The organism is Viridibacterium curvum (assembly GCF_039544165.1).
Taxonomy (GTDB): domain Bacteria; phylum Pseudomonadota; class Gammaproteobacteria; order Burkholderiales; family Rhodocyclaceae; genus Viridibacterium; species Viridibacterium curvum.
The window spans coordinates 168349-224317 of the sequence record NZ_BAABLD010000002.1; the positions used below are offsets into that span (position 1 = coordinate 168349).

Here is a 55969-nt window from a genome sequence, read left to right on the forward strand (position 1 = left end):
CGCGCTGCGAGGCGATTACAGGCCGAGACAAGGGCGCGCAGCGAGGCTTCGACGATACTCGGAGAGCAGCCAGCACCGAACACGCTGACTGGCGCATCGACGTGGACCAGTTCAACGAATGCGACGGCCTGAGCGCCCGCGCCGGCACTCAGGGAGCGCTCCTCGAAACTATGGATGCTGAGCGGCAAGCCGAGGGCGCGCAGTGCGGCGTCTAGCGGTCCGTTGCCTTCGCCGCGAAGGCGCTGTGGCGATCCGTTGATCATCACGTCGAGTTCGATGGCATGCCGATCGCGCGATTCTTCGAGGCGATGGCCGAGCAAAGTCACAGGCAGATCGGCGGTGAGGTAGCTGCGCTCGAAGATGGCCCAGATGTCCTGTGCGCTTTGCTCGCGACCGGTGTCATCCATTACCTGCTGCACTTCGTTCGAGAACTCGACCTGCATGCGACGCGGCATTACAAGGCCATAGGCCGATTCAAGCAGGTAACTGATGCCACCTTTGCCGGACTGGCTGTTGACGCGGATGATCGAATCGTAAGTGCGACCAAGATCTTGCGGATCGACCGGGAGATAGGGCACTTCCCAGATGGCTTTCGGATCCTGGGCGGCGAAGCCTTTCTTGATGGCGTCCTGGTGAGAGCCGGAAAAGGCCGTGAACACAAGGTCGCCGACGTAGGGGTGACGCGGGTGGATAGGCAACTGGGTACAGGTCTCTGCTGTGCGGGCGACTTCGTTGATGCGCGAGAAGTCGAGGCCGGGATCGACGCCTTGCGTGTAGAGGTTGAGCGCAAGCGTCACGAGATCAACGTTGCCGGTACGTTCGCCGTTGCCGAACAGGCAGCCTTCGACACGATCTGCGCCGGCCATCACGGCGAGCTCGGCGGCCGCGACAGCCGTGCCCCGATCATTGTGCGGATGCACGCTGACGATGATGGCGTCACGGCGCTGCAGATTGCGGCACATCCATTCCACCTGATCGGCGAACACGTTGGGCGTGGCGCACTCGACCGTTGCAGGCAGGTTGAGGATGGCGGGCCGTTCAGGGGTAGGCTCCCAGACTTCCATCACGCGGTTAGAGATCTCAAGCGCGAATTCGAGTTCGGTGGATGAGAAGGTTTCCGGGCTGTACTGGAAGACCCACTCGGTGTCAGGCTGGGCTTCAGCACACTCGCGTACGAGCTTCGCGGCATCGGTGGCGATGCGGATGCAGCCGGCACGGTCGACATTGAACACGGTGCGACGGAAATTCGGCGCTGTGGCGTTATAGACATGCATGATCGCCCGGCGAGCGCCTTTGAGCGATTCGAAGCTGCGGCGGATCAAGTGCTCGCGGGCTTGGGTGAGGACTTCCAGGGTCACGTCTTGCGGTACGCGGTTCTCTTCGATGAGCTTGCGCACGAAGTCGAAATCGGTCTGCGAGGCGGAGGGGAAGGCGACCTCGATTTCCTTGAAACCGATACGGCACAGCATCTCGAACATTTCGAGCTTGCGCGCGGCGGACATGGGTTCAAACAACGCCTGGTTGCCGTCGCGCAGATCGGTGCTCATCCAGATGGGTGGCTGGCTGATCACCTGCGAGGGCCAGCGTCGGTCAGCGAGCTGGATGGGGGCGGTGGGACGGTACTTGGTGTTCGGTTGCTTCAACATGACGATGGCTGCTCCGGATTCATTGTGATCGGTGTCGGGTCGTGTCGACGGCCGAATCGACAGCGCGGCAAGGGATACCCGGCAGCCCGTTCAAGGCCGGGTATCCGATAGGCAGTCGCAGCAAGGCAAACGTTTGAATCATGTCGGGCTCCATGAGGGAAGTGTGCGAACAGGTCGGAGATGGCCAGATTTGGCCGCGCAAAGGCGCACGTCTGTCAGCGACAGAGGGCTAAAACCAGCAGGAAGGGGAGGGAATTATCTGCGCGCGCGGCGCAGCAGCAGACGACGCTTGGCACGCAGCAGGGCTGCGCCAAGACTGGCGGAGAGAGCGATAGCGAGGAGGGTAAGCACGATGTGCTGTGTCGCAGTCATGGCTGAACATTAGTTGCGCCTGTCGCGCGATGTCAAGCTATCGAGCCTATAAATGTTGCAAAACCATGAAGGTTCTCCTTGGGAGGGCCGATAAGCTCCAGTACAATCGATCCCGCATTCTTTTCAAGGATTCTCATGTTTTCCGGCTTTTTTGATCTCCCCTGGTGGGGCTATGTGCTCTGCGCCTTGGGACTGACCCACGTCACCATCGCCTCGGTGACGATTTTTCTGCACCGTCACCAGGCTCACCGCGCGCTCGATCTGCACGCCATTCCCAGTCATTTTTTCCGTGCCTGGCTGTGGATGTCGACGGGTATGGTGACCAAGGAGTGGGCCGCCATCCACCGCAAGCACCACGCCAAATGCGAGACCGAGGAAGATCCACATAGCCCGCAAGTGTTGGGCATCAAGCGCGTGCTGTTCGGCGGAGTCATGCTGTATGTGAAGGAAACGCGTAACAAGGAAACCATGGCGCGTTACGGCCATGGCACTCCGGACGACTGGTTGGAGAAGCGCATTTACTCGCGCCACCAGAAGCTGGGTGTTGCCATCATGATGTTGGCTGACATGGCCATGTTTGGCATCGTGCCGGGCCTGCTGGTCTGGTTGGTGCAGATGGCCTGGATCCCGTTTTGGGCCGCTGGCGTGATCAATGGCGCCGGGCACTATTGGGGCTATCGCAACTTCAACTGTGCCGATGCTTCGACGAACTTGCTTCCGTGGGGCATCATCATTGGTGGTGAAGAACTGCACAACAATCACCACACCTATGCCACATCCGCCAAGCTGTCGGCCAAGTGGTATGAGTTCGACATCGGCTGGATGTATATCCGCATCCTTGAGATGCTGGGTCTGGCTACAGTCAAGAAGACTATTCCGGTGCCGCGCATCGGAGTGGCCCGCAAGGTCGTTGATCTTGACATGCTGCAGCACGTAATCACGCATCGCTATGACGTCATGACGCGTTACATGAAGTCCTTGCAGCAAGTCTATGCGGATGAGTTGGCTGCAATCCGCGCCCGGCATGTGGGTCTGGATGTCGCTCGCCTCAGGACTTCCCTGCTGGCGGATGCCCAGTCGCTGACGACCTCTGCTCGCGAGCATCTGGCCGAAGCCTTGTCGCACAGTCCCAAGCTGCAGCAGTTGCACGCCATGCGTGAAGAGCTTGCCGCCCTGTGGGCGCGCTCGTCGGCCTCCAGTGAGCAATTGCTGAAGCACTTGCAGGACTGGTGCCATCGCGCGGAGGAGAGCGGGATCGCCCAGTTACGTGAGCTGTCTTTGCGGATGCGTTCCTACGCAGCTGTCTAAGCCTTCGTAACTCCAAAGCAAAAAGCCCGCTTGCGCGGGCTTTTTGCTTGGTTGGCCCGGGCCTCACAACGCGCGGCGACGCTTGACGCTGACGATTTGATAGACGCCGCCGAAAACCGTCTGCTTGGTCCATTCGAAGTCTTGCGGGCGACTGGCAAAGCTGCTGATTTCGCGTTTCCACAGCACTTCAGCAAAAGGTTCCAGTTTGCTGTTGACCCATTGCAGGATGTAGCGGATCGGCTGCCACCAAGCTGGGCCATGATAGTCGACAAATAGCGCTTCGGCGCCGTCATCCAGCTGGCTCAACATGTTGTCGACGATGCGACGCTTCCAGTCATCAGGTACTTCATGCAGCAGGAAAAAGCTGCAGATCAGATCCTGTTTTGCGGCAGGTCTGTAAGAGGCTGCGTCGGCGTGTTGCTGCGTCACATTAGCTAGCCCTGCCAGTTTGCGGCTGGCCTGGGCGAGCTGGATGGGGGTGACGTCGGTCAGCGTGAAGTGCCCTTCGGTCCCGCAGCGTTGGGCCGCTTGCCGAACCAGATCGCCATAAACATGGGCCAGCTGCCAGACCCGCATGCCCGGGTGGATTCGCGACAGGTAGGCTCGCATCAGGCGGGAGTCGTTGCCGAACAGCAGGACTTTGACGACGAGGTTGTGATCCAGCCTCGGAGCCCAGCGGGGGCTTACATAGGCCCAGTCGTAAACCTCCAGCATGTAGTCCGGCATGCCGAGCGGGGTGGGGCTGGGTGTTTGATGCGGGGTGTCGCCCAGCGCTTCGGGAGAATACAGGCGGGATTGTCTGAACATGTCGTTTCTCCGGTTTGTGATAACCGAAGATTATTCTGGACGGCTGACCTACGATTTGCGCTGGGCTAAATCCCCGAACGGAAATTATGGATTCTGAAGATAACCTTCTGTTATGTGTTGATAGAAGTCCTTCTATTTCATGGAGATGGCGACTGGCTTACAGTTCGCTCATCACTTAACAGACGAGGCAGTCATGGCAGCCGTTGCACCCGAGAAGGTTCTCAGCGTTCACCACTGGAATGATTCACTCTTTTCCTTCAAGACGACGCGTGACCCGGGTTTCCGTTTCCGCAATGGCCATTTCGTAATGATTGGCCTCGCTACGGAAGGCAAGCCGTTGCTGCGCGCTTACAGCATTGCCAGTGCCAACTACGAAGAGCATCTGGAGTTTTTCAGTATCAAGGTGCCGGATGGTCCTCTGACTTCCCGCCTGCAGCATCTCAAAGAGGGGGATGAGATCCTCATCGGCAAGAAGCCCACTGGTACGCTGGTGCTAGACGATCTGAAGCCCGGCAAGACCCTGTTCATGCTGGGTACCGGCACGGGTCTCGCACCGTTCATGAGTCTCGTGCGTGACCCTGAGGTGTATGAACGATTCGAAAAGGTTGTGCTGTTCCACGGTGTCCGTACTGTCAGCGAGCTGGCCTATCAGGACTACCTCACCAAAGACTTGCCGAATGACGAGCTGTTCGGCGATATCGTGAAAGACCAGCTGCTGTATTACCCCAGCGTGACGCGTGAGGCCTTCCGCAACCAGGGGCGCGTCACCGATCTGATCCGCAGCAACAAGCTTACGGACGATCTGGGCCTGCCCCCGATGAACCCTGAAACAGATCGTGTCATGATCTGCGGCAGTCCTTCGATGAACAACGAGACGGCAGCCCTGTTGGACGAGCGCGGCTTCGTGATCTCCCCGGGAGTGGGCGAGCCTGGCGACTACGTCATCGAACGCGCTTTCGTTGAACGCTAAAAAAAACCTGGGCCGACCTTGCTGCGATGCGGATCCGTGGCTATAATTCCGCTTCTTTTTTGGGCGGCCTTCAGGTTAGCTAACGATGAGTGGTTTCTTTGGCAGTCTCGTGCTGGTTGTGCATGTGCTCGTTGGCCTTGCGGTCATCGTGTTTGTGCTGCTTCAGCATGGCAAGGGGGCTGACGTCGGGGCTTCCTTTGGCAGCGGTGCATCGGGTAGTTTGTTCGGTGCTTCGGGGTCGGCGAACTTCCTCAGTCGCACGACAGCTGTACTCGCTACCATATTTTTCGTCACCAGTCTGACTCTGACGTATCTTGCTGGTCAGCGTAGCAGTGCTCCGAAGAGTGTTCTGGATACGCTTTCCGAGCAGTCGGGTGCGGCGGTGGAGCCCGCTGCTTCGGCGCCGCAAGCTGGTGAGCTTCCCAAGTAAGTGTTTTGATGATTCTGTTGCTTGGCAGCATTTTGGTGGCAGGGTTATAATTCGCTCAGTTTTGAGCGTGCCGACGTGGTGAAATTGGTAGACACGCCATCTTGAGGGGGTGGTGGCGCAAGCCGTGTGAGTTCGAGTCTCACCGTCGGCACCATGAATCTCGAGACGCCCGCATTTGCGGGCGTTTTCTCATCAACGCTAGTTGATCAAGTGGGGGAAAAATGCTGGAAAACTACTTCCCGGTGCTGTTGTTCATCATCCTTGGGGTAGTTATCGGCGTCGTTCCTGTTGTACTTGGCTGGGTCCTCGCGCCGCATCGTCCTGATGCGGAAAAGAATTCTCCATATGAGTGTGGCTTCGAAGCTTTCGAAGACGCGCGGATGAAATTCGACGTCCGCTACTACCTCATTGCCATCCTCTTCATCCTGTTTGATCTCGAAGTGGCATTCCTCCTGCCTTGGGCTTCGATCGTCAAGGATATTGCCGGCGCCGAGGCGCTGCGCCTGTTCGGTTTCATGGAAATGTTTGTTTTTCTGGGCATACTCGTAATCGGCTACGTCTATGTCTGGAAAAAGGGTGCGCTCGACTGGGAGTAGTTTTCCCGCGCAGCATCCGGCAGGTTCGCGTTTTGCTTGGCAGGTCCCGGTTTGTCCGGTTTGTCGCATGCGTGGGATGACCGGATGGGCAGGTCTATAGTGTCTCCCCAACTGAATTGAGGAAACCGTCGTGAGTATTGAAGGCGTCTTTCGCGAAGGCTTCGCGACGACCACGCTCGATACCGTCATCAACTGGACGCGTACCGGCTCCCTTTGGCCAATGACTTTCGGTCTGGCCTGCTGTGCAGTCGAAATGATCCATGCGGGTTGCTCCCGCTACGACCTTGACCGCTTCGGGGTCGTTTTCCGCCCCAGTCCCCGTCAGTCCGATCTGATGATCGTCGCGGGTACCCTCTGTAACAAGATGGCGCCGGCCCTGCGGCGTGTCTATGACCAGATGGCTGAGCCGCGCTGGGTGATCTCCATGGGCTCCTGTGCAAATGGCGGCGGCTACTACCACTACTCTTACTCCGTGGTGCGCGGGTGTGACCGCATTGTGCCTGTGGATGTTTACGTTCCAGGCTGTCCCCCCACAGCCGAAGCTTTGCTCTATGGCGTGATCCAGCTGCAGAACAAGATCAAGCGCACCAACACCATTGCCCGCTAAGGTTTGAAGAATGAGCTCAAGGCTTGAACGTCTGGTTGGGGCGCTGGGAACTGCGTTCGAAGGATGGGAACTTGCTCCCGTCGTGGCAGTTGACGAAGTGACTCTGGAAGTAGAAGCGGCTGAATATCTGCGCTTGGTTGAAACCTTGCGGGATCATCCCGCGTTGCGATTCGAGCAGCTGATTGATTTGTGTGGCGTTGATTATCAGACCTATGCTGCCAGTCGCCAGGGCGATCGTCGTTACGCAGCGGTACTTCATCTGCTTTCGGTAACGAACAATTGGCGTGTGCGTGTTCGTGTGTTTGCGCCAGACGACGAGTTTCCCGTCGTGTCGTCGGTGGTGAATGTCTGGCCGGCCGCCAACTGGTTTGAGCGCGAGGCATTCGATATGGTCGGCATCATGTTCGAGGGCCACCCCGATCTGCGTCGTATTCTCACCGATTATGGTTTTGTCGGTCACCCTTTCCGCAAGGATTTCCCCGTGTCGGGCTACATGGAAATGCGTTACGACCCGGAGCAGGGGCGCGTCATCTATCAACCCGTGACCATTGCACCGCGTGAAGTGACGCCGCGCATCGTGCGCGAAGACAGTTATGGAGATGTTGGCCATGGCTGAGATCCGTAACTACACGATCAACTTCGGTCCTCAGCATCCGTCCGCCCACGGCGTGCTGCGGCTGGTGCTGGAGCTCGATGGCGAAGTCGTCGAGCGCGCCGATCCGCACGTGGGGCTACTGCATCGGGGTACCGAGAAGCTTGCCGAGACGCGCACCTGGATTCAGTCTGTACCGTACATGGATCGTCTCGACTACGTGTCGATGATGTGTAACGAGCATGCCTATTGCATGGCCATCGAGAAGCTGCTCGGTCTCGAAGTGCCGTTGCGCGCGCAGTACATCCGCGTAATGTTCGACGAGATCACTCGCATCCTGAACCACCTGCTTAACATCGGTACGCATGCGCTGGACATTGGTGCGATGACGATGGTGCTTTACACGTTCCGTGAGCGTGAAGATCTCATGGATGCGTATGAAGCTGTTTCGGGTGCACGCATGCATGCGGCTTACTATCGCCCGGGCGGTGTGTATCGCGACTTGCCTGACAGCATGCCGAAGTACGAAGTCTCCAAGTTCAAAAGCGCGTCGACGGTCAAGAAGCTCAACGAGACGCGTGAGGGGTCTTTGCTCGACTTCCTAGAAGACTTTACGAATCGTTTTCCCGGGTATATCGACGAGTACCACACGCTGTTGACCGACAATCGCATCTGGAAGCAGCGCACGGTCGATATCGGCATTGTCACGCCGGAGCGCGCATTGGCCTTGGGTTTTACTGGCCCCATGCTGCGCGGTTCGGGCATCGAATGGGATTTGCGCAAGAAGCAACCTTATGAGGTCTACGACAAGGTCGACTTTGACGTGCCGGTGGGTGTGAGCGGTGACTGTTACGACCGATACCTCTGTCGCATGGAAGAGATGCGCCAGAGCAACCGCATCGTCAAGCAATGTATCGATTGGTTGCGTAAGAACCCCGGCCCTGTCATCACGGGCAACCACAAGGTGGCGCCGCCTTCACGCGAGAAGATGAAGGAAAACATGGAAGAGCTGATTCACCACTTCAAGCTCTTCACTGAAGGCATCCACGTTCCACCGGGTGAGGCGTACGCAGCGGTCGAACATCCGAAGGGGGAATTCGGTGTGTATGCCATCTCCGATGGCGCCAACAAGCCTTATCGCCTGAAGCTGCGTGCCCCAGGCTTCGCCCACCTCGCAGCCATGGATGAACTGGCGCGCGGGCACATGATTGCAGACGTTGTCGCCATCATTGGCACGATGGATATCGTGTTTGGCGAAATCGACAGGTAAGAGAAGAGCATGCTCAGCGCAGAATCCCTGAAGCAGATCGACCGCGAGGTCGCCAAGTACCCGGCAGATCAAAAGCAATCGGCCGTAATGTCCGCCTTGCGTATTGCGCAAGTCGAAAAAGGCTGGCTCGCAAATGAGACCATTGCCTTTGTGGCCGATTACCTTGGCATGCCGGCTATGGCCGCGCTCGAAGTCGCGACTTTCTACAACATGTACGACCTCAAGCCGGTCGGCCGCCACAAGATTACTGTCTGCACCAACCTGCCATGCGCGCTGTCGGGTGGAGAAGAGGCCGCCGAGTACCTGAAGGAAAAGCTTGGCATCGGTTTCAACGAAACTACGGCCGACGGCAACTTTACGCTCAAAGAAGGCGAGTGCATGGGGGCCTGCGGTGACGCGCCTGTGATTCTCGACAACAACCATCGCATGTGCTGCAAGATGGATCGTGCCCGCATTGATGCACTCATTACGGAGCTGTCCAAATGAGCGAGACGACGAGCTTGCCGAGTGGACACGGCATCATCCTCGATGGCATCGCCAGTGAATCGACCTGGCGTCTGGCCGACTACGTCAAGCGTGGTGGCTATGACGCGCTGAAGAAAATCATCGCCAACAAGATCACGCCCGACGAGATCATTGCTGAACTAAAGAAGTCGGCACTGCGTGGTCGTGGCGGTGCGGGCTTTCCGACGGGTTTGAAGTGGAGCTTCATGCCGCGTGCTTTCCCCGGTGCGAAGTACGTGGTCTGTAACTCGGACGAGGGCGAGCCCGGTACTTTCAAGGATCGTGACATTCTGCGTTACAACCCGCACACGGTCATCGAGGGCATGATCATTGCCGGTTACGCGATGACCAGTGGTGTGGGCTACAACTACATTCACGGCGAAGTGTTCGACGTTTACCAGCGTTTTGAAGAAGCGCTGGACGAAGCGCGCGCAGCGGGTCTGCTGGGCCAGAACATTCTCGGTTCGGATTTCAGTTTCGAGCTGTATGCGCACCATGGTTACGGCGCCTACATCTGCGGCGAAGAAACCGCGCTGCTCGAGTCGCTGGAAGGCAAGAAGGGCCAGCCGCGCTTCAAGCCGCCGTTTCCGGCGAGCTTCGGCCTGTATGGCAAGCCGACCACGATCAACAACACCGAGACCTTTGCATCGGTGCCTTTCATCATCCGCGAGGGCGGCGACAAGTTCCTGGAGCTGGGCAAACCCAATAACGGCGGCACCAAATTGTTCTCGGTGTCGGGCCATGTGAACAAGCCAGGCAACTACGAGATTCCACTGGGTACGCCGTTTGCTACGCTGCTCGAAATGGCCGGTGGCATGCGTGGTGGCCGCAAGCTCAAGGCGGTGATTCCCGGTGGTTCCTCCGCGCCGGTGATCCCTGCGCACATCATGATGGACCTGACGATGGACTACGATGCCATCTCGAAGGCTGGCTCCATGTTGGGTTCGGGAGCGGTTATCGTGATGGACGAGACGACCTGCATGGTCAAGGCACTCGAACGTCTGGCCTACTTCTATCACGAAGAGTCCTGCGGCCAGTGCACGCCTTGCCGCGAAGGCACGGGCTGGCTGTACCGCATCATTCACCGCATCGAACATGGTCTGGGCCGAGAGGAAGACCTCGCTGTGCTTGATAACGTGGCCGAGAACATCATGGGCCGTACCATCTGCGCGCTGGGTGATGCCGCAGCGATGCCGGTTCGCAGCTTCATCAAGCATTTCCGCGACGAGTTCCAGTATCACGTCGATAACAAGCGTTGCGTTGTTCCAGTGGAAACGCAGCGCGACGGCAGCAAGATTTACGTGGGCTGATCACAGATGCTAGAGATCGAAATTGACGGGCAGAAGATCGAGGTCGCCGATGGCAGCACCGTGATGGATGCCGCCAACAAGGTTGGTGCCTACATTCCGCACTTCTGCTATCACAAGAAACTGTCCATTGCGGCCAACTGCCGCATGTGTCTGGTTGATGTCGAGAAGGCTCCGAAGGCATTGCCGGCCTGTGCGACGCCGGTGACGCCGGGCATGAAGGTGACGACCCATTCCGACAAGGCCGTGAAGGCGCAGAAGTCGGTGATGGAGTTCCTGCTTATTAACCACCCGCTGGATTGCCCGATTTGCGATCAGGGTGGGGAATGTCAGCTGCAGGATCTGGCTGTCGGTTATGGCGGTTCCGCATCGCGCTACAAGGAAGAAAAGCGCGTCGTCTTCAACAAAAACCTCGGTGCGCTGATCAATACCGACATGACGCGCTGCATCCACTGTACGCGCTGCGTGCGTTTCGGTCAGGAAATCTCCGGGATCATGGAACTGGGCATGGCTGGCCGTGGCGAGCATTCCGAGATCCAGGCTTTCGTCGACCGCACGGTCGACTCTGAACTGTCCGGCAATGCCATCGACCTTTGCCCGGTCGGCGCGCTGACCTCAAAACCGTTCCGCTTCGCCGCGCGTACTTGGGAGCTGGCTCGCCGTCGTTCGGTAAGCCCGCACGATTCGCTTGGTGCAAACCTTATCGTACAGACCAAGCATGACGTCGTGATGCGCGTGCTGCCGTTCGAGAACGAAGCTGTCAATGAGTGCTGGCTGTCTGACAAGGACCGTTTCTCCTACGAAGGTCTCACTGCAGCTGATCGCTTGACTCAACCCCGCATCAAGCACGGCGGCGAGTGGCATGACGTGGACTGGCCCACGGCGCTGGACTATGTCACCAAGACCCTGCGTGGCATCGTTGCAGATCATGATGCCAGCAATGTCGGTGCGCTGCTGTCTCCGCACAGCACACTGGAGGAGTTGTATCTCGCACAGAAACTGGTGCGCGGCCTGGGCAGCGACAAGCTGGACTTCCGCCTGCGTCAGCGCGACTTCTCGCTGGATGGCAAGCTGGCTGGTGCCCCCTGGCTGGGCATGAAGGTCGCCGACGTGTCGACGCTGGACGCAACGCTGGTGATCGGCAGCTTCCTTCGCAAGGATCATCCGCTGCTGGCACAACGCCTGCGCCAGTCGGTGCGGCATTGGGGCAAGCTTGCTCGTGTACACGTAGCGCGCGAAGACTGGCTGATCCCCGTTGAAGCTGAGTCCATCGTTGCTCCGTCGGCCATGGTCGATGCGCTGGCCGCGGTGCTGAGCGCTCAGTTGAAACTGAAGGGGGCTGCTGCACCCGAATCTTGTGCTGCGCTGCTGGGCAGCGTCAGCGTGACCTCCGAAGCTGAGGCCATCGCCGAAATGCTGGATGGTGGCGAGAAGCGCGCCGTGTTGTTGGGCAACCTCGCTGTACAACATCCGCAGTACGCTACTTTGCATTTGTTGGCGCAGGAAATTTCAAGGTTGGCTGGTGCCAGCTTTGGCGTAATCGGTGAAGCAGCGAATTCGGTGGGGGGCTACCTTGCCAACGCGTTGTCGTTGGGTAGTGCCAACACACGCAGCATCATTGCCGACAAGCTGCGTGCCTACATCGTCATGGGCGCTGAGCCCGAGCTCGATTGCGCAAACGGTGTCGCTGCACGTGCTGCGCTGGATGCTGCGGCATCGGTTATCTATCTCGGTAGTTTCGTCGGTAAGGCTGCCGAGTACGCAGACGTGATGCTTCCCGTTGCGCCTTTCACTGAAACCTCTGGCAGCTTCGTTAATGCGGAAGGTCTGGTCCAGTCGTTCAATGCGGTGGCCAAGCCGACGGGCGAAACCCGCCCCGGCTGGAAGGTGCTGCGCGTGCTGGGCAACATGCTCGGCATCGAAGGATTCGAGCAGAACAGCAGCGAGGATGTGCGCAACGAAGTACTCGCACTGGGTGAGCCGGCCGCGCGCCTTGGCAATGCCGTGACGGGCGTTGTCGCCGCTGCATCCAAGGCACAGACTGGTCTGCAACGTGTGGCCGATGTGCCCATCCACTTCGCCGATCCGTTGGCGCGCCGTGCAACAGCATTGCAGAAGACGCGTGACAGTGCATTGCCGGTAGCACGCTTTGCGGCCTCGACCCTTGCAGGCATTGGTGCAGAAGATGGCATGCCGGTCGCAGTGCGCTCAACCCAAGGCGATGTCGTGCTCAAAGCGCGTGTCGACGACACGCTGCCAGCGGGTGTCGTGCGCATCCCGGCTGCGCACGCCAGCACGGTGGCATTGGGTGACCTGTTCAGCGAACTGACGGTGGAGCGCGCCTGATGATCGAGAACCTGCTCCTCTCGTTGCTGCTGACCGTGACGGGCTTCGTCGGCCTTCCTGAAGCATGGATCCATACCGTATGGCCCTTGCTGTGGACCCTGTTGAAGATCATCGTCATCGTGATCCCCATCTTCGGCTGTGTCGCGTACCTGACTCTTGCTGAGCGCAAGGTCATCGGTTACATCCAGGTCCGTATCGGTCCGAACCGCGTCGGCCCATTGGGTTTGCTGCAACCTGTGGCTGACGGCCTGAAGCTGTTGTTCAAGGAAGTCATCGTACCGTCGCAGTCCAACAAGGGCCTCTTCCTGCTTGCGCCAGTGCTGGCGCTGGCGCCTGCGCTGGCCGCCTGGGCCGTGGTGCCGTTCTCGGATACCTTGCTTCTGGCCGACGTTAACGCCGGCATGCTTTACTTGATGGCGATTACGTCATTCGGGGTGTATGGCGTGATCATCGCAGGCTGGGCCTCGAACTCGAAGTACGCATTCCTTGGTGCGATGCGCTCGGCCGCACAGATGGTGTCGTACGAACTCTCGATGGGCTTTGCGCTGGTATGCGTGCTGATGGTATCGGGCTCGTTGAATCTGTCCGATATCGTCGGTGGGCAAGGGCAGGGCTGGTTTGCTGATCGCGGCCTCGGCTTCATGTCATGGAACTGGTTGCCGTTGCTGCCCATGTTCGTGGTCTATCTGATCTCGGGTGTTGCAGAAACAAACCGCGCACCGTTCGACGTGGTCGAAGGCGAGTCGGAAATCGTCGCAGGCCATATGGTCGAATACTCCGGCATGGCTTTCGCGCTGTTCTTCCTCGCCGAGTACGCGAACATGATTCTCGTCTCGGCGCTCACTGCGACTTTCTTCCTCGGTGGGTGGTTGTCACCGACGAAGTTTCTGCCTGACGGCTTCTTCTGGCTGGCAGCCAAGACTTCTTTCATCCTCTTCTTGTTCCTGTGGTTCCGTGCGACGTTCCCTCGCTTCCGTTATGACCAGATCATGCGTCTGGGCTGGAAGGTGTTCATTCCGGTGTGCCTGCTGTGGGTGATGGTCACCGGTGTCTGGATCATGTCGCCGTTCTCCATCTGGCGTTAGGAAACATCATGGGTGCAGTCAAAGAGTTTTTCGGCACGGTGGTTCTGCTTGAACTGCTCAAGGGCATGGCGCTTACCGGGCGTCACATGTTCGCGCGCAAGATAACCGTCCAGTTCCCTGAAGAGAAAACGCCTCAGAGCCCGCGCTTCCGTGGCCTGCATGCATTGCGTCGCTACCCTAACGGGGAAGAGCGCTGCATTGCCTGCAAGCTTTGCGAAGCTGTTTGCCCGGCGATGGCGATCACGATTGAGTCAGCGCAGCGTGACGACGGTTCACGCCGCACGACGCGGTACGACATCGACCTGACCAAGTGCATTTTCTGTGGATTCTGCGAAGAGGCGTGCCCGGTGGATGCGATCGTCGAAACCCGTGTGTTCGAGTACCACGGTGAGCAACGAGGCGACCTGTACTACACCAAGAACATGCTGCTTGCCGTCGGTGAGCGCTACGAAGAGCAGATAGCGAAAGACCGCGCTGTCGAGGCGCAGTACCGCTGAGAGAACACATGGAAATCTCGACCCTTCTTTTCTACGCCTTCGCCACGGTCCTCGTAATTTCCGGGCTACTGGTCATCACGGCGAAAAACCCAGTGCATGCTGCGCTGTTCCTCGTTCTGGCGTTCGTGACCTCGGGCTGCATCTGGATGCTGATGCACGCCGAGTTCCTGGCCATAGCGATCGTGCTCATCTATGTGGGAGCGGTGATGGTCCTGTTCCTCTTCGTGGTCATGATGCTGGACATCAACATTGACCGAATCCGCGAAGGGTTCTGGCGCTACCTCCCCGTGGGGTTGCTCGTCGCGCTGGTGATGGTCGCGGAAATGGCTGCCGTTCTGAACAAGCCCTATTTCCAGCTGGCTGAAGTACCCCAGCCCGCTGCACCTGCCGCAACCCATAGCAACACGCAGGAACTTGCTCAGCAACTCTTTACTCAATACGCCTATCCCTTCGAAATCGCGTCACTGATTCTGCTGGTCTCGATGATCGCTGCCGTTGCGTTGACGTATCGCCGCCGTCAGGGGCTCAAGTACGTTAATCCAGCGGATCAGATTGCGGTCAAGGCAGCGGATCGCATGCGCATCGTGAGCATTCCCGTCGAGCCCGGTGTGGCCACGAGCTTGTCGCCGAAAGAGGGGGAGTAACCATGTTGCCCTTGTCCCATGTGCTCGTCCTGGGCGCCATCCTGTTTGCGATCAGCGTGGTCGGGATTTTCTTGAACCGCAAGAATCTCATCGTGCTCTTGATGGCCATCGAACTGATGTTGCTGGCCGTGAACATGAATTTCGTGGCTTTCTCGTCCTACTTCCAGGACCCCGATGGCCAGCTCTTCGTTTTTTTCATCCTGACCGTTGCCGCTGCCGAGTCAGCCATCGGTCTTGCGATCCTCGTGGTGCTGTTCCGCAACATGCGTTCGATTCACGTCGATGATCTGGACAGCCTGAAGGGTTGATGATGAGCGCCATGCAGAAACTCTATCTCCTCGTTCCCCTCGCGCCGCTGGCGGGTTCTGTTATCGCCGGGCTTTTCGGTCGTGTCATCGGTCGTACCGCGGCGCACGTCGTGACGATCCTTGGCGTTCTCGTAGCCCTTATCGCGTCGCTGATCATTTTCGACGACGTGCAGGCCGGCAACACCTTCAATGGTGCGCTCTATACCTGGGCTACCAGCGGTGGCATCAAGTTTGAGGTCGGCTTCCTCATTGACCAGCTGACAGTGATGATGATGCTCGTCGTGACCTTCGTGTCGCTGATGGTTCACATCTACACCATCGGCTACATGTCCGAAGACCCTGGCTATCAGCGCTTCTTCAGCTACATCTCGTTGTTCACCTTCTCGATGCTCATGCTGGTCATGAGCAACAACTTCCTGCAGCTGTTCTTCGGATGGGAAGCGGTGGGTCTCGTGTCTTATCTGCTGATCGGTTTCTGGTACACGCGTCCGACGGCGATCTACGCCAACCTCAAGGCCTTCCTCGTCAACCGCGTGGGTGATTTCGGTTTTCTACTGGGCATTGGCCTGATCGCCGCGTTCGCAGGTTCGCTGGATTACGCAACGGTGTTCGCAAAGGCGTCCGAACTTGCGAAGCTGGAAGTGCCTGCTACGGGTTGGCCGCTCATGACGGCAATCTGTGTGTGCTTGTTCATCGGTGCGATGGGGAAGTCGGCGCAGGTGCCGCTGCATGTCTGGCTTCCCGATTCGATGGAAGGTCCGACACCGATTTCAGCCCTGATCCATGCCGCAACCATGGTGACTGCCGGCATCTTCATGGTGACGCGCATGTCGCCGCTGTTCGAGATGTCCGATGCGGCGCTGTCCTTTGTCCTGGTGATCGGCGCAACGACGGCATTGTTCATGGGCTTCCTAGGTATCGTGCAGCACGACATCAAGCGTGTGGTTGCCTATTCCACGCTTTCGCAGCTGGGTTACATGACCGTTGCGTTGGGCGTGTCGGCCTATCCGGCTGCCGTGTTCCATCTCATGACCCACGCCTTCTTCAAGGCGCTGCTGTTCCTCGGTGCCGGCTCGGTCATTATCGGCATGCACCACGATCAGGACATGCGCAACATGGGTGGCCTGCGCAAGTACATGAAGATCACGTGGATTACGTCTCTGCTGGGCTCGCTGGCGCTGATCGGTTTCCCTTTCCTGTCCGGCTTCTACTCGAAGGATTCGATCATTGAAGCAGTAGCAGAGTCGCATCGTTGGGGTTCGAGCTATGCCTATTTCTGCGTGATCCTCGGTGTGTTCATCACGGCTTTCTACTCGTTCCGCATGTACTTCCTCGTCTTTCACGGGGAGGAGCGTTTCGGCAAGGCGCATGAGCATCACGATCATGCGCACGACACTGAACATGCTGACGAGCATCAGGATGATGACCACGATGAGGATCGTCACCATGGCCTGGCGCCGGGTCAGAAGCCTCATGAGTCGCCATGGGTTGTCACGATGCCGCTCGTGTTGCTCGCCATTCCCTCTGTGGCCATCGGTTTCTTCACCATCGATCCGATGCTGTTCGGCGAATGGTTCAAGGGTGTTGTGACCATCGCCGAAGCGAACAACGTACTGGGCGAGCTGGCCCATGAGTTCCATGGACCGGTTGGCATGGCCCTGCATGGTCTGACTTCGCTGCCGTTCTGGTTGGCCATGGGCGGTGTGGCGCTGGCGTGGTTCTTCTACCTCAAACGTCCTGACATCCCCGCTGCGATCCAGAACCGGTTTGCTGGTCTCCATCGTCTGCTCGAGAACAAGTACTACTTCGACCGCTTCAACGAGATCGTGTTTGCTGCCGGTGCGCGCGCACTGGGACGTGGCCTCTGGAAGGCTGGTGACCAGACCGTGATCGATGGCGTACTGGTCAATGGTTCGGCCGCTGCGATAGGTTGGTTGTCACGCGCCTCGCGCCTCGTGCAGACCGGCTATGTCTATACCTATGCCTTCTGGGTGATTCTCGGCGTTGCAACCCTGCTGGTTTGGATGTTCCCGCAGACATGGTTGAGCCGTTTGCTGGGCGCACTGGCCTGAGCCCCATACAAGAATGACGGAAAACGTGATGACCGCTGTGCCTTACCTCAGTCTCTCGATATGGATACCGATTTTCGGCGGCTTGCTGGCCCTGTGCACCGGCGGTGACCGCAATGCGCAGGTCGCCCGCTTCATTGCCCTGGTAGCGGCCTTGGCCGGATTGGCTGTCGCAGTCCCCCTGTTCACGCATTTCGATGCGAGCAGCGCAGCCATGCAGTTCGAGGAACATGCCGCATGGATTCCATACATCCGCATCAATTACAGCCTTGGTGTTGATGGCATTTCGATGCCTTTCGTGGTGCTCAACAGCTTCATTACCCTGATTGTGGTGGTCGCTGGCTGGGAGGTTATCCAGAACAAGGTGTCGCAGTACATGGCAGCCTTCCTGATCATGTCGGGTCTGCTCAACGGCATCTTCTCTTCAATGGACGCGGTGCTCTTCTACGTGTTCTTTGAGGCCTCGCTGATTCCGCTGTACCTGATCATCGGTATCTGGGGTGGCGCCAACCGTGTGTATGCGGCCTTCAAGTTCTTCCTTTACACGCTGCTCGGCTCGCTGCTGATGCTGGTTGCTTTCATCTACCTCTTCATTCATTCCGGTGGCAGTTTCAATATTCAGGACTGGCATGAACTCAGTCTGGGTCTGACTGCACAGAAGTGGATCTTCTGGGCCTTCCTGCTGTCATTCGCGGTCAAGGTGCCGATGTGGCCCGTGCATACCTGGTTGCCGGACGCTCACGTCGAGGCTCCGACCGGGGGCTCAGTGGTGCTGGCAGCGATTGGTCTCAAGTTGGGCGCGTATGGTTTCCTGCGGTTCTCGCTGCCCGTGGTGCCGGATGCCAGCCAATACTTCGCACCGCTGATGATCACACTGTCGCTCATTGCGGTGATTTACATCGGCTTCGTCGCGCTGGTGCAGACCGATATGAAGAAGCTCGTGGCTTATTCGTCGATCTCGCACATGGGTTTTGTGACGCTGGGCTTCTTCATGTTCAATGCACTGGGGATCGAAGGCGCACTGGTGCAGATGATTTCTCACGGCTTCGTATCTGGCGCGATGTTCCTGTGCATCGGCGTACTCTACGACCGCATGCACAGCCGTCAGATTGCTGACTACGGTGGCGTGGTCAATACCATGCCCAAGTTTGCAGCGTTTTTCATGCTCTTCGCGATGGCCAACTCCGGCTTGCCGGGCACCAGCGGTTTCGTCGGCGAGTTCATGGTAGCGCTGGGTGCCGTGCAGTTTGATTTCTGGGTTGGCTTCGCCGCGGCAACAACCCTTATCGTGGGTGCTGCGTATACCTTGTGGATGTACAAGCGTGTGGTGTTCGGCGCGGTTGCCAATCCGCATGTTTCCGAGCTGACGGACATCAATCGTCGAGAGTTCGTCTTCCTGGCCGTGCTGGCTATCTGCGTGCTGGTCATGGGCCTCTATCCGGCGCCGGTGACCGACGTGATGCATGCCTCGGTCGACCAGCTGCTCAAGCACGTGGCTGCTGGCAAGCTCTGACCGGAAATATCCCACAGTACTCAGGCATATTGACCAGGACCTCGCCCGACAGGCAAAAAATGGAATTCCAGATCCCAGATTTCTACCCCGCACTGACCGAGATTTTCCTCTCGTCTGCTGCCTTGCTCATTCTGCTGATCGTCTCGTTCGTGCGTCAGGGGGCGGGGCAGGTTGCCTATAAGCTTTCGCAGGTATCGCTGATTATCGCCGCGGTGCTTGCGGCGTCGCCCATCCTGATCAATATCGATTTCGGCTTGATGTTCGGTGGAGAGAGCTGGACTCTGGATGGAGCCGGCATTACTTTCGGACAGCAGTGCGCCACGTCGGGCAAGATGTGCTTCACCTTTGGTCAGATGTTCGTCAATGACGGATTGGCTATCGTACTCAAGCCCCTGGCATTGATCGCAGTGTCCCTGTCCTTGCTGTACGGTCGTCGCTACGTCAGTGACCGTCGTCTGGATACGGCCGAGTACTATCTGCTTGTGCTTTTCAGTGCCCTGGGCATCCTGGTAATGATCTCGGCAGGCAGTTTGCTGACCATCTACCTCGGCCTGGAAATGCTGTCGCTGTCGTCCTACGCACTCGTGGCGATAAACCGAGATTCCGTGCAATCCACTGAAGCGGGCATGAAGTATTTCGTGCTTGGCGCACTGGCCTCGGGTCTGCTCCTTTATGGCATCTCGATGGTTTACGGTGCTACGCAGACGCTCAACATCATCGACGTCGCACGTGCGCTCGTCGAACAACAGGCGAACAACACCATCATGGTGTTCGGCATGGTCTTCGTTGTGGCGGGCGTGGCCTTCAAGCTTGGCGCGGCGCCTTTCCATATGTGGATTCCGGACGTCTATCAGGGTGCGCCGACCTCGGTGACGCTGCTGCTGGGCGCAGCCCCCAAGCTGGCTGCATTTGCCATGGCCTTCCGCATGATCGCCATCGCCTTCTGGGCCTTCGCCGAGCAATGGCAACACATGCTTATGCTGCTCGCTGCAGCGTCCATCGTGCTTGGCAATGTCGCGGCTATTGCGCAAACCAACATCAAGCGCATGCTGGCCTATTCGGCGATTTCGCACATGGGTTTCATGCTGCTGGGTCTCACTTCGGGCGTCGTCAATGGGGATAGCTACCATGCCGGCAATGCCTATGCGGCATCCTTGTTTTACGTCGTAACCTACGTGCTGACGACGCTCGCCGCGTTCGGCATCCTCATGTTGATGACGCGCTCGGGCTTCGAGGCCGAGAATATCGACGACTTCAAGGGTCTCAATCGCCGTAGTAGCTGGTGGGCCGGGATGATGGCCGTCGTGATGTTCTCGATGGCGGGTATTCCCTTCTTCGTCGGCTTCTTCGCCAAGTTTCTGGTATTGCAGTTCGTGGTGGCAACCGATCATCTGTGGCTGGCTGTGCTGGCCGTAATGATGTCGTTGGTGGGGGCGTTCTACTACCTGCGTGTCGTCAAGCTGATGTTCTTTGATGAGCCCGTCGAGACCGCCCCGATCATGGGTGGCATCGGCGTCAAGATTGCCCTGTCGCTCAATGTCCTGATGCTTGCTGTGCTCGGTCTGTTCCCGCACCTCTCGATGAGTATCCTCAGTATCGTGATGAATGGTTCGTTCTGAAGTGTCGATTCCGTACGGAGATCATCTCGACGAGATCGGGATAAGCAGTGAGCAGTTGTTCGACGGCTACATGCTGAAAGCCTGGCGCGATGGGGTGAAGCTGCCGGACGGCAGCGAATCGGTGCGCGAGTACATCCGTCACCAGGGCGCTTGCGTCATCATTCCCGAGTTACGCCCCGGCGTGTTCGTCATGGAACGCCAGTTCCGCTACCCCATTGGCCGCCCGATGGTGGAATTCCCGGCGGGCAAGCTTGATCCGGATGAAACCGAACTGGCCTGTGCCCAGCGCGAGTTGCTGGAAGAAACGGGCTATCGCGCGGGCCGTTGGCAACACATCGCCACACTGCACCCCTGTATCGCGTATTCCAGCGAACGCATTGAAGTCTTTCTGGCACAGGATCTGCAATTCGAAGGCCAACGTCTCGATCCCGGCGAGTTTCTGGATGTCTTCGAGATGACGATTGAAGATGCGGAGCAGGGCGTTCTTGATGGCCTGATTACGGACGCCAAGACGATTTCCTGCTTGTTCTGGGCACGCAAAATTCTTCAGACTGGGCGCACTTGAGCTGGGCAAGCCCTGTAAAATCTCCCGGTTTCCGGCGCGGTTTCTTGCGCTGAGCAATAGCTGATTCCCAAATAGCTGACATAACGCAGCTTTCCGACTTCAGAGAGGCAACATGAAAACCAAGGCGCTGATTCTGGCTGCGAGCCTCGGTCTGACGACGCTGACGGCCCACGCCGCAGAAGGACGTCCCGAGATCGCCAAGAAGAAGATTTCCATGTGTATAGGGTGTCATGGCATTCCTGGCTACCAAGTGACTTTCCCGACGACCTACAAGGTGCCCAAGCTGGGGGGTCAGCACGCTGCCTATATTGTCAGCGCCTTGCAGGCCTACAAGTCCGGTGATCGCAAGCATCCCGACATGAACAGCATCGCTGCCAGCCTGTCCGAACAGGACATGGCCGACATCGCTGCTTACTACGCGAAGAAGTGAGGGAGCCGACCATGAACAAGATCCTGATGCTGGTCGCCTTTGCACTCGCTGCAACGCAAGCACAAGCTGCTGGCGACGCCGCCAGGGGCCAGGCCAAGTCGGCCGCATGTGCCGCCTGCCATGGTGCGGACGGCAACAGCGCCGTTCCGACCTTCCCGAAGCTGGCTGGTCAGAACGAGGACTACCTCGTGCACGCACTCAAGTCGTACAAGAACGGTACGCGCAAGAATGATGTCATGAAGGGTATGGCAGCGCCGCTTAGTGAGCAGGATATTGCTGATCTTGCCGCTTACTTTGCCAAGCAGAGTGGTCTGGTTGTCAAACGCTGAGTTTCGGCCGACACTTCAAACAAGAAAGCACCTGCGGGTGCTTTTTTGTTGCCTGTCAGAATGGAGAGAGGTTTTCACCGTTCCAGCAAAGGCCGCTCGCCTTGCCTTGCCAGTCTGACAAGACAAATCGGGTTCCCTCTGCATGTTCGTGGATAGCAGGACGATGGGTGTGGCCGTGGATGAGCCACTCCGCACCGCTTTGCTTGAACAGTGCTGCAATGGCGTCGCGATTGACGTCCATGATGAACATGGATTTGCCTGCCTTGGATTTTTCACTTTGTGCGCGCAGTCTGGAGGCAATGCGACGACGCAGGATGAACGGCAGGGCGTGAAAAATCGTTTGTAGAAGCCTGTTGCGAACGATGCGGCGAAAGCACTGGTAGCGTTTGTCGTCCGTGCACTGCGCATCGCCATGGACCAGTACAGTGCGATGGTCGCCGAGTTGCAGCAGGGTGGGCTCTTGCACGATCTGCACTCCGCTGCGTTTTGCGAAGGCATTGCCGAGCAGGAAATCTCGGTTGCCGACGAGGATGCGCACCTGTACGCCGGAATGAGCAACGGCTGCCAGTGCATCGGCGATACGGGCGCTGAAGGGCAGGGACAGGTCGTCGTCACCTGTCCAAGCCTCAAACAGGTCTCCCAATATCCACAGCGATTCGCATTGACGCGCCGGACCGATGAGGTAGTCCAGAAATGCCTGTGTTGTTTCCGGCCGGCTTTCGTGCAGGTGCAGGTCCGAAATGAAGTGGATCACGGCGACTTTCGTAGGTCAGGATACGCAAACGCCGGCTATGAGCCGGCGTTGCAGAAAGGTATGAGAGTGATCAGGCGACGATTTCAGCCTTGTCGATCACGATGGCTTCGACCGGCACATCCTGATGGAAGCCGCTACGGCCAGTCCTCGTGGCCTTGATCTGATTGACGACGTCCATGCCTTCGACGACCTTGCCGAAAACACAGTAGCCCCAGCCTTGCACGGACTCGTTCCGGAAGTCCAGGAAGTCGTTGTTCACGACGTTGATGAAGAACTGCGCGGTGGCCGAGTGCGGGTCGGAGGTGCGCGCCATGGCGACGGTACCGATTTCGTTCTTGAGGCCATTATTGGCTTCGTTTTTGATCGGAGCTTGCGTCGGCTTCTGGCTCATGTCGGCCGTCATGCCGCCCCCCTGAACCATGAAGTTGCTGATGACACGATGAAAGATGGTGCCGTCATAGTGGCCTGACTCGACGTACGAGAGGAAGTTCTTAACGGTTTCCGGGGCTTGCTCGGCGAAGAGCTCAAGCGTGATGTCGCCGAAGCGGGTTTTCAGTCTGACCATGGTGTGACTCCGTGTTATCGGGGGATTGGAATTCGGGGAGCGATGAGCCTTACTTGACGGGCAGCACGCGAGCGCTTTGTACGACGATGGCTTGCAGCGGCACGTCGCGCATGCCGGCGCTGATACCGGTGGGAATCTTGGCCATGTTATTGACGATGTCCATGCCTTCCACGACCTTGCCGAAGACGGCGTAGCCCCAGCCGTCCTGGCCGGGGGCATTGAGGAATCCGTTATCCGCAAAGTTGATGAAGAACTGCGAGGTGGCGGAATGGGGATCGGAGGTGCGCGCCATGGCGATGGTTCCGGGAGTGTTCTTGAGTCCGTTGCGGGCTTCGTTCTCGATGGGTGCGCGCGTGGATTTCTGCTGCATGTCCTTGTTGAATCCGCCGCCTTGCGCCATGAAGCCGGGGATCACGCGGTGAAAGATGGTGCCGTCATAATGCTTGTCTTCGACATACTTGAGGAAGTTGGCAACTGACTTTGGTGCCTTGACCGGATCCAGTTCGACAACAAAGTTGCCGAGCGTGGTTTCGAACTTCACGCGCGGCGCATCAGCTGCCGAGGCCGTTGCAAGATGGATTGCCAGCGCGCCCAGCATCAGGCTGCGAAGAATGACGTGACGGATGTTCATGCATTGCCCTCGTAAATGATTTTCCATTGACCGGCTTCCTTCATCCAGTACTGCCGTTTCTGCGACACGCTGTTGAGGTTGTTGCTGCGGTAGTCCTGTTCAAAGCTGACGACGACGATTTCCTGCTGGCCTGGATTGCGGAACATGCTCAGTTCGCGCAGGCCCAGCTTGATCCAGGACTTGCCTGCTGCGACGCGACGTTTGGTCGTAGCCCATTCACGCAGGTCACCAGATCCGCTACGGAAGTCGGCTGCGTAGTGGGACAGGTAGCGCTCGGTATCCAGGCTCTCCCAGTCCTTGCGCCAGCTTTCGATCTCGCGGTTGAGGGCCTGGCGTTCGGCTTTCCAATCGTCGAGCGACAGCCATTCCACGTCGGTGCTGATGATGACCGGCGTGCGCCCGACCTGTACGTAGTTGGCCAGCGTTTGCAGATCTTCGTTGGCCAGGACGACACAGCCGTCCGAAGCCTTGGGCGGACGCGAGTAGGTGTCTGCCGGCACTCCGTGGAGCCAGATGCCATGGCCATTGCGGCCATTGCGCTGGTCCCACTCGTTCGGATAGTTGATCGGGAAGGCGCCGGCGCCGTAGAAGTCGGTCAGCTTTGCCGGTGGCAGGAAGGAGGTGACGTGATAGACACCGACGGGCGTGCGCTTGTCGCCCTCGCGGGTCTTGTTGGCGCCATCCTTACCCTGCGTGATGTAAAAGTCCGCCACAAAAGTGGGGCGACCGTTGTCGTTGCGATAGAGGTACAGACGTGAGCGCTTGGTGTCGACCACCACGGCGTGCTTCTGCTCATCAGGCATCTGCAACAGATAGCGTGGAATCTGGTCGGCCTGCGGGCGGGTGGCGTAGCCCTGGATGCGCACCAGAGCTTCGTCACGCAAGTCGCCCAGTTTGCCTTCAGGACTCTGAGCGGTATTGCCAAAGCCTTTCAGCGGCGCAGTGCGTGCCAACAGCAGGTCGCCACGGATCAGGTGTGCGAGGCGGAAGTTGGGGTACAGCTTGAGCAGGTTCTCGGTGCGCGCGAGGGCGTCATCTAGCTTTGCCTCGCGGATGTCACGCAGGATCAGCGAAATCGTGGCGTCAGGGCCAGCATCCGACACCCCGGCAAGGATCCGTCCAGGGCCGGCGGCGGAAGTGCTGGCGAACAGGCACGCCAGCAGGGCACAACGAAACAGGATGCGGCGGTTCAAGCGGTTCAGACGCATGGTCCCCAATCAGCGACCCACCCGTTCCTGCTGGATTACCCAGCGGCTACCCTGGCGGGTCATCACGATGGTTTTGGGCGTAGCCGTGTTCAGGCTCGCCGACGAATAATGCTGACGGAACTGGGCCGTGGCCTTATCGCCATTGACCTCAATGCGCAGACCGCTGATCGAGACCTTGATCGCACCGGGTTTGTCGATGCGCGATTCGCGTTCGGCCTCCCAGGTTTTGCGATTTACGCCACCTGGGGTCTGGAAGTCCTTGCCATAGGCCGCCAAGTAGGCTCTGACATCTTTGCGCGACCAGGCGGCGGCCCAGCCTTCAAGCGCGGCTTGAACCTCGCTGCTGGCATTGGCTGCAGGCTTTTCGGCAACTGGCTTGGCGCTGCTGGATGCGACGCTGCTGCTGGCAGCGGCTATCGGCGGCTGCGCTTTGGCTGAGGCGGCAGCCGAGCTGGAAGCGGTTGGAGGTGTCACAGGCGTTGGGACAACGCTGGCGGCGCTGCTGGCCGCAGCGATTACGACGGGTTTGGTGGTCGGAGTCGTCGTAGTGCGGTTACCGGCCGTCATCATGTCGCGCAGCAGTTTCAGCTTGGCTTGTGCGTTGGCGTTGCCGGAGTCGATCTGCAGGGCCCGGTCATAAGCCTGACGGGCCATCTGGGTATACAGGTCGCCGAGGTTCTCGTGTGCAGTCGCGTAAGTCGGATGGGTACGGATCGACATTTCGAGCGCTGTACGTGCCTTGTCGTATTGCTTCTGCTGAGCATAGATCACGGCAAGGTTGTTGTAAGGCTCGGGCAACTCCGGTGCTTCTTCGGTCAGCTTGGTGAAGACGGCAGCCGCCTCGTCCAGCCGGTTCATTTCGGCGAGGATGACGCCCTTGAGGAAGCGCGCGCCGCGATCCTTGGGGTTGGCCGAGACCAGTTCGTTAACCTCATCCAGCGCCTTGGCATGTTGCCCCTGACGCAGCAGGTTCTGAGCTTCCTGGTAGCTGGCTGCCATGACGGGCTGTGCGACGCACAGCACCAGCAGCGTTACGATGCGGGCGAGGGGCAGGCGAAAGAAGGTCTGGGGCATTGTGGTAGAGTCTGAGCGGGTTGTCGGACTGGCGTGGGCAGAGCCCTGACCGGGCCTGGCAGTGGTTGAAGGCCTCGAAAAACTGTTTTTGCGGGGGCTTGCTCCAGCTGCAAACGCGTGCGGATTTTACTTTACATTCTGTGCTTCTGCGGCCCGCTGCGCGAATTTCCGCCAGTCTGTTGCCGGTGACAGACGCCCGTCCCGCTGGCCCATAGACGCTATAAGAACCAAGACACCACGGCATGCTCAAGATCTACAACTCACTCGCTCGCCAGAAGCAGGAATTCACCCCCATCGAACCCGGCAAAGTCCGCATGTACGTCTGCGGTCTGACCGTTTACGACTATTTCCACATTGGCAATGCCCGCACGTTGACTGTGTTCGACATGGTCTATCGCTGGCTGACAACCATCGGCTATGACGTTAGCTACGTGCGCAACATTACGGACGTTGACGATAAGATCATCGATCGGGCCAACAAGAACGGCGAGCCCATCGATGCACTGACCGAACGCATGATTGCTGCGATGCACGAAGACACGAGTCGTCTTGGCATGAAGCTGCCGAGCCACGAGCCGCGTGCGACGCAACACATTGACGGCATGCTCTCGATGATTGGCCAACTGGTCGACAAGGGCATGGCATATCCGGCTGACAACGGCGATGTTTACTACGCTGTCCGCGAGTTTGCCGGTTACGGCAAGCTGTCCGGCAAGTCCATTGACGATTTGCGCGCGGGCGAACGTGTGGCAGTGAATACCGCCAAGCGCGACCCGCTCGATTTCGTTTTGTGGAAGGCGGCGAAGCCGCACGAGCCGCACTGGAGCTCGCCCTGGGGCAATGGGCGGCCTGGCTGGCATATTGAATGTTCGGCCATGTGCAAGGCACAGCATGGCGACACGCTCGACATTCACGGTGGCGGCTGGGACCTGCAGTTCCCGCATCACGAGGGCGAGATCGCGCAGAGCGAAGGGGCTTCGGGCAAGCCTTTTGTGAATTACTGGATGCACGCGGCCTTCCTCAACATGGACAACGAGAAGATGTCCAAGTCGCTGGGTAACGTGTTTACGACGCGCGAAGTGTTGAACAAGCTCGATCCCGTGCAAGGTGGCGAGACGGTGCGCTACTTCCTGCTGCGAGGCCACTATCGCTCAGAGATCAACTACACCTGGGACATCCTGCAGGACGCGCGTGCTTCGCTGCTTTCGCTGTACACGGCGCTGCGGGACGTGCCGCCTGAGGTACCGCCGGAAGACTTCATGATCGACTGGAACGAGCCGCATGCGGCGCGCTTCCGCGAGGTGATGTGCGACGACTTCAATACGTCGATGGCGTTTGCTGTGTTGCATGAGCTGCGTGCCGAAGTAAATCGCACGCGTTCGACGCAGCTATCCGCCCTGCTGCGCGCGCTGGGTTCGACCATTGGCTTGCTGACGCAGGAGCCTGGACGCTTTGTGCAGGGCGGTGCGGCGAGCGACGACGATGCGGCCAGAATTGAGGCATTGATCCAGCAGCGCATCGAAGCAAAGAAGACGCGCAATTTCGCCGAGTCTGATCGTATTCGCGACGAACTCAAGGCACGTGGCATCGTGTTGGAGGATGGTGCCGGAGGAACGACCTGGCGGCGTGCATGATGTAGCGGGTTTGGCAGGTCTTTGTGGGTAACGAAGGAGGGTGATCTTGAAGGTCTATCTCGTAGCGAATCCCAAGGGCGGCTCGGGCAAGAGCACAGTCGCCACCAACCTTGCAGGTTTGCTGGCCAGCCAGCCGAAAGCGCAGGTGATGCTGGGCGACGTCGATCGCCAGCAATCAGCCGGCTACTGGCTCAAGTGTCGTCCCTCGGGTGCTCGACCCATTCACACCTGGGAGCTTGAAGAAGGTAAACCGGCCAAGCCTCCCAAGGGCACGACGCACGCCGTGCTGGATACGCCCGCAGGGCTCCATGATGAAAAACTGCGCAGCCTCGTCAAGCTGGCTGATCGCGTGCTGGTGCCTGTCCAGGCTTCGATGTTCGATCTCATGGCCAGCCAGACTTTCTTTTCCGAACTGGCTGAGATGAAGGCCGCGCGTGGTTTGCCGATTGCCGTCATTGGCATGCGTATTGATGAACGTACGCGTTCGGCCGAGCAATTCCATCGATTCATTGAATCAACGGGCCTGCCGCTACTGACCTGTCTGCGCAGCACTCAGAATTACGTCCAGCTGGCCGCACACGGCTTGACGCTGTTTGATGTGGCACCGGGACGTGTCGAGAAAGATCTCGCTCAATGGGAGCAGATTCGATCCTGGATCTAGCTTTACCGTTCGTCGCGAGTTGATCTTGCCGCACGGCGCTTGGTGCAGCATCCACACGATTAGGTAGATCGGAACGTCGCATGAAAATAGTCAAGACATCGCTCGGAATGGCCGCACTTGCCGATCGCGACAAGCGCTTGTCAAGCAAGGTTCGCATGTTGCTTGTGACTGTGGATGGCACGATCGACAGAGCTGAGCTGCGCAAGATTGCGATGAACATTGGGGCCCCGGCGGATGCAGTGGATACCTTGTTTGCTTTGGATCTTGTTGCCGAGGAGCGAGCGTCCGATGCAAGCCCGGAAGCTCCCGCAGAATCGGCCAACGAGGGCGGCGAAACTGCCCGTGACGCATTTGGCCGGCTTCGGATGGGGGCTGCCATCATGAATGAGCTGGCATCTGACGTACTCGGCTTGAAGGCCTTTTTCTTCGTTCTTAAGGTAGAGAAGTGCGGAAATGTTGCGGAGCTCGCCCAATTGCTGCCCGGTCTGGAGGCTGCGGTTATCAAGGCGCACGGGTCAGAGGCAGGCGCAAGGCTGCTGGATCCCCTGAGGCGCTTGTTGGCTTGACGCCTCGGGCGGATCCGGGAAAACAAAAAAGCCACTGCATGCAGTGGCTTTTTTGCTGATGCCCGTGTGATCAGGCTTCGTCTTTGGCTGCGCGCTTGCGCTCATGTTCTTTGAGGAAGCGCTTACGCAGACGTATGTTCTGTGGCGTGATTTCCACGAGTTCGTCGTCAGCGATGAACTCGATGGCCGACTCCAGCGTGAGCTGGATGGGCGGCGTCAGCACAACGGCTTCGTCCTTGCCGGAAGCGCGAACGTTGGTGAGCTGCTTGCCCTTGACGGGGTTTACAACGAGGTCGTTGTCGCGTGAGTGGATGCCGATGATCATGCCTTCGTACAGCTTCTCTCCGGGGCTCACGAACATGCGGCCGCGGTCCTGCAGATTCCACAGTGCGTAGGCGACGGCTTCGCCATCGTTCTGGCTGATCAACACACCGTTGCGGCGCTCGGACATCGAACCCGCCATCGGCGCGTAGTCATCGAACACGTGGCTGGCGAGGCCGGTACCACGCGTCAGCGTGAGGAATTCACCCTGGAAGCCGATCAAGCCTCGTGCCGGGATGCGGTACTCAAGACGCACACGACCCTTGCCGTCCGGCTGCATGTCCTGGAGTTCGCCACGGCGACGGCCGAGCTCCTCCATGACGCCGCCCTGGTGGTTCTCTTCGACGTCGACGGTCAGCATTTCGTACGGCTCGCACTTCTCGCCGTTGATTTCCTTGAACACTACACGCGGACGGCCGACGGCCAGTTCGTAGCCTTCACGACGCATGGACTCAAGCAGCACGGTGAGGTGCAGCTCGCCGCGGCCGGAGACTTCAAATACGTCGGAGTCCGAGGTGAAAGAGACACGCAACGCGACGTTCTTGAGCAGTTCCTTTTCGAGGCGCTCGCGGATCTGACGGCTGGTGACGTACTTGCCTTCGCGGCCTGCGAGGGGGGATGAGTTGACGAGGAAGTTCATCGTCAGCGTCGGTTCATCGACCGCGATGGGCTTCATCGCGTCAAGGTGCTCGGGGTCACAGATGGTCACGCCAATGCCGACCTGATCGATACCTGCGACAAGAATGATGTCACCGGCCTCGGCGGACTCGGCCGGTGCGCGCTCCAGACCCGTGAAAGTCAGCACTTGCGATACCTTGGCCTTACCCTTGTTTTCGTCGCCATACATGACAACGACTTCCTGGTTCGGACGGATACGACCACGCTTGATGCGGCCAATGCCCAGCTGACCGATGTAGGTCGAATAGTCGAGCGAGCAGATCTGCACTTGCAGCGGACCTTCCGAGTCCACTTCAGGTTGCGGCACGTGCCTGAGGATGGCGTCGAACAGAGGCTTCATGTCGCTGCCGGGCTTGTCGGCCTCCAGCATTGCGAAGCCATTGAGTGCCGAGGCATAGACGACAGGGAAGTCGAGCTGCTCTTCGGTCGCGCCCAGTTTGTCGAACAGGTCGAAGGTCTGGTTGATGACCCAGTCCGGACGCGCGCCCGGCCGGTCGATCTTGTTGATCACGACGATGGGCTTGAGCCCCATGCCCAGCGCCTTGCGGGTCACGAAGCGAGTTTGCGGCATCGGGCCTTCGACGGCATCGACCAGCAACAGCACGGAGTCGACCATCGACAGCACGCGCTCCACTTCACCGCCGAAGTCCGCGTGTCCGGGAGTGTCGACGATGTTGATGTGGGTGTCGCCGTACTGGATGGCGCAGTTCTTGGCCAGAATCGTGATGCCGCGCTCTTTTTCCTGGTCGTTGCTGTCCATCACACGCTCGGCCACCTGCTGGTGAGCTGCAAAGGTGCCGGATTGGCGGAGAAGCTGGTCGACGAGAGTGGTTTTGCCGTGGTCGACGTGGGCGATGATGGCGATGTTGCGGATTGCGCGGCTCATGGTTGCTCTGCTGGCGGAAATTTGCGCGAGCTCAGGCGAAGGGTGCCGGAACTGGCTGGTTTCGGGGGTTGAAGGGCCTGAGACGTAGCCGTCAGGCAAGCCTTCGATTCTAGCACGCCAAGGTGTTGCGCCGCAGCGCCCTTTTTATAGCGGTATGAGAAGGTGTCGATTCAAAGCCTTGAAAGGGTGAGGGAAACGTCGTAGAATCGCGGGCTTTCCTTGCTCCACTGGTACGCATGCCGGGGGGCTCAATCAACCGTAAGGGAGTTTGCATGCGACATTACGAAGTTGTTTTCATCGTGCACCCCGATCAGAGCGAGCAAGTGCCCGCCATGATCGAGCGCTACAAGACCCTGGTCACCAGCAAGGCTGGCCAGATTCATCGTCTGGAAGACTGGGGCCGCCGCCAGCTGGCTTACCCGATCCAGAAGATTCACAAGGCTCACTACGTGCTCATGAACATCGAGTGCGATGGCGACACGCTGGCTGAACTCGAACACGCTTTCAAGTTCAATGATGCCGTGCTGCGCCACCTGACCATCAAGACGAAGAAGGCTGTTACGACTCCTTCGCCGATGATGAAGGAAGAAAAGTCGCGTTCGCTGACCGCCCCGGCCCCCGCTGCTGAAGAAGCTTCGGGCGAAGCTTCGGCAGCCTGAGCACCGATCAGAACAGATTGGGTGTTACTGGAACAAACCACGTTCGCATTGCCGGAGTCCTGAAGGAGCGCGAAGCGCTGCGCATGACCCCGGCCCGGATCCCGGTGCTGCAGTTCAGGCTGCAACACGAATCGACCCAGGTTGAACTGGATGTCGAGCGGAAGACGAGTTGTGAAGTGGGCGCACTGGCGATGGGCCCCCTGGCGCAGCAGCTTGCTGCGATGCCGATGGGAGTCGCGATGGTGGTAGAGGGATTCCTTGCTGCCCGCAGTGCGAAAAACCAGAACCCCGTTTTGCACGTACAGAAATTCGAGCTGCTGGACAGCTCGCCAAAACTGGAAGGAACCACGTAATGGCTTTCAAACCTGCCAACAAGAAGAAGGAAGAGCGCGGCGGCAATCGCGGCCTCTTCAAGCGTCGCAAGTTCTGCCGCTTCTCGGCCGAGAAGATCGAAGAGATCGACTACAAGGACGTCGATATCCTCAAGGACTTCGTGACCGAAAACGGCAAGATCATGCCGGCCCGCATCACGGGTACCAAGACCCACTATCAGCGTCAGCTGTCGACGGCGATCAAGCGCGCCCGTTTCCTGGCCCTGATCCCCTACACCGACCTGCACCAGTAAGAGGAAGACCAGACCATGCAAATCATTCTGCTTGAGAAGGTTGTTAACCTCGGCAATCTGGGCGACGTCGTGCGCGTCAAGGACGGCTATGCCCGTAACTTCCTGATTCCCCAAGGCCACGCCAAGCGTGCGACCGAAGCCAACGTTGCCGAATTCGCCGCCAAGCGCGCCGAGCTCGAAAAGGCTGCGGCCGAAAAGCTGGCTGAAGCCCAGGCCCTGGGTGCCAAGGTTGACGGGCTGACCGTTCAGATCACCAGCAAGTCGGGTGTGGACGGCCGCCTGTTTGGCTCCGTGACCAACGCCGACATCGCTGAAGCGATCAAGGCTTCCGGTTTCGAAGTTGCCAAGTCCGGCGTGCGTCTGCCCGAAGGCCCGTTCAAGGCCGTCGGCGAGTACGACGTGCAGGTTGCTCTGCACACCGATGTGGTCGTGACCGTCAAGGTCTCGGTACTCGGCGAGCACTGATCAGCGTCGGCTGAGGAAAAAAGGGCTGCGTCAGCAGCCCTTTTTCTTTTCTGGATCGCTGTGGCGATCTGGGGGTGGGCGGTAGAATCGACCTCCCCGAAGGAGTGTTTCATGGCGCAAGGTCGCAACGATTTCCGCAACGATTTCCGCGAGCAGGCAGCGCCTGATCCGCAGCTGGCATCGCTCAAGCTGCCGCCACACTCCATCGAGGCGGAGCAGTCGCTGATCGGTGGTCTGCTGCTCGACAACACGGCCTGGGATCGCGTTGGCGATCTGGTGTCGGAAGTCGATTTCTATCGCGACGAGCATCGACGCATCTTCCGGCAGATCGCCATGCTCATTGAGCTGGGCAAGCCGGCGGACATCGTCACGGTGTTCGAGTCGCTCGACAAGAACAATGAATCGCAGCACGTTGGTGGCCTTGCCTACCTGGGTGAAATCGCCAACAACACGCCCTCTGCGGCCAACGTGCGTCGCTACGCCGAGATCGTTCGCGAGCGTGCCATCCTGCGCAAGCTCGTGACGGTGGGTGACGAGATTTCGGGCAGTGCGCTGCTGCCTTCCGGGCGCAACGCCAGCATCATCCTCGACGAGGCCGAATCCAAGATCCTCGCCATTCGTGATGAAGGCAGCAAGGGCGCGCAGGGCTTCACGCCGATCCAGCCTGTGCTGGGGCAGGTCGTCGAGCGTATCCAGGAACTGTATTCGCGTGATGACCAGGCAGCCATCACCGGTGTGCCTACCGGTCTGGTGGATCTGGATGACAAGACCTCGGGGCTGCAGCCGACGGACATGATCATCCTCGCGGCGCGTCCCGGTATGGGCAAGACCTCGTTTGCACTGAACGTAGCCGAGAGCGTGGCGCTGGAAGCCGGTTTACCGGTGGCGATCTTTTCGATGGAAATGCCGGCCTCGCAGTTGGCGATGCGTTTCATCTCGTCGGTAGGCCGCCTTGACCAGCACCGCTTGCGTACCGGCAAGCTCAACGACGATGAGTGGCAGAAGCTGACCTACGCCTTGGGTCGTCTGCACGAAGCTCCGATTTACATCGACGAAACGCCGGGTCTCAACCCGACCGATCTGCGGGCGCGTGCGCGTCGTCTGCACCGTCAGTGTGGCGGCAAGCTTGGCTTGATCGTGATCGACTACCTGCAGCTGATGACTACGCTCAAGGAGAGTGACAACCGTGCGGCCGAGCTGTCGGAAATCTCGCGGAACGTGAAGGGTCTGGCCAAGGAGCTGAAGGTGCCCATCATGGCGCTGTCACAGCTCAACCGCAGCCTGGAGCAGCGTGCGGACAAGCGCCCGATGGCATCCGATCTGCGTGAGTCCGGCGCTCTGGAGCAGGATGCGGACATCATCATGTTCATTTACCGCGATGAGATCTATAACCCGGACACGCAGGACAAAGGCAAGGCCGAGCTGATCATCGCCAAGCACCGTAACGGCCCGACGGGTATGGTGCCGATGACGTTCGTGGGTGAGTACACGCGCTTCGAGAACTACATCCAGAACGCGCCCAGCTATTGAGCGGATCAGGTTGAACAACAAACAAGGGCGCCTCGGCGCCCTTGTTTGTTCTGCGTTCAGGCCTCAGGGCTTGGCGACGTGCCAGGTGTTGCTGGCCATGCCTTCGCCGGTCTTGTCACCGGGTTTCATGTCCTTGGCCCACAGGTAGAGCGGGCGGCCCTTGTAGGCCCACTGCTTTTTGCCGTCGTCGCGCGTGATGATGCTCCAGTCCCCGCTGGCCGTAGCGCCGTCGGCCACGAACAGGGGCGGCCAGTTGGTAGCGCAATTGCCGTTGCAGGCGCTCTTGCCGGGGGTGGTGTCGCGGTCGAAGGTGTAGAGCGTCATGCCTTTGCTGTCGACGAAAACGCCGTCGGCGACCTTGGCCGGTGCCGGCGGAGCGGGCGGGGCGCTGCTACAGGCAGCCAGGGCCGACACGATGACAACTGCGATGATGCTGCGTAAAGCGATCTGCCGGGTTTGCATGGTTTTCTCCTTGCGGCGCCTTTGCGATCCATCCCCTTGGCGGTCCGCTTTTCGCGGGATCGCGCTGGCTTCGATGAGGGCTTGTACGTCGGGATGACGCAGGGTGAACATTGGCCGGGCGCTGCTTATTCCCGGGGGCAATGGGTGTTAGCGCTGGGCAGTCGAGCTGATGGCGCTGGCAGGGCGGTTGTAGGACCACTTCTTCTCCCACGCGCCGCGCACCATGTTCGGGTACTCGGCACGGCCCAGGCTGCCGTTGTAGCGACCCAGGGCGCGGAAGAGGTCGCCCTTCTCGATGTCAAGGTAGTGACGAAGGATGGTGCAGCCATAGCGCAGGTTCGTGCGCAGGTGGAAGAGGTTCTGGTCCTCTGTGCCGATCTGGCGCACCCAGAACGGCATGACCTGCATGAAGCCGCGCGCACCGGCCGAGGACACGGCGTACTTCTTGAACCCGCTCTCTACTTCGATGAGCCCCAGCACCAGCTGCGGGTCCAGCCCGGCGCGCTGCGCTTCGTAGTACACGGTCTTCAGCAGGTCGGTGCGCTCACGTGCGTCAGGCAGGCGTCTGGCCAGCCGTGAAGACATTTCATTGAGCCACAGCGCCTTCTCTTCTGCAGAGGCGAAAATGGGCTCTGGCGACGCCTTGTCCGCGATGGATCGCTGCAGCGACGCCTGCACACTGGCCGACAACTGCTCCTCTGCCTGCTTGCCCGCCCACGTCAGCGGACTGGCTGTCAGGAGTGCAAGGCAGAGGATCAGGCGGCGCTGCATCAGGCGAACAGGCCTTTGACGAAGGCTTCAATCTCGCCAACCGCCACCTTGGTGGCTTCGGCATCGCGACGACCCTGGTATTCCATGACGCCTTCCTTGAGGCCGCGGTCGCCAATGACGACGCGATGCGGCACGCCAATCAGCTCCCAGTCGGCGAACATCGCACCCGGGCGTTCGTCGCGGTCGTCAAGAACGACGTCGATACCAGCGGCTTGCAGTGCGTTGTAGAGCTGCTCGCATTGCTTGCGAACTTCTTCCGAACGGCTCCAGCCCATGGGGCAGATCACCACTTCAAAGGGGGCGATGCTGACGGGCCAGATGATGCCCTTGTCGTCGAAGTTCTGTTCTATAGCGGCGCCCATGATGCGGGTGACGCCGACGCCGTAACAGCCCATCTCCATGATCTGCTCCTTGCCATCTTCTGCGATGAACTTGCAATTCATGGCTTCGGAGTACTTGGTGCGCAGCTGGAAGATGTGGCCGACTTCAATACCGCGGCAGATCGCCAGCGTGCCCTGGCCGTCGGGCGAAGGATCGCCGGCCACGACGTTGCGGATGTCGGCCACTTCGGGCTCCGGGAAGTCGCGGCCAATATTGGCGCCGGTGTAGTGGTAGTCGTTTTCGTTGGCGCCGATGACGGCGTCGGCGAGCACGGCGGCCGAGCGGTCGATGTAGACCTTGCCCTGGAAGTCGATCGGTCCGATCGAGCCGGGTTCGGCACCGAAGGCGTCACGGATGGTGGCCGGCGAGGCAAAGCGCAGCGGCGAGAACACGCCAGCGAGCTTGCCAGCCTTCACTTCGTTCAGCTCATGGTCGCCGCGCAGCAGCAGCAGCACGGGGACGCCGGCGTCGCCATCGACGATCACCGACTTGATGGTCTGGCTGGCGTCAATCTTGAGGAAGGCGGCGAGCTGTTCGATGGTTTTGGCGCCCGGTGTATGGACTTTGGTCAGCGCTGCCGATGCGGTGGGGCGCGTCGTCGCGGGCGCGACGGCTTCGGCGAGCTCGACATTGGCGGCGTAGGCTGAGTCGGGGTTGTAGGCGATGGCGTCTTCACCGGTCTCGGCAATTACGTGGAATTCATGCGAGCCGGTGCCGCCAATGGCGCCCGTGTCGGCGGCGACGGCACGGAATTCGAGGCCCAGGCGCGTAAAGATGCGCGAGTAGGCGTCGAACATGTTCTGGTATTCGCGCTTGAGGTCGTCAAAGTTCGTGTGGAAGGAGTAGGCGTCCTTCATCGTGAACTCGCGCCCGCGCATCACGCCGAAGCGGGGACGGCGCTCGTCGCGGAACTTGGTCTGGATCTGGTAGAGGTTCTTCGGCAGCTGGCGGTAGCTGCGGATTTCCTGACGCACGATGTCGGTGATGACTTCTTCGGACGTGGGCTGCAGCACGAAGTCGCGCTGGTGGCGGTCCTTCAGGCGCAGCAGTTCGTCACCCATCTTGTCGAAGCGACCGGTTTCCTGCCACAGCTCGGCGGGCTGCACGACGGGCATGGATAGTTCGATGGCGCCGGCACGGTTCATCTCTTCGCGGATGATGTTTTCGATCTTGCGAATCACGCGCAGGCCCATCGGCATGTAGTTGTAGATGCCGGCGGAAAGCTTCTTGATGAGGCCGGCGCGCATCATCAGTTTGTGGCTGACGATTTCTGCGTCGGAGGGGGCTTCCTTGAGGGACGAGATGAAGTACTTGCTGGCGCGCATGACAGGTCGTTGCGTGGTGGATTTGAACCCGTAATTGTAGCGCAGGCCCGCGAGCCAGCCGCGCCGCACCGATGCCGGTGACAGAGCGTCACATCGGTGCAACATCAGCGTTCTCTTGCCATGCGATCTGTGGAACAATCGTCGGCAGTCAATGTTTCAAGGTGTTCATCATGCTTGACCGGGACGGTTATCGGCCCAATGTCGGCATCGTCATTGTCAACGCACGCAACGAGGTTTTCTGGGGCAAACGCATCCGCGAACATTCCTGGCAGTTTCCGCAAGGTGGCATCAAGCACGGCGAATCGCCGGAGCAGGCCATGTTCCGTGAGCTGTATGAAGAGACCGGATTGAGCCCCGAGCACGTGCAGGTGCTGGGCAGGACGCGCGACTGGCTGCGTTACGACGTACCGAAGAACTGGATCAAACGCGAATGGCGTAGTACCTATCGCGGGCAGAAGCAGATCTGGTTCCTGCTGCGCATGCGGGGTCGCGATTGCGACGTCAGCCTGCGTGCAAGCGGTCATCCTGAATTCGATGCATGGCGCTGGGCGGAATACTGGGTGCCGCTGGAGGGTGTCATCGAGTTCAAGCGCGGGGTCTATCGCGACGCGCTCAATGAACTGGCGCGCATCCTCTTCCACGGTAATCTCGAGAGTCGTCCAGCCAGCTACGCGGAGACCAGCAGTGCTGCCTGACGACGCCATCGTTGCGTTCGACAAGATGCTGCGCACGCTGGCGGCGCCGGCCCAATCCGTGCGGCCAGTGCCTGGCGACAGCTTGCCGGACTGCGCGATGGACGATGGACAACGCCGCGAAGTCGCCGCGCTGATGCGCGTCAATCACGTCGGTGAGATCTGCGCCCAGGCGCTGTACCAGGGACAGGCGCTGACCTCACGCGATCCCTCCTTGCGGACCTCGCTGGAGCATGCGGCAGATGAAGAAACCGAACACCTGGCCTGGACCGCGCAGCGCATCAGCGAGCTGGGCGGTCGTACCAGTCTGCTCAACCCGTTGTGGTACGCCGGGGCGCTGGGCATAGGCGTGGTGGCCGGGCTGGCGGGTGACAAGTGGAATCTGGGCTTTCTGGCCGAGACAGAGCGTCAGGTGGAGGCCCACCTGGCCAGTCATCTCGAACGCGTGCCGGCCGACGACGCTCGGACGCGAGCCATCCTCGACCAGATGAAGCAGGACGAAATCAGCCACGCCGAGACGGCTGTGCGTCTCGGCGCGGCCGAGCTGCCGGCGCCGGTCAAGGGTGCAATGCGCCTCGCGTCGAAAGTCATGACGACCGTCGCCCACCGCATCTGATCGCTCCCCATGTCCGACATTGCACTCTGGCCGCAAGGCGCTCCCGGCAGTGAAGCGGTCTCGCTGGTCGAGGTCTGCGAGGAGCGCAGCCCCGATACGGCAGTCTTCCAGGATCGCGCACTGTCGAACATCGACCGTCCGCGCATCGTGCTCTTCAAGCCCGAATGTCCGGATGGCTGCAGCGTGCTGCTGGCGCCCGGGGGCGGTTACCAGCGGGTGGTGTGGGACAAGGAGGGCGTTGAAGTCGCGCGCTGGCTGAATTCGCTGGGCGTGACGGTCGGCATTCTGGTCTACCGCCTGCCCGCCGAAGGTCATGCGAAGCCCGAGCTGGTGCCGCTGCAGGACGCGCAACGTGGGCTGCGGCTCATGCGGCAATACGCTGCGGCGAACGGGCTTGATGCGGCGCGCGTGGGCGCCATGGGTTTCTCGGCTGGCGGACATGTGGCGGCGTCGCTGGCAACGCGCTTCGACGAGGCGGTCTATCTGCCACGCGATGCGGCAGATGCGCTGTCAGCGCGCCCGGATTTCCTGGCGCTGGGTTACCCGGTGATTTCCATGCAGAGCGCGATTGCCCATGCCGGTTCGCGTGAGCGCCTGCTGGGTCCCGAGCCAGGAGCCGCTGCGGTGGATTTGGCCTCGGCCGAGCTGAGAGCGCGCGCCGATGGGCCGCAGAGCTTCATATTTTTGCCCGACGACGATGCGGCCGTGCCGCCTGAGAACGGGGTCAATTTCTACCTTGCCCTGCGACGCGTCGGCGTGCCGGCTGAGCTGCATGTCTTCCGCAACGGAGGGCATGGTTTCGGTATCCGTCTCGCGGTCGGACCGGTGCGCGAATGGACCGGATTATTCGAACGCTGGCTGCGCCATGGCGGCTGGCTGAAAGCGGCGCTGACGTGAGCGCGTACTGGCAGCGGAACCGCGTCATCACGGTCCTGCTGCTGGGGCTTTGGGCCACTGCGACCCTTGTGGTCGCGATCTTTGCACCGGTCTTCAACCGGCACAGTTTCCTGGGCTTTCCGCTGGGTTTCTATTTCGCCGCACAGGGCGTGCTGGTGCTCTATCTGGTGATTGTCGGGCTCTACGCCTGGTACATGAATCGCTTTGATCGGCGACTGCGCCAGCAACAACACGGGCAGCAGCAACCCGACGAGGCGGCGAGCAAATAGATCAGTGCATGTCGAGGTGCGCCAGGGCCTGTTTGAGTGCTGCGAAGCAGCCAGGGTCGATGGCGGTGTGCAGGTGCTCTGACATGATTTCCAGCGTGCGCGGAATGGGCGTGGCGCCGCGATAGGGGCGTTCGGCCGTGATGGCGTCGAAAATGTCGGCTGTCGTGATGATGCGTGTTTCCAGACTGATCTGCTCCCCCTTGAGCCCGCGCGGATAGCCTGTGCCGTCGAGCTTTTCGTGATGGGCGCCGGCGATGCGGGCCAGTTCGGCGAAGGCTTCGATGCGCGAAAGGATGGCTTCGGTGTAGGCCGCGTGGCGCTGCACGGCAGCCCATTCCTCACTGTCGAGTTTGCCGGGCTTGTCGAGCACGGTATTGCTGACGCCGAGCTTGCCGACGTCGTGCAGCAGGGCGCCGCGTTTGAGCCAGCGGCGTCGTTCAGCGCTGAGTCCCATGCTCTCGGCGATCATGTCGGTATAGAGCGCGACGCGCGCGCTGTGGCCGCTGGTGTAGGGGCTCTTGGCATCGACGACCTGACCGAAAGCAGCCGCGATGTCATCGAGGTAGTCGTCGTCGAGTGCCAGGGTTTCGCGTGCGGGTTCCAGCGCGAAGACTGCTTGAGTGATGTGACTGGAGACCAGCAGCTGCCAGAACTCGGCACGCTGGCTGACCTGCAGGAAAGCGTCGACGAGCTTGGGATCGAACCAGGTACCCGAGCGGCGCCGCACTTCGTCAAGCACGGGTAGCGGGCCGCCGCTGGTGTGGAAGACGTCGATGATCTGGGCGAGCAGCGCGATGCGTGAATAGATGGGGATGGCGTTACCTTGCCGGCCAACAGGCTTGCCATGGCCGTTCCAGTGCTCATCGAGGTTTTGCACGCCTTGGGCAACTGCTTCGGGGAAGCGCAGCTGGCGCGCAATGTCGGCACCACGCTGGCAGCGCGTCTCGATCAGTTCGCGAGCGATCTCGCCGCCGTTCTGGAAGATGTTGAGAAGGGTTCGGAAGCGTTCGGCGAGCCCGGCCTTGAGACCCGTATGGCGCAGGACGAAGCCAAGCACGCTGGGCAGGCTGTCGCCAACGGTCTTGAAGTCGCGTTTGAAGTCCAGATCATCGGTGAGGTAGAGCTCGCAGATACGGGCGGCGTTGCTGCTGCAGCCAAGGTCTTTGAGCAGCAGCACGTAGTAGAGCTCCCACAGCTCGTCCTCGGGCAGCCCGATTTCGCGGCCAATGTGCATGCCGATCCAGCAGCAGCGCACGCAGTGCCCGGCGGGTTGCCCCTCGGTCATGTCGAGTGCGTGACTCAGCGCGGCCATCAGCTGGGACAGCTGGAGGCCCGCGGTGCCGCTGCTGACGGGAATCTGCTCGATGCGGTGCATTCAGCAATTTACGGCGGCTGACCACTGGGCCTGAAGCGGCTCGAATCGCAACGAAAAACGCCCGCAGGCTTGTGACCGGCGGGCGTTATGAGGAAGCGTCGTTGGCGATTACGGTGTGATCTTGCCAACTCCGGCACCTGCTTTGACGGCGGAGCGCACCGCGTCAGCCGAGGTCAGCGGCGTGTAGCTGTAGTTGGCCGACGGACTCCAGCTGACAGGGCCCAGGAAGGGCTTGCCGGAGTTCTTGACGGCGTTCTTGGCATTCACGACCGTCGCTGCGGCGGCGTTGAAGTCGACCGCCGTACCGTTGAGCCAGGAACTCACGTCGGTGAAGTACTGGCTCCAGGCATCGAAGTTGGCGGACAGGATGTCGGTTGCGACGGCGCCGGAGATGTCGAACGCGTTGCGTTCCGAGTAAGCCTTGCCGTTGAAGCCGAGGCCGATGGCGTAGGTCATGTGGTACGGGCGATCTTCGGTCGTGCGCTTAACGCCTTCGTACAGATTGTTGAGGATGTGGGCGTTGGCGTTGCGGACTCGCGGCGTGCGCTGACCGGTGTACTGGAACCAGTTACGGTAGAAAGTGAGGCGGTACTCACCGTCGGCCACGTCGCTGGAGCCGATCAGCATGGTCTTGTCGTGGTTGCTGAACTTGTTGTACGACACGGTGATGTAGTCCGAGCCCTTCTTGATGTCGAGCAGGCCGTCGTACATCTTGTACCAGGCCTTGTTCGGATTCACGCCGTTGAAGTTCGCGCCATCGGTGAATTCGTTGTGGTCGATCCAGGCGCGCGTCACGCCTTGCAGCGTCAGCGAATCCGGCTCGGCGTTGGAGGCGCAGTAGTCCTTGTCGACATAGGTGCAGCTGCCAAGGCTTTCATAGGCCCAGGCCGGATCGGTGCCAGCGACGAAACGCACGTTGCGCACGATGATGTTGTCCTGGCTGCTGATGTTGATCCACACGGCGTTGAGCGTCGGCACCACGCCGTTTTCGACGATGCCGATCAGCGAGGTGTTGGGGCGAGAGATGCGTTGCTGCGTGTAGCCCGTGCCGTCAGCATTGGTGGCGCCGTTGATGAAGCCCTTGACGTACACGATCCAGGGTATTGCCTTGTTGGCGCCGCTCGACGCCGTGCTGATGCACGAGGTCAGCTCGGCCATGCTGGTTGCCGTGCAGGAGTTGCCGCCGGCGCCGCCGGTGGGGAAGCCGCCGCTGGCACGTGTGGCCCAGCCCATGACGCTGTCGCCGGTCGGGGGAGAAACGGAGGATGTGGCGGAAGAGCTGCTGGAGCTCACGACGCTGCTCGATGAGGAAGAGGACGAGGACTTGCTGCTGATCGACGACGAGCTGGAGGAGCTGGAGGAGGGAGCCGAGCTCGAGGTGCTGGTGCCGCTGGGGACCGAGCACTCGTTGGTGCCGCCCGCAACCTTGGTACCGGCGCCAAAGGTGACTTCGCCACAGACGAAGCTGCCGACCAGGGTCTTGTAGGTGAATTTGTCGGCGCGGCCGTAAGCAACGCTGGTCGAGCTGCTGACCGAGCAGGTCTTGCCTTCCGTGCAGAGGGTGACGTAACCGGCGGGGCGGTTTGCCGAGTGGGCTGCCATGCTCGATGCGAGCAGGAGCGTACCCAGCGCGAAGCGGGTGATACGCATGATTGTCTCCTGGTTGCTGGTTGTGTTTTTGTTACGCCGGGTCGTCGGTGTGCAGCTGCCGGAGACGCAAGCGCAGCGCGCAGGATAGAACAAATCCGTGACAAAAGTCACACTGCGGTGCGCTGCGGTCTTGTGCTTGTGCGGCCCAAGGCCGGGCAGCAACCGGTCACCGGGCGCTGGCCCGCTGGCGGAGGTTTGCGAAGCGGGTTTGTGCGACTGAAGTCGCACCTACAGAGGCGGCGCGGGCCGGATTGGCAGGGCCGGATTTAACCGGCTACAGCGGCTGCGTGTCGGGTGTGGGTCTTTCAAGCGAGAGGGTTTTTCCCGGAAGGGCCTCAGGCTCCGCCGATTTCCTTCATCAGCCATTCCTGGGCGGAACGGCGCGCGCCGCGGGTGCTGCGTTTGAAGTAACTGCCGCTCTCGCCATCCAGCTCCCAGGCTTGTGAGTTGTCGCTGAGGTAGCACTGCAGGCCTTCGCGCATCACGCGACGCTTGATCTTCGGGTCGAGCACGGGGAAGGCGATCTCGATGCGACGGAAGAAGTTGCGGTCCATCCAGTCGGCACTGGAGAGGTAGAGCTTCTCTTCACCATCGGCGTGGAAATGAAAGATGCGGGAATGTTCGAGGAAGCGGCCAACGACGGAGCGTACCTTGATGTTCTCTGACAGGCCCTTGATGCCGGGGCGCAGGGCACAAGGGCCGCGCACGATGAGGTCGATCTCGACGCCGGCCTGTGAGGCTTCGTACAAGGCCTGGATGGTGCCGGCTTCCATGAGTGCGTTCATCTTGGCAATGATCCTGCCCTTGCGGCCGGCGCGGGCGTTGGTGGCCTCGGCGTCGATGGCGGCGACGATGCCCGGCTGCAGCAGGAATGGAGCCTGCAGCAAATGCATGTGGCTCTGGGCGTGGCCCAGACCGGTGAGCTGCTTGAAGACTTCGTGCACGTCGTCGCCGATTTCGGGATTGGTCGTCATCAGGCCGAAGTCGGTATAGAACCGGGCTGTCCGCGGGTGGTAGTTGCCGGTGCCGAGGTGCACGTAGCGGCGCAGCTGGCTGGTGCCATCTTCGTTCTCTTCGCGTCGCAGGATCAGCAGCATCTTGGCGTGCGTCTTGTAGCCGAACACACCGTACACGACGTGAGCGCCGGCATCTTCGAGCTTGGCCGCCCAGTTGATATTGGCTTCTTCGTCGAAGCGTGCCATCAGCTCGACAACGACATTCACTTCCTTGCCCTTGCGCGCGGCACGCAGCAGCTGCTCCATGAGTACGGAGTCGTTGCCGGTGCGGTACACCGTCATGCGGATGGCGAGTACCTGCGGATCATCCGCGGCCAGCTTGAGCAGGTCGATGACGGGGTTGAAGCTCTGGAACGGGTGGTGCAGCAGGATGTCCTGCTTGCGGATGGCGTCGAACAGGTTGACACGCTTTTCCAGGCCCTTGGGGAGGGATGCGGTGAAGGGCGGGTACTTGAGATCGGGGCGGTCCACCCAGTCCGGTACCTGCATCAGGCGTACCAGGTTGACGATGCCGGGCACGCGGTAGAGCTCTTCGCGCTCCAGCCCGAACTGCTGCAGCAGGAAGTCGGTGATCTGCGGGGAGGTGTTGTCGGCGACCTCCAGGCGAACGGCGTCACCGTAATTGCGCTGCTGCAATTCGCCTTGCAGGGTCTTGCGCAAGTCTTTCACTTCTTCTTCATCGACGAACAGGTCGCTGTTGCGCGTGACGCGGAACTGGTAGCAGCCCAGCACGCTCATGCCGGTGAACAACTCGCTGACGTGGGCGTGCAGCACCGATGAGAGGAACACGAAGCCGTAGTCGACGCCGGTCAGCTCCTTGGGCAGGCGGATGACGCGCGGCAGGGAGCGAGGCGCCTGCACGATGGCGGCGGTGCAGTTTCGGCCGAAGGCGTCGCGCCCCTCAAGCTCGATGGCGAAGTTGAGGCTCTTGTTGAGCACGCGCGGGAAGGGGTGCGCCGGGTCCAGCCCCACCGGGGTCAGTACGGGCATCACTTCGTCTTCAAAGTACTGGCGGATCCAGGCGCGTTGGGCCTCGTTCCACAGCGGGCGGCGCAGGAAGACGATGCCTTCGCTGGCCAGGGTTGGCAGGATGATGTCGTTGAGCAGGGCGTATTGCTCGGCGACGATGCCGTGCACCTCCTGGCAGACCTCGTCGTAAAGCGCCTGCGGGCGGATGCCGCCGGGTAGCAAGGTGTTGCTGCGCATCTGCTCCTTGAGGCCAGCCACGCGGATCTCGAAGAACTCATCGAGATTGCTCGATACGATGCAGAGGAATTTCAGACGCTCCAGCAGCGGCACGCTGTCGTCATCGGCCTGCGCCAGCACGCGGCGCTGGAAGGCCAGCAGGGCCAACTCGCGGTTGATCAGGCTCTCTGCAGGGGCTAGGCGGTGCGGCGTGGGGTGATTCATGTCAGGTGTCTGGCCGCTTGGGCGGAATGGAAGGAGTAATGCGTCTGGCGCAATGCGTCAGTATGTGACAGAAAAATGTCAGGATTGTTACGGAGCCGTGAGGGCGTCCGGCAGTCGGGCGATCCGGCATGCCAATCGGCCTGTCGTTCCCCGCGCCTGCAGCAATCGCGCACAAGCCTTGAGGCTACGTTAGGCCGCCTGCCACGGGCAAGTTACAATCGGGGCCGATTTGTTGCCTGTCTCTGACGATTGAATTCCGCCGTTCCCCCTGAAGCCGAGCCCTGTCCATGCCTTACGAACTAGTCTGCGCCGTCGATCTGGGTTCCAACAGTTTCCGCCTCATCGTCGGGCGGGTTGTCAACGACCAGATCTATCCGCTGGATAACCTCAAGGCTTCGGTTCGACTGGCCGCCGGCCTGAGCAGCGACAAGATCCTCGACGAGGCTGCCCAGCAGCGCGGTCTGGAGGCCTTGCGGCGCTTCAGTCAGCGCCTGCGAGGCGTCTCGCCCGACGCCGTGCGCGCGGTAGCCACCAATACCCTGCGTGTGGCCAAGAACGCGCCCGAATTCCTCGTCCGGGCCGAGGAGGCGCTGGGCTTCCCCATCGAAGTGATCGCTGGACGTGAAGAGGCTCGGCTGATCTACGTGGGGGTAGCGCATACATTGCCTGACCCGGGCCTGCAGCAGCTGGTCGTCGATATCGGTGGCGGGTCGACAGAGTTCATCATTGGTCGCAACTTCGAGCCGTTGCAGCTCGAATCGCTCTACATGGGTTGCGTGAGCTACAGCCTGCGCTACTTCCCCGATGGCCTGATCGAGCGCAGCGCCTTGCGCGAAGCCGAGTTGGCAGCGCGGCAGGAGTTGCAGGCGATTACTGGCGCTTACAACCGCACGGGTTGGGATCAGGCGGTGGGGTCCAGCGGCTCGGCCAAGGCCGTGTGCGATGTGCTGGAACTCAACGGATTTTCGAGTTCGGGCATCACGCGTGAGGGCTTGGACCGTTTGCGCACCCACATGCTCAAGGCCGGGCACATTGAACGTATGGGGCTGGAAGGCCTGAAGTCGGATCGCTTGCCGGTCTTCCTCGGCGGCTTCGCCATCCTGTCAGCCGTGTTCAAGGAGTTCGAGCTTGAGCACATGGTGTTCTCGGACGGTGCCTTGCGGCTGGGCGTGCTTTACGATCTGCTCGGTCGCTATCACCGCCACGACTTGCGTGATGCAACGGTCGAAGCTTTCATGACGCGCTACCAGGTCGACCCGCGGCAGGCGCGTCGGGTGGCCGAGACAGCGCTGCAGCTGCTGGCCGATCTGCACCCCGCGTGTGCCGAGGCGGATGATCACGATCGCCGCTTCCTGGATTGGGCCGCCAAGCTGCATGAGCTGGGCTTGTCGATTGCCCACGCGAGTTATCACAAACACACCGCCTACATCCTCGCCAATGCCGACATGCCTGGCTTTTCGCGCATGGATCAGGGGCGTCTGGCGCGAATCGCCCTGGCGCACCGTGGCAAGCTGGAACGCGTGCAGGCTATCGACCCGGAGAGCATCGACTGGGATTTGATCCTGTGTCTGCGTCTGGCGGTTGTCGTACATCGGGCGCGCGACGAACAGGTGCAGGGACGCATCCGCATCGACCGTGACAAGCGCGGAGGCCATGTTGTTTATGCACCGGCCGACTGGCAGCGCACCATGCCGCTGACAGCCGCTGCCCTGCACGAAGAAGAGCAGCAATGGGCGCGACTGGGGCGTAGCCTGCGCGTGAAGATGCAGCGGCAACCCGCTGAGAGCGGAGTCTGAGGGCGGCATGCGGCGCGGTTCCAGGTCCGCCGGCCCACGATTGCAACGTGTCGATGGCGGCATACACCTGCACGGTGACTGGACGCTTGCGGCATTACGTCCCCGTCTGATGGTCCTGCGTCACCAGCTCGGTACGCATCGACAGAATGCGGTCTGGGACTTGTCGCAGGTCTCACGCCTCGATGCCTTCGGCGCTTTGCTGCTTTGGCGCACCTGGGGCGGCAGCTATCCCGAGACCCTGATCATGCCGCCGGCGCTGGCCAATTCGTTCGAGCGCATCAGCCATGCCCCCATCGTTGAAGAGCCAAGGCCTGCGCGTTTGGAGCGTTTGCTCACACGTATCGGCAAGGGGGCGCTCAACATCGTCGACAACTTGCGCGGCATGGTTGAGCTCATCGGCCACATCGTCGACGAGGTATGCCGCTTGCCCTGGCATCCGCGTGAAATCCCGTTGCGGGAAACCAGTGCGGCGTTCTACAAGGACGTCGTCTGCGCCTTGCCCATTGCGGCCCTGCTGGGCTTTCTGATCGGCATCGTGTTGTCCTACCTTTCTGCGCTGCAGCTGCAGAACTTCGGTGCCGAAACCTTCCTCATCAACATCCTTGGCCTCGGCGTCATCCGCGAGCTGGGCCCGGTGCTGGTGTCCATCCTTGTCGCGGGTCGATCCGGTTCTGCCATCACGGCGCAGATCGGCGTGATGCGCGTGACCGAAGAGATCGACGCGCTCGCGGCGATGGGCGTGTCGCGTTACCAGCGGTTGATCTTGCCCAAGGTCCTGGGGCTGACGCTGGGGATGCCGTTGCTGGTGGCATGGACTTCAGCGGCGGCGATGATCGGCGGATCCTTCAGCGCCTGGATGCAGCTCAACATCGACCTGGTGAGTTTCTTTGAACGTTTGCCCGCTGTCGTGCCGATCGCCAACATCGGTATCGGCCTTGTCAAGGGAGCAGTCTTCGGGTTGGCCATTGCGTTGCTGGCCTGCCACTTCGGCATGCGTATCAAACCGAACACCGAGAGTCTGTCGTCTCACACGACCACGTCGGTGGTCGCCAGCATCACGGTCGTGATCCTGCTCGACGCGATATTCGCGGTGCTCACCCGCACCATCGGGGTGGCGCGATGAAGGCGGCTACCTTGCCTGTCGAGCTGGTGGATGTGCACACCCGCTTCGGCAAACAGGTGGTGCATGACGGCATCAGTCTGGGCATCCATGCCGGTGAACTGCTGGCGCTCATCGGGGGGTCGGGTGAGGGGAAGACAACCCTGATCCGCCACATCGCCGGTCTGTCGAAGCCGGATCGCGGCGAGGTTCGCCTGTTTGGCCAGCCTTTTGCTGCGGGCACTTACAACGAGCGGCGTTTGCGCCGCCAGCGCTTCGGCATGCTCTTCCAGCACGGTGCGCTGTTTTCTGCCCTCAACGTGTTCGACAACGTGGCCTTCCCGTTGCGGGAGGTCGGTGGTCTGCATGCCGACGAGATTCACACCCTGGTGATGAGTCGTCTGGCGCTGGTCGAGCTGGACCCCCAGCAAGCCTGGCTGATGCCCTCGCAGCTGTCGGGCGGCATGGTCAAGCGCGTGGCGCTGGCCCGTGCGCTGGCGCTGGAGCCGGAATTGCTGCTGCTCGACGAGCCCACGGCGGGGCTGGATCCTGAGCGCGCCGCCGGCTTCGTCAAACTTGTCCGCAACCTCCATGATTCGCTGGGCCTGACCGTAGTATTCGTCACGCATGACGTGGATACCTTGCTGGCGCTGTCCAGCCGGGTTGCGGTGCTGGCCGATCACCGTATACTGGCTTGCGAAACTGTTGAAGAAATCATGTGTCTGACACACCCCTTCATCGACAATTTCTTCCATGCCTACCATCGGCGCGACGAGCCGATGACACCGTGGGCTCGTTGATCAAGACGCCATGGAAAATCGCGCTCACGCCCTGATAGTTGGTTTCGTTGCCCTGCTGCTTACCGGAGCCATCATCGCTGTCGTGTGGTGGTTTGGCGGTGGCGGTGAGGAATACCGCATTTACGAGCTGGAGACCCACAAAGGCGTGACGGGCCTGACCAGTCAGGCCGCAGTGCGCTTTCGCGGGGTGCGCGTGGGCCGCGTGATGGCCATTGACCTTGATGATTCAGACCCTCACAAAGTCGTGGTGCGTATCCGCGTTCGTCAGGATGTGCCGATCACCTACGGCACTGTAGCCACCCTTGGCTTCCAGGGGCTGACCGGCAATGCCTTCATTCAGCTCGATGATTCGGGCAAGGATCCGCGCCCCTTGCTCCCGGTGGGCGAAGACGTAGCACGCATCGCGCTGCAGCCGGGGCTTGTCGATCAGGCCAGCGAGACAGGTCGCCGCGTCGTCGGCCGCCTCGATGAAGCCTCGCAAGGTGTCGCCCATGTGCTGCGCGCCGAGAACCTCGAACGCATCGACAAAGCACTGCAGAACATTGCCGCCAGTACAACCCACCTCGAAAAGACCTTGGCCCAGATGCCCGCGCTGGTGAAGGACGTGCGCGCCTATGCCTCACCCGAAGCCGCCGCAGAGCTGCAGAGTGCCGTGCGTGAAGTCAGCAAGGCTACAAAGCAGTTGCCGGGCATCATCGATAACTGGAATCGGGCCATCGGCAAGATTGACGCTGCGGGAGCACGCATTGATCGCCTGGGCTCCGATCTGCAAGGTGGTCTCGTCGCCGACACGCTGCCGCGCATCAATGCCCTGAGTACTGAACTGCAAGGTACCTCGGCACAGATCAATGGCTTGCTCGGCGACTTGCAGCGTTCACCGCAGATGCTGCTGATGGGGCGCGAAGCGCCACCACCGGGCCCCGGCGAGGCGGCCACCAAATGACGCGTCGAATCTCCATGCGCCCTCTCATCCTGTCTTCCGCACTACTGATGCTGGCGGCCTGCAGTACGCCTTCGCCGGCGCCCCAGCTTACCCAACACGATCTGGGCGGCAGCTTCCCGGCAGGTGCTACGCGCAGCCCGGTGCCGTTGCGCAGCCTCCAGGTCATCGCCCAGCCTGTTGTGGCGAGTACCGCAATGCTGTATCGCGAAAGAGCCCAGCCCACCCGTCGCGGCGTCTACGCAAGCAACCGCTGGGCAGCACCGCCATCAAGCATGGTGGAAGCCGCACTCACGCGAAGTCTGGGCCTGGAGGGTGGTGCACGCTGTCGCCTGCAGATCTCGCTGGGCGAATTCATCGTCGAAGTAGAGCAGGGCGGCGCGGCGCAAGCTGTCGTGTCGGCAGACGCGCAGCTGCTGCGTGACGCCCAGCAGCTTGTGACGCAGCGCAGCTTTGATTTGCGCGTACCTCTGCAGGGCAGCGGCCCCGCTACCGGGGCTCTGGCGTTGCGTACGGCTGTTGAACAGCTGGCAGCGCAGAGTGCGGCCTGGCTGGACGGGGATGCGGCGCGTGTCTGCCGCAGCTGAAACGTCCGAAGCTAAGCCCGGTCAGCTCGCGCTGATCGATACCCACCTGCACCTGGACGCAGCCGAGTTCGACGCCGACCGCGAACATGTGATTGCACGGGCGCGAGCCGCCGGCGTCACGCGCTTTGTGCTGCCCGCGGTTGAAGTCAGCAACTTCGAGACTGTCCGCAGCTTGGCACGCTCACTGCCCGGCAGTGTCTTTGCACTGGGCATTCACCCGTTGTACGTCAATCGCGCACAGGAGTCCGACATCGAAGTGCTGCGCGCGCAGCTCTCACAAGGCGACGCCTGCGCCGTCGGCGAAATCGGCCTCGACGGTTTCGAACCCGATGGCGACCCGGAGCGGCAGGAGTGGTTCTTCAACGCCCAGCTCAAACTCGCTCGCGAATTCGACCTGCCCGTCATCCTGCATGTGCGCCGTGCGCAAGACCGAGTTCTCAAGTACCTGCGGCGCCATAAGCTCAGAGGCGGCATCGCCCACGCCTTCAACGGCAGCCGCCAGCAGGCGCAGGCCTTTATCGATCTGGGTTTCAAACTGGGTTTCGGTGGCGCAATGACCTATAGCGGCTCGACGCGCATCCGCGAACTCGCAGCGACCCTGCCTTTGGAGAGCATCGTGCTGGAGTCCGATGCGCCGGACATTCCTCCGGCATGGCTGCCGCAGGGGCGCAATGAGCCGGCAGAGGTTAGGCGCTTTGCTGAGGTGCTGGCCGAATTACGTGGGCTCGAAACGACTGTGCTTGTGGCCCGCACCAGCGCCAATGCTTGCGAAGTGTTAAACCCTTAGCCGTTCGAGCAAAGCTGCTTCCAGCTGCACGGTCTTGCCGCTATTGTCCAGGTTGCGGCTGCTGACGAGGAACGTGTCTTCCGCGCGTTCGCCCAGCGTGATGATTTTTGCCGTGTGCACTTCCACGCCGTGTTCGGCCAGTGTGCGCGCCACGGAGTAAAGCAGGCCGGGGCGGTCGGCGGCAACGATGGAGAGGATGAAGTGCTGGCCGCGTTCGTCGGGCTGCAGCGTGACGGCGGGGGTGATCGGGAAGTGCTTGATCTGGCGTGAGACGCGACCTGACGTCGGCGCGTCGATTCGCGCTTCGCTGCGCAAGCGCTCGGTGAGGTCGTGCTCGATGAGGCCGATGACGTCGCGGTAGTCGGTTTCCTGGCCGGGGTCCATGACCACGAAGCTGTCCAGCGCGTAGCCCTTGGTGGTGGTGTGGATCTTGGCGTCGAGAATGGTGTAGCCGAGCCGCGCGAAGTAGGCGCACAGGCGCATGAACAGATCTTTCTGGTCACGCGTGTAGACCATGATCTGCAGCCCCTTTTCGACCGGGCTGGGGCGCGCCTTGACGATGGGCTCATCGCCGTGTGGCCGGTGGTAGAGCATGCGCGTGTGCCAGGCGACTTCTTCGATGTCGTGGCGCAGGAAGTACACGGTGTCGAGGTCGGACCAGAGGTCGTTTTCGACATCGGGCATGAGGCCGTAGAAGCGCAGACGTTCGCGGATTTGCTCGCGGCGTTCGTCGAGGCCCAGCGCGAGTTGCGGGGTGTCGCCGCGCAATAACTGGCGCGAGGCCATGAAGAGGTCTTCGAGTAGCTTGCCCTTCCAGCCGTTCCATACCTTGGGGCTGGTGCCGCGGATGTCTGCATGGGTAAGCAGGTAGAGCGCGGTCAGGCGTCGTTCGGTGCCGGCGCGGGCGGCGAACTGGCGAATCACGTCGGGGTCGGTGAGGTCCTGCTTCTGCGCGACCTGCGACATGGCGAGGTGTTGTTCGACCAGCCAGACGATGAGGTCGACGTCCTCCTTGAGCATGCCGTGGTCGCGACCGAAACGGCGCGCATCGCTCATGCCCAGCGTGGAATGGTCGCCGCCGCGGCCCTTGGCGATGTCGTGAAAGAGGGCAGCGATGTAGAGCACCCAGGGGCGCTCGAATTCGGCCATCAGGCGGGTCATCAACGGGTATTCGTGGCCGTGCTCTTCGAGTGCGAAGCGGCGTACGTTACGCAGGACCTGCAGGATGTGCTGGTCGACGGTGTAGACGTGGAAGAGGTCGTGCTGCATCTGGCCAACGATGCGGCCAAAGGCGGGCAGGTAGCTGCCCAGCGTTTCGTACTGGTTCATGCGCCGCAGTTCGTGCGTCTGGCCACGTGTCTGCTGGAAGATGGCGAGGAAGGTGCTGCGGTTCTCGGGATCGCGGCGGAAGGCGGCATTGATGAGTTTGCGGCCACGCCACAAGCCGCGCAGGGTGCGCGCGCTCATGCCCTTGACACCGCTTTGCTGCTGCATGTGAAGGTAGGCTTTGAGCATGGCGCCGGGGTGGCGTTCGAAGACGTCGTCGTCGACGATGTCGAGCAGTTCGCCGCAGATCTGGAAGTCTTCGTCGACGGCACGCACGTTGCTGAGCGCGGGTGGTGCATAGCGCTGGGCAATGTTCTGCAGCAGCAGGCCGTTGAGCTGGGTGATCTTCTTTGCGACACGGTAGTAGCGCTGCATCATCACTTCGGATGCGCGCTTGGCTTTTGTGGCTTCGAGGCTGAAGGCTTTGGCGAGCGTTTCCTGCACGTCGAAGATCAGGCGATCTTCACGGCGTCGCGCGATGTAGTGCAAGCGGATGCGCACGTGCTGCATGAAGCGTTCGCAGGTGCGGAGTTCGCGTGCTTCGTCGCGGGTGATGAGGCCGTGGCGGGCGAGGTCAGACCAGCGCGTGCCGAGACCAGCTGACAGGGTTAGCCAGATGATGACCTGCAGGTCACGCAGGCCGCCCGGGCTTTCCTTGCAGTTCGGTTCCAACGCATAGGGCGTCTGGTTGAAGCGGTTGTAGCGCTGCTCCTGCTCGGCTGACTTGGCGTGGAAAAAGGATTCCGGGTTGAACTCGACGAACAGGCGACGCAGGAATTCGCGGTACAGCGGCAGGCTGCCGGTGAGCCGTCGCGATTCGATGAGGTTGGTCTGGACGGTGACGTCGAGTGCGGATTCGCGCATGCACTCGTCTACCGAGCGCACGCTGTGGCCTATGTCGAGGCCCAGATCCCACAGGCAGCCGATATACCCTTCGATGCGTTGGCGTACATCGTCCTCTACTTCGTCGGTGGGCAGTAGTACGAGGATGTCGACGTCGGAGTAAGGGTAGAGCTCGCGGCGACCGTAGCCGCCGACGGCAACCAGGGTCAGCTCGGCCGGTAGCCCGCACATCTGCCAGAGGTCTGACAGGACGAAGTCGACGATGCGGGCGCGACTTTGCAGCAGACGTGTCGGGTTGGGATCCTGTTCGTAGTCTTCCTGCAGACATGTGGCAGCGGTCTGCAGCACGACGCGCAGGGTTTCAAGCAGGGCCCGGTCAGGCAGCAGGGGAGTCCCCATTGTGTCAGCTGGCCAGGCGGATGCCGGCGTTGCTGACGATCTCAGGGATGGCCGGCGAGCCTGCCGATACTGTCAGGACTTCGGCGCCGGTAGGGGTGACGACGATGGTGTGCTCCCACTGTGCCGAAAGCGAGCGGTCGCGCGTGACGATGGTCCAGCCGTCAGGTAGTTCCGAGATCGCGGCCTTGCCGGCGTTGATCATGGGCTCGATGGTGAAAATCATGCCTTCGCGCAGCGTCATGCCGGTGCCAGGGCGGCCGTAGTGCACGACCTGGGGCTCTTCATGGAACTTGCGGCCGATGCCGTGGCCGCAGAATTCACGAACGACCGAGAAGCCGGCACCTTCGGCGTGGCGCTGGATGACATGCCCGATATCGCCCAGCGTGGCACCAGGCTTCACGGCGGCAATGCCCAGCCACATGCATTCGTAGGTGACCTGACACAGGCGCTTGGCCTGGATGCTGACGTCGCCGCCAACCAGGAACATGCGGCTGGTGTCTCCGTGGAAACCATCCTTGATGACCGTGATGTCCAGGTTGACGATGTCACCCTTCTTGAGCGCTTTGGGGCCAGGAACACCGTGGCAGACCTGATGGTTGATCGAGGTACAGATCGACTTGGGGTAGGGGGAATAGCCTGGAGGGCAATAGTTCAGCGGAGCCGGGATCGTGCCTTGCACATTGACCATGTAGTCGTGGCACAGGCGGTCCAGCTCTTCGGTTGTTACGCCCGGCACGACAAACGGGGTGATGTAGTCCAGCACTTCGGAGGCTAGGCGGCCTGCGACGCGCATGCTTGCGATTTCTTCGGGGGTCTTGATGACGACGTTCATGCTGCGGGGGAGTGGCTGGCGCAAAGGGGCAAAGGTAACCCGTTTGCGGCTGGGCAGCAATGGCGGGCTTGAGCCTCGGGCCGCTTCGCTGCTAGAATCGTGGGCTGCGCTGCTTTGGATGTATAAATTCGCGCAAATTCACACGCCAGCGGTAATGGGTTGGCCGTTCTGTCAGCTTCGACTCAGAAACGGCACTGGGCATGGACGTTACATGCAGCCGCAGGCGGCGGACCAAACCTGTAAATACGGAGTATCAAAATGGCAGTGACCATGCGTCAAATGCTGGAAGCCGGTGTCCACTTCGGCCACCAGACCCGCTTCTGGAACCCCAAGATGGCCCCCTTCATTTTCGGCCATCGCAACAAGATTCACATCGTTAACCTGGAGAAGACTCTCCAGAAGTACAACGAAGCCATGGCCTTCATCAAGAAGCTGTCGGCTAACCGTGGCACCGTTCTGATGGTGGGCACCAAGCGTCAGGCCCGCGAGATCGTTGCTGAAGAAGCGCAACGTGCCGGTCTGCCTTTCGTGGATGAACGTTGGCTCGGCGGCATGCTGACCAACTTCAAGACGGTTAAGGGCTCGATCAAGCGCCTGAAGGAAATGGAACAGATGTTCGAGGAAGGCTCGCAAGACAAGCTTTCCAAGAAAGAAGCCCTGATGGCCAAGCGTGAGCTGGAGAAGCTGCAGAAGTCCATTGGCGGCATCAAGGACATGGCCGGCCTGCCGGACGCGATCTTCGTGATCGACGTGGGCTACCACAAGATCGCCATCACCGAAGCCAAGAAGCTGGGCATCCCCGTGATCGCCGTTGTGGATACCAACCACAGCCCCGAAGGTGTCGACTACGTGATTCCGGGTAACGACGACTCGTCGCGCGCGATCCGTCTGTACGCCCAAGGCGTGGCTGATGCCGTGCTGGAAGGCAAGAGCAACATGGAGCAAGCCTTCGTGGCAGCTGTGTCCGACGAGTTCGTCGAAGTGGACGCCGCAGCTTCTGCGTAATGATGGGCCGGGGCTGTCATCAGCCCCACATGGAGCCCCCTGAAAATCGCAGCCGGGGGCGTGCATCGCACGCGACCGGCTGTTTTTTCTTCAAGCCGCTATAAGCGGCATCTGGACTGAACTCAAGGAGCAAGCATGGCGGCAATTACCGCAAGCATGGTGGCTGAACTGCGCGCGAAGACCGACGCGCCCATGATGGAATGCAAGAAGGCGCTGACCGAAGCCGACGGCGATCTGGGCAAGGCTGAAGAGATCCTGCGCGTCAAGCTGGGCAACAAGGCCAGCAAGGCGGCTGCCCGCGTGACGGCTGAAGGCATCGTCGGCACCTACATTTCCGCTGACGGCAAGCTGGCCGCCATTGTCGAAGTGAACTGTGAAACCGACTTCGTGGCGAAGAACGACGACTTCCTGGCTTTCACCAAGGCTGTTGCCGAACTGGTGGCCACGCAGAATCCGGCCGACGTGGCTGCTCTGTCGGGCCTGGCGCTGCAGGGCTCGAACGTCGAAGCCGTGCGCACCGCACTGGTTGGCAAGATCGGTGAGAACATCTCGATCCGTCGTTTCGAGCGCGTCGAAGCCAAGGGCAAGGCTGCTCAATACATCCACGGTGGCTCCAAGGT

56 protein-coding genes and 1 tRNA gene (2 of these 57 running past the window's edge) are annotated in these 55969 nt (G+C 60.5%); 41 read left to right on the forward strand and 16 right to left on the reverse strand.

The features are described from left to right. Positions 1-1646 carry the 5' portion of a 2-isopropylmalate synthase gene (gene leuA / locus ABEA02_RS01930; RefSeq protein ID WP_345531137.1) on the reverse strand. Its footprint begins 40 nt before the window's first position, so the window shows 1646 of its 1686 coding nt (coding positions 1-1646); it begins with the start codon at positions 1644-1646; its stop codon lies beyond the left edge, outside the window. A 507-nt stretch (positions 1647-2153) separates the two neighbouring features. Between leuA and ABEA02_RS01935 the strand changes: the two genes are divergently transcribed. Beyond that, positions 2154-3326, forward strand: a complete 1173-nt coding sequence (locus tag ABEA02_RS01935) for a DesA family fatty acid desaturase (RefSeq protein ID WP_345531138.1) — start codon at positions 2154-2156, stop codon at positions 3324-3326. 63 nt (positions 3327-3389) lie between these two features. Here ABEA02_RS01935 and rquA read toward each other — a convergent pair whose 3' ends face one another. Beyond that, on the reverse strand, positions 3390-4133 hold the full coding sequence (gene rquA / locus ABEA02_RS01940) for a rhodoquinone biosynthesis methyltransferase RquA (protein WP_345531139.1): 744 nt from the start codon (positions 4131-4133) through the stop codon (positions 3390-3392). A 193-nt stretch (positions 4134-4326) separates the two neighbouring features. On the opposite strand from rquA, the gene ABEA02_RS01945 reads away from it, so the two are divergent. The 20 genes from ABEA02_RS01945 (at position 4327) to ABEA02_RS02040 (ending at position 21814) form a co-directional block, all read left to right on the forward strand. Further along, positions 4327-5103, forward strand: a complete 777-nt coding sequence (locus ABEA02_RS01945; protein ID WP_345531140.1) for a ferredoxin--NADP reductase — start codon at positions 4327-4329, stop codon at positions 5101-5103. A gap of 85 nt (positions 5104-5188) precedes the next feature. Further along, positions 5189-5533: a preprotein translocase subunit SecG gene (gene secG, locus ABEA02_RS01950; RefSeq protein ID WP_345531141.1), complete on the forward strand. Its 345-nt coding sequence runs from the start codon at positions 5189-5191 to the stop codon at positions 5531-5533. A 69-nt stretch (positions 5534-5602) separates the two neighbouring features. Further along, positions 5603-5687, forward strand: a tRNA-Leu gene (locus ABEA02_RS01955). Between the two features lie 67 nt (positions 5688-5754). Then, positions 5755-6129, forward strand: a complete 375-nt coding sequence (gene ndhC / locus ABEA02_RS01960) for an NADH-quinone oxidoreductase subunit A (protein WP_345531142.1) — start codon at positions 5755-5757, stop codon at positions 6127-6129. Positions 6130-6259: 130 nt separating this feature from the next. Then, positions 6260-6736 (forward strand): NuoB/complex I 20 kDa subunit family protein, encoded by a 477-nt coding sequence (locus ABEA02_RS01965; protein ID WP_345531143.1) that lies wholly within the window; start codon positions 6260-6262, stop codon positions 6734-6736. Between the two features lie 10 nt (positions 6737-6746). Continuing rightward, positions 6747-7352, forward strand: a complete 606-nt coding sequence (locus ABEA02_RS01970; protein WP_345531144.1) for an NADH-quinone oxidoreductase subunit C — start codon at positions 6747-6749, stop codon at positions 7350-7352. Continuing rightward, entirely contained in the window at positions 7345-8598 is a 1254-nt protein-coding gene (locus ABEA02_RS01975) for an NADH-quinone oxidoreductase subunit D (protein ID WP_345531145.1), read from the forward strand. Before ABEA02_RS01970 ends, ABEA02_RS01975 begins: the two co-directional genes overlap by 8 nt. Before the next feature lie 9 nt (positions 8599-8607). Then, positions 8608-9084, forward strand: coding sequence for an NADH-quinone oxidoreductase subunit NuoE (nuoE, locus tag ABEA02_RS01980; RefSeq protein WP_345531146.1), 477 nt, complete (start codon positions 8608-8610; stop codon positions 9082-9084). After that, positions 9081-10412 carry an NADH-quinone oxidoreductase subunit NuoF gene (gene nuoF / locus ABEA02_RS01985; protein ID WP_345531147.1) on the forward strand — a complete coding sequence of 444 codons (1332 nt, stop codon included), beginning with the start codon at positions 9081-9083 and terminating at the stop codon, positions 10410-10412. The genes nuoE and nuoF overlap by 4 nt, the downstream gene beginning before the upstream one ends. Positions 10413-10418: 6 nt before the next feature. Beyond that, positions 10419-12755 carry an NADH-quinone oxidoreductase subunit NuoG gene (gene nuoG, locus ABEA02_RS01990; RefSeq protein ID WP_345531148.1) on the forward strand — a complete coding sequence of 779 codons (2337 nt, stop codon included), beginning with the start codon at positions 10419-10421 and terminating at the stop codon, positions 12753-12755. Beyond that, a complete protein-coding gene (nuoH, locus tag ABEA02_RS01995; protein ID WP_345531149.1) occupies positions 12755-13840 on the forward strand; it encodes an NADH-quinone oxidoreductase subunit NuoH in 1086 nt (361 codons plus the stop codon). The genes nuoG and nuoH overlap by 1 nt, the downstream gene beginning before the upstream one ends. Positions 13841-13848: 8 nt before the next feature. Beyond that, positions 13849-14337 carry an NADH-quinone oxidoreductase subunit NuoI gene (gene nuoI, locus ABEA02_RS02000; RefSeq protein ID WP_345531150.1) on the forward strand — a complete coding sequence of 163 codons (489 nt, stop codon included), beginning with the start codon at positions 13849-13851 and terminating at the stop codon, positions 14335-14337. Positions 14338-14345: 8 nt separating this feature from the next. After that, positions 14346-14981 carry an NADH-quinone oxidoreductase subunit J gene (locus ABEA02_RS02005; RefSeq protein WP_345531151.1) on the forward strand — a complete coding sequence of 212 codons (636 nt, stop codon included), beginning with the start codon at positions 14346-14348 and terminating at the stop codon, positions 14979-14981. Positions 14982-14983: 2 nt separating this feature from the next. Next, entirely contained in the window at positions 14984-15289 is a 306-nt protein-coding gene (gene nuoK, locus ABEA02_RS02010; protein WP_345531152.1) for an NADH-quinone oxidoreductase subunit NuoK, read from the forward strand. 2 nt (positions 15290-15291) lie between these two features. Next, a complete protein-coding gene (gene nuoL / locus ABEA02_RS02015; RefSeq protein WP_345531153.1) occupies positions 15292-17361 on the forward strand; it encodes an NADH-quinone oxidoreductase subunit L in 2070 nt (689 codons plus the stop codon). A gap of 28 nt (positions 17362-17389) precedes the next feature. Continuing rightward, positions 17390-18871 (forward strand): NADH-quinone oxidoreductase subunit M, encoded by a 1482-nt coding sequence (locus tag ABEA02_RS02020; RefSeq protein ID WP_345531154.1) that lies wholly within the window; start codon positions 17390-17392, stop codon positions 18869-18871. A gap of 59 nt (positions 18872-18930) precedes the next feature. Beyond that, positions 18931-20490 carry an NADH-quinone oxidoreductase subunit NuoN gene (gene nuoN / locus ABEA02_RS02025; RefSeq protein ID WP_345531155.1) on the forward strand — a complete coding sequence of 520 codons (1560 nt, stop codon included), beginning with the start codon at positions 18931-18933 and terminating at the stop codon, positions 20488-20490. After that, complete coding sequence (locus ABEA02_RS02030) at positions 20477-21055, forward strand: NUDIX domain-containing protein (protein WP_345531156.1); 579 nt, start codon at positions 20477-20479, stop codon at positions 21053-21055. The genes nuoN and ABEA02_RS02030 overlap by 14 nt, the downstream gene beginning before the upstream one ends. Before the next feature lie 112 nt (positions 21056-21167). After that, a complete protein-coding gene (locus ABEA02_RS02035; RefSeq protein ID WP_345531157.1) occupies positions 21168-21485 on the forward strand; it encodes a c-type cytochrome in 318 nt (105 codons plus the stop codon). Between the two features lie 11 nt (positions 21486-21496). Beyond that, the gene (locus tag ABEA02_RS02040) at positions 21497-21814 is read left to right on the forward strand and encodes a c-type cytochrome (protein ID WP_345531158.1); all 318 of its coding nucleotides are present in this window, start codon (positions 21497-21499) and stop codon (positions 21812-21814) included. 55 nt (positions 21815-21869) lie between these two features. Here ABEA02_RS02040 and ABEA02_RS02045 read toward each other — a convergent pair whose 3' ends face one another. The 5 genes from ABEA02_RS02045 to ABEA02_RS02065 form a co-directional block, all read right to left on the reverse strand. Next, entirely contained in the window at positions 21870-22568 is a 699-nt protein-coding gene (locus ABEA02_RS02045; protein WP_345531159.1) for a UDP-2,3-diacylglucosamine diphosphatase, read from the reverse strand. Positions 22569-22638: 70 nt separating this feature from the next. Then, a complete protein-coding gene (locus tag ABEA02_RS02050; protein WP_345531160.1) occupies positions 22639-23133 on the reverse strand; it encodes a peptidylprolyl isomerase in 495 nt (164 codons plus the stop codon). Positions 23134-23182: 49 nt separating this feature from the next. After that, positions 23183-23764 (reverse strand): peptidylprolyl isomerase, encoded by a 582-nt coding sequence (locus tag ABEA02_RS02055; RefSeq protein ID WP_425584647.1) that lies wholly within the window; start codon positions 23762-23764, stop codon positions 23183-23185. After that, positions 23761-24972, reverse strand: coding sequence for a L,D-transpeptidase family protein (locus ABEA02_RS02060; protein ID WP_345531161.1), 1212 nt, complete (start codon positions 24970-24972; stop codon positions 23761-23763). Before ABEA02_RS02060 ends, ABEA02_RS02055 begins: the two co-directional genes overlap by 4 nt. A gap of 9 nt (positions 24973-24981) precedes the next feature. Beyond that, positions 24982-26046, reverse strand: coding sequence for a nuclear transport factor 2 family protein (locus ABEA02_RS02065; protein WP_345531162.1), 1065 nt, complete (start codon positions 26044-26046; stop codon positions 24982-24984). Positions 26047-26288: 242 nt separating this feature from the next. Here ABEA02_RS02065 and cysS point away from each other — a divergent pair, with 242 nt between their 5' ends. The 3 genes from cysS to ABEA02_RS02080 all read left to right on the forward strand — a co-directional run bounded on the left by cysS (position 26289) and on the right by ABEA02_RS02080 (position 28907). Continuing rightward, positions 26289-27680, forward strand: coding sequence for a cysteine--tRNA ligase (gene cysS, locus ABEA02_RS02070; RefSeq protein WP_345531163.1), 1392 nt, complete (start codon positions 26289-26291; stop codon positions 27678-27680). 46 nt (positions 27681-27726) lie between these two features. Next, on the forward strand, positions 27727-28341 hold the full coding sequence (locus ABEA02_RS02075) for a nucleotide-binding protein (protein ID WP_425584648.1): 615 nt from the start codon (positions 27727-27729) through the stop codon (positions 28339-28341). Between the two features lie 80 nt (positions 28342-28421). Continuing rightward, a complete protein-coding gene (locus tag ABEA02_RS02080; RefSeq protein ID WP_345531165.1) occupies positions 28422-28907 on the forward strand; it encodes a hypothetical protein in 486 nt (161 codons plus the stop codon). 70 nt (positions 28908-28977) lie between these two features. On the opposite strand, the gene typA is transcribed toward ABEA02_RS02080, so the two are convergent. Beyond that, positions 28978-30792 (reverse strand): translational GTPase TypA, encoded by a 1815-nt coding sequence (gene typA / locus ABEA02_RS02085; RefSeq protein WP_345531166.1) that lies wholly within the window; start codon positions 30790-30792, stop codon positions 28978-28980. A 272-nt stretch (positions 30793-31064) separates the two neighbouring features. Here typA and rpsF point away from each other — a divergent pair, with 272 nt between their 5' ends. The 5 genes from rpsF (at position 31065) to dnaB (ending at position 34071) form a co-directional block, all read left to right on the forward strand. Then, positions 31065-31451: a 30S ribosomal protein S6 gene (gene rpsF / locus ABEA02_RS02090; protein ID WP_345531167.1), complete on the forward strand. Its 387-nt coding sequence runs from the start codon at positions 31065-31067 to the stop codon at positions 31449-31451. Between the two features lie 17 nt (positions 31452-31468). After that, positions 31469-31804, forward strand: coding sequence for a primosomal replication protein N (gene priB, locus ABEA02_RS02095; RefSeq protein ID WP_345531168.1), 336 nt, complete (start codon positions 31469-31471; stop codon positions 31802-31804). Continuing rightward, positions 31804-32076 (forward strand): 30S ribosomal protein S18, encoded by a 273-nt coding sequence (gene rpsR / locus ABEA02_RS02100; RefSeq protein WP_345531169.1) that lies wholly within the window; start codon positions 31804-31806, stop codon positions 32074-32076. The genes priB and rpsR overlap by 1 nt, the downstream gene beginning before the upstream one ends. 15 nt (positions 32077-32091) lie before the next feature. Continuing rightward, positions 32092-32541: a 50S ribosomal protein L9 gene (gene rplI, locus ABEA02_RS02105; protein ID WP_345531170.1), complete on the forward strand. Its 450-nt coding sequence runs from the start codon at positions 32092-32094 to the stop codon at positions 32539-32541. Between the two features lie 111 nt (positions 32542-32652). Further along, complete coding sequence (dnaB, locus tag ABEA02_RS02110; RefSeq protein ID WP_345531171.1) at positions 32653-34071, forward strand: replicative DNA helicase; 1419 nt, start codon at positions 32653-32655, stop codon at positions 34069-34071. 63 nt (positions 34072-34134) lie between these two features. Here the strand turns inward: dnaB and ABEA02_RS02115 are convergent, their stop codons facing one another. The 3 genes from ABEA02_RS02115 to ABEA02_RS02125 all read right to left on the reverse strand — a co-directional run bounded on the left by ABEA02_RS02115 (position 34135) and on the right by ABEA02_RS02125 (position 37010). Then, entirely contained in the window at positions 34135-34533 is a 399-nt protein-coding gene (locus ABEA02_RS02115; protein WP_345531172.1) for a COG4315 family predicted lipoprotein, read from the reverse strand. Positions 34534-34680: 147 nt separating this feature from the next. Further along, entirely contained in the window at positions 34681-35304 is a 624-nt protein-coding gene (locus ABEA02_RS02120) for a lytic transglycosylase domain-containing protein (protein ID WP_345531173.1), read from the reverse strand. Continuing rightward, on the reverse strand, positions 35304-37010 hold the full coding sequence (locus tag ABEA02_RS02125) for a proline--tRNA ligase (protein ID WP_345531581.1): 1707 nt from the start codon (positions 37008-37010) through the stop codon (positions 35304-35306). The genes ABEA02_RS02120 and ABEA02_RS02125 overlap by 1 nt, the downstream gene beginning before the upstream one ends. 170 nt (positions 37011-37180) lie before the next feature. Between ABEA02_RS02125 and ABEA02_RS02130 the strand changes: the two genes are divergently transcribed. Genes ABEA02_RS02130 through ABEA02_RS02145 form a run of 4 tightly spaced genes read left to right on the forward strand, consistent with a single transcriptional unit; the run spans position 37181 to position 39484 of the window. After that, a complete protein-coding gene (locus ABEA02_RS02130) occupies positions 37181-37705 on the forward strand; it encodes an RNA pyrophosphohydrolase (protein ID WP_345531174.1) in 525 nt (174 codons plus the stop codon). Further along, the gene (gene coq7, locus ABEA02_RS02135) at positions 37698-38318 is read left to right on the forward strand and encodes a 2-polyprenyl-3-methyl-6-methoxy-1,4-benzoquinone monooxygenase (protein WP_345531582.1); all 621 of its coding nucleotides are present in this window, start codon (positions 37698-37700) and stop codon (positions 38316-38318) included. Before ABEA02_RS02130 ends, coq7 begins: the two co-directional genes overlap by 8 nt. Positions 38319-38327: 9 nt before the next feature. Continuing rightward, entirely contained in the window at positions 38328-39215 is an 888-nt protein-coding gene (locus ABEA02_RS02140) for an alpha/beta hydrolase (RefSeq protein WP_345531175.1), read from the forward strand. Further along, on the forward strand, positions 39212-39484 hold the full coding sequence (locus ABEA02_RS02145; protein WP_345531176.1) for a DUF4212 domain-containing protein: 273 nt from the start codon (positions 39212-39214) through the stop codon (positions 39482-39484). The genes ABEA02_RS02140 and ABEA02_RS02145 overlap by 4 nt, the downstream gene beginning before the upstream one ends. Position 39485: 1 nt before the next feature. On the opposite strand, the gene ABEA02_RS02150 is transcribed toward ABEA02_RS02145, so the two are convergent. The 3 genes from ABEA02_RS02150 to ppk1 all read right to left on the reverse strand — a co-directional run bounded on the left by ABEA02_RS02150 (position 39486) and on the right by ppk1 (position 44935). Beyond that, complete coding sequence (locus tag ABEA02_RS02150) at positions 39486-40859, reverse strand: HD-GYP domain-containing protein (RefSeq protein ID WP_345531177.1); 1374 nt, start codon at positions 40857-40859, stop codon at positions 39486-39488. Positions 40860-40967: 108 nt separating this feature from the next. After that, positions 40968-42509, reverse strand: a complete 1542-nt coding sequence (locus ABEA02_RS02155) for a pectate lyase family protein (RefSeq protein WP_345531178.1) — start codon at positions 42507-42509, stop codon at positions 40968-40970. A gap of 335 nt (positions 42510-42844) precedes the next feature. Further along, entirely contained in the window at positions 42845-44935 is a 2091-nt protein-coding gene (ppk1, locus tag ABEA02_RS02160) for a polyphosphate kinase 1 (protein ID WP_345531179.1), read from the reverse strand. 287 nt (positions 44936-45222) lie between these two features. On the opposite strand from ppk1, the gene ppx reads away from it, so the two are divergent. From ppx to ABEA02_RS02190, 6 genes are read left to right on the forward strand one after another with little or no spacing between them, the layout of a single operon-like run. Then, on the forward strand, positions 45223-46731 hold the full coding sequence (gene ppx / locus ABEA02_RS02165) for an exopolyphosphatase (protein ID WP_345531180.1): 1509 nt from the start codon (positions 45223-45225) through the stop codon (positions 46729-46731). 7 nt (positions 46732-46738) lie between these two features. After that, the gene (locus ABEA02_RS02170) at positions 46739-47854 is read left to right on the forward strand and encodes an MlaE family ABC transporter permease (RefSeq protein ID WP_425584649.1); all 1116 of its coding nucleotides are present in this window, start codon (positions 46739-46741) and stop codon (positions 47852-47854) included. After that, the gene (locus ABEA02_RS02175) at positions 47851-48630 is read left to right on the forward strand and encodes an ABC transporter ATP-binding protein (protein ID WP_345531182.1); all 780 of its coding nucleotides are present in this window, start codon (positions 47851-47853) and stop codon (positions 48628-48630) included. Before ABEA02_RS02170 ends, ABEA02_RS02175 begins: the two co-directional genes overlap by 4 nt. A 10-nt stretch (positions 48631-48640) precedes the next feature. Further along, a complete protein-coding gene (locus ABEA02_RS02180; RefSeq protein ID WP_345531183.1) occupies positions 48641-49573 on the forward strand; it encodes an MlaD family protein in 933 nt (310 codons plus the stop codon). Then, positions 49570-50157 carry an ABC-type transport auxiliary lipoprotein family protein gene (locus tag ABEA02_RS02185; protein ID WP_345531184.1) on the forward strand — a complete coding sequence of 196 codons (588 nt, stop codon included), beginning with the start codon at positions 49570-49572 and terminating at the stop codon, positions 50155-50157. The genes ABEA02_RS02180 and ABEA02_RS02185 overlap by 4 nt, the downstream gene beginning before the upstream one ends. Next, positions 50141-50944, forward strand: a complete 804-nt coding sequence (locus ABEA02_RS02190) for a TatD family hydrolase (protein ID WP_345531185.1) — start codon at positions 50141-50143, stop codon at positions 50942-50944. Before ABEA02_RS02185 ends, ABEA02_RS02190 begins: the two co-directional genes overlap by 17 nt. Here ABEA02_RS02190 and ABEA02_RS02195 read toward each other — a convergent pair. Together ABEA02_RS02195 and map are read right to left on the reverse strand one after the other, a co-directional pair. Continuing rightward, a complete protein-coding gene (locus ABEA02_RS02195; RefSeq protein WP_345531186.1) occupies positions 50933-53512 on the reverse strand; it encodes a [protein-PII] uridylyltransferase in 2580 nt (859 codons plus the stop codon). The genes ABEA02_RS02190 and ABEA02_RS02195 overlap by 12 nt on opposite strands. 4 nt (positions 53513-53516) lie before the next feature. Beyond that, positions 53517-54401 carry a type I methionyl aminopeptidase gene (map, locus tag ABEA02_RS02200; protein WP_345531583.1) on the reverse strand — a complete coding sequence of 295 codons (885 nt, stop codon included), beginning with the start codon at positions 54399-54401 and terminating at the stop codon, positions 53517-53519. A gap of 201 nt (positions 54402-54602) precedes the next feature. Between map and rpsB the strand changes: the two genes are divergently transcribed. Together rpsB and tsf are read left to right on the forward strand one after the other, a co-directional pair. After that, positions 54603-55349, forward strand: coding sequence for a 30S ribosomal protein S2 (rpsB, locus tag ABEA02_RS02205; protein WP_345531187.1), 747 nt, complete (start codon positions 54603-54605; stop codon positions 55347-55349). Between the two features lie 135 nt (positions 55350-55484). Beyond that, positions 55485-55969, forward strand: partial view of a translation elongation factor Ts gene (tsf, locus tag ABEA02_RS02210; RefSeq protein WP_345531188.1) — the 5' portion only. 412 nt of this gene lie beyond the right edge of the window; only the first 485 of its 897 coding nucleotides appear in the window; it begins with the start codon at positions 55485-55487; its stop codon lies beyond the right edge, outside the window.

Coding starts and splice junctions, on each gene's coding strand:
- ABEA02_RS02040 (WP_345531158.1), top strand. CDS start 21,497: ATGAACAAGATCCTGATGCTGGTCGCCTTTGCACTCGCTGCAACGCAA.
- ABEA02_RS02170 (WP_425584649.1), top strand. CDS start 46,739: ATGCGGCGCGGTTCCAGGTCCGCCGGCCCACGATTGCAACGTGTCGAT.
- ppx (WP_345531180.1), top strand. CDS start 45,223: ATGCCTTACGAACTAGTCTGCGCCGTCGATCTGGGTTCCAACAGTTTC.
- rpsF (WP_345531167.1), top strand. CDS start 31,065: ATGCGACATTACGAAGTTGTTTTCATCGTGCACCCCGATCAGAGCGAG.
- ABEA02_RS02115 (WP_345531172.1), bottom strand. CDS start 34,533: ATGCAAACCCGGCAGATCGCTTTACGCAGCATCATCGCAGTTGTCATC.
- cysS (WP_345531163.1), top strand. CDS start 26,289: ATGCTCAAGATCTACAACTCACTCGCTCGCCAGAAGCAGGAATTCACC.
- nuoF (WP_345531147.1), top strand. CDS start 9,081: ATGAGCGAGACGACGAGCTTGCCGAGTGGACACGGCATCATCCTCGAT.
- ABEA02_RS02030 (WP_345531156.1), top strand. CDS start 20,477: ATGGTTCGTTCTGAAGTGTCGATTCCGTACGGAGATCATCTCGACGAG.
- nuoK (WP_345531152.1), top strand. CDS start 14,984: ATGTTGCCCTTGTCCCATGTGCTCGTCCTGGGCGCCATCCTGTTTGCG.
- typA (WP_345531166.1), bottom strand. CDS start 30,792: ATGAGCCGCGCAATCCGCAACATCGCCATCATCGCCCACGTCGACCAC.
- ABEA02_RS01970 (WP_345531144.1), top strand. CDS start 6,747: ATGAGCTCAAGGCTTGAACGTCTGGTTGGGGCGCTGGGAACTGCGTTC.
- nuoH (WP_345531149.1), top strand. CDS start 12,755: ATGATCGAGAACCTGCTCCTCTCGTTGCTGCTGACCGTGACGGGCTTC.
- ABEA02_RS02155 (WP_345531178.1), bottom strand. CDS start 42,509: ATGCGTATCACCCGCTTCGCGCTGGGTACGCTCCTGCTCGCATCGAGC.
- ABEA02_RS01945 (WP_345531140.1), top strand. CDS start 4,327: ATGGCAGCCGTTGCACCCGAGAAGGTTCTCAGCGTTCACCACTGGAAT.
- secG (WP_345531141.1), top strand. CDS start 5,189: ATGAGTGGTTTCTTTGGCAGTCTCGTGCTGGTTGTGCATGTGCTCGTT.
- nuoI (WP_345531150.1), top strand. CDS start 13,849: ATGGGTGCAGTCAAAGAGTTTTTCGGCACGGTGGTTCTGCTTGAACTG.
- ABEA02_RS02060 (WP_345531161.1), bottom strand. CDS start 24,972: ATGCGTCTGAACCGCTTGAACCGCCGCATCCTGTTTCGTTGTGCCCTG.
- ABEA02_RS02180 (WP_345531183.1), top strand. CDS start 48,641: ATGGAAAATCGCGCTCACGCCCTGATAGTTGGTTTCGTTGCCCTGCTG.
- ABEA02_RS01975 (WP_345531145.1), top strand. CDS start 7,345: ATGGCTGAGATCCGTAACTACACGATCAACTTCGGTCCTCAGCATCCG.
- ndhC (WP_345531142.1), top strand. CDS start 5,755: ATGCTGGAAAACTACTTCCCGGTGCTGTTGTTCATCATCCTTGGGGTA.
- nuoL (WP_345531153.1), top strand. CDS start 15,292: ATGAGCGCCATGCAGAAACTCTATCTCCTCGTTCCCCTCGCGCCGCTG.
- nuoN (WP_345531155.1), top strand. CDS start 18,931: ATGGAATTCCAGATCCCAGATTTCTACCCCGCACTGACCGAGATTTTC.
- ABEA02_RS02120 (WP_345531173.1), bottom strand. CDS start 35,304: ATGCAGCGCCGCCTGATCCTCTGCCTTGCACTCCTGACAGCCAGTCCG.
- ABEA02_RS02195 (WP_345531186.1), bottom strand. CDS start 53,512: ATGGGGACTCCCCTGCTGCCTGACCGGGCCCTGCTTGAAACCCTGCGC.
- rquA (WP_345531139.1), bottom strand. CDS start 4,133: ATGTTCAGACAATCCCGCCTGTATTCTCCCGAAGCGCTGGGCGACACC.
- ABEA02_RS02055 (WP_425584647.1), bottom strand. CDS start 23,764: ATGAACATCCGTCACGTCATTCTTCGCAGCCTGATGCTGGGCGCGCTG.
- ABEA02_RS02065 (WP_345531162.1), bottom strand. CDS start 26,046: ATGCCCCAGACCTTCTTTCGCCTGCCCCTCGCCCGCATCGTAACGCTG.
- rpsB (WP_345531187.1), top strand. CDS start 54,603: ATGGCAGTGACCATGCGTCAAATGCTGGAAGCCGGTGTCCACTTCGGC.
- ABEA02_RS02035 (WP_345531157.1), top strand. CDS start 21,168: ATGAAAACCAAGGCGCTGATTCTGGCTGCGAGCCTCGGTCTGACGACG.
- nuoG (WP_345531148.1), top strand. CDS start 10,419: ATGCTAGAGATCGAAATTGACGGGCAGAAGATCGAGGTCGCCGATGGC.
- ABEA02_RS01935 (WP_345531138.1), top strand. CDS start 2,154: ATGTTTTCCGGCTTTTTTGATCTCCCCTGGTGGGGCTATGTGCTCTGC.
- ABEA02_RS02150 (WP_345531177.1), bottom strand. CDS start 40,859: ATGCACCGCATCGAGCAGATTCCCGTCAGCAGCGGCACCGCGGGCCTC.
- rplI (WP_345531170.1), top strand. CDS start 32,092: ATGCAAATCATTCTGCTTGAGAAGGTTGTTAACCTCGGCAATCTGGGC.
- ABEA02_RS02050 (WP_345531160.1), bottom strand. CDS start 23,133: ATGGTCAGACTGAAAACCCGCTTCGGCGACATCACGCTTGAGCTCTTC.
- ABEA02_RS02080 (WP_345531165.1), top strand. CDS start 28,422: ATGAAAATAGTCAAGACATCGCTCGGAATGGCCGCACTTGCCGATCGC.
- ABEA02_RS02020 (WP_345531154.1), top strand. CDS start 17,390: ATGACCGCTGTGCCTTACCTCAGTCTCTCGATATGGATACCGATTTTC.
- nuoE (WP_345531146.1), top strand. CDS start 8,608: ATGCTCAGCGCAGAATCCCTGAAGCAGATCGACCGCGAGGTCGCCAAG.
- dnaB (WP_345531171.1), top strand. CDS start 32,653: ATGGCGCAAGGTCGCAACGATTTCCGCAACGATTTCCGCGAGCAGGCA.
- ABEA02_RS02125 (WP_345531581.1), bottom strand. CDS start 37,010: ATGCGCGCCAGCAAGTACTTCATCTCGTCCCTCAAGGAAGCCCCCTCC.
- ABEA02_RS02130 (WP_345531174.1), top strand. CDS start 37,181: ATGCTTGACCGGGACGGTTATCGGCCCAATGTCGGCATCGTCATTGTC.
- ABEA02_RS02140 (WP_345531175.1), top strand. CDS start 38,328: ATGTCCGACATTGCACTCTGGCCGCAAGGCGCTCCCGGCAGTGAAGCG.
- ppk1 (WP_345531179.1), bottom strand. CDS start 44,935: ATGAATCACCCCACGCCGCACCGCCTAGCCCCTGCAGAGAGCCTGATC.
- ABEA02_RS02175 (WP_345531182.1), top strand. CDS start 47,851: ATGAAGGCGGCTACCTTGCCTGTCGAGCTGGTGGATGTGCACACCCGC.
- ABEA02_RS02005 (WP_345531151.1), top strand. CDS start 14,346: ATGGAAATCTCGACCCTTCTTTTCTACGCCTTCGCCACGGTCCTCGTA.
- rpsR (WP_345531169.1), top strand. CDS start 31,804: ATGGCTTTCAAACCTGCCAACAAGAAGAAGGAAGAGCGCGGCGGCAAT.
- ABEA02_RS02185 (WP_345531184.1), top strand. CDS start 49,570: ATGACGCGTCGAATCTCCATGCGCCCTCTCATCCTGTCTTCCGCACTA.